The 50,038-nt window shown below is 40.6% G+C and carries 40 protein-coding genes; 25 read left to right on the top strand and 15 right to left on the bottom strand.

What is annotated here, in order from left to right:
- The coding region (locus A3775_RS14070; protein WP_197480157.1) for a hypothetical protein at positions 1-2,039 on the bottom strand (2,039 nt) is incomplete at its 3' end.
- Between the two features lie 1,069 nt (positions 2,040-3,108).
- Positions 3,109-3,819: an NYN domain-containing protein gene (locus A3775_RS14065; RefSeq protein ID WP_066380306.1), complete on the bottom strand. Its 711-nt coding sequence runs from the start codon at positions 3,817-3,819 to the stop codon at positions 3,109-3,111.
- A gap of 1,198 nt (positions 3,820-5,017) precedes the next feature.
- Between A3775_RS14065 and A3775_RS25255 the strand changes: the two genes are divergently transcribed.
- Both A3775_RS25255 and bchH read left to right on the top strand, forming a co-directional pair.
- Positions 5,018-5,152: a hypothetical protein gene (locus A3775_RS25255; protein ID WP_255363864.1), complete on the top strand. Its 135-nt coding sequence runs from the start codon at positions 5,018-5,020 to the stop codon at positions 5,150-5,152.
- Between the two features lie 36 nt (positions 5,153-5,188).
- The gene (bchH, locus tag A3775_RS14060; RefSeq protein WP_066425473.1) at positions 5,189-8,875 is read left to right on the top strand and encodes a magnesium chelatase subunit H; all 3,687 of its coding nucleotides are present in this window, start codon (positions 5,189-5,191) and stop codon (positions 8,873-8,875) included.
- On the opposite strand, the gene A3775_RS14055 is transcribed toward bchH, so the two are convergent.
- A complete protein-coding gene (locus A3775_RS14055) occupies positions 8,872-10,155 on the bottom strand; it encodes a CCA tRNA nucleotidyltransferase (protein WP_197480156.1) in 1,284 nt (427 codons plus the stop codon). The two genes, bchH and A3775_RS14055, sit on opposite strands and share 4 nt — an antisense overlap.
- An 85-nt stretch (positions 10,156-10,240) precedes the next feature.
- On the opposite strand from A3775_RS14055, the gene A3775_RS14050 reads away from it, so the two are divergent.
- Positions 10,241-10,489 (top strand): Ycf34 family protein, encoded by a 249-nt coding sequence (locus A3775_RS14050; RefSeq protein WP_066380308.1) that lies wholly within the window; start codon positions 10,241-10,243, stop codon positions 10,487-10,489.
- A 102-nt stretch (positions 10,490-10,591) separates the two neighbouring features.
- On the opposite strand, the gene A3775_RS14045 is transcribed toward A3775_RS14050, so the two are convergent.
- Positions 10,592-12,580, bottom strand: a complete 1,989-nt coding sequence (locus A3775_RS14045; protein WP_066380311.1) for a response regulator — start codon at positions 12,578-12,580, stop codon at positions 10,592-10,594.
- 17 nt (positions 12,581-12,597) lie between these two features.
- Complete coding sequence (locus A3775_RS14040; RefSeq protein ID WP_066425471.1) at positions 12,598-18,630, bottom strand: hybrid sensor histidine kinase/response regulator; 6,033 nt, start codon at positions 18,628-18,630, stop codon at positions 12,598-12,600.
- Positions 18,631-18,981: 351 nt separating this feature from the next.
- On the opposite strand from A3775_RS14040, the gene A3775_RS14035 reads away from it, so the two are divergent.
- The 3 genes from A3775_RS14035 (at position 18,982) to A3775_RS14025 (ending at position 21,017) form a co-directional block, all read left to right on the top strand.
- A complete protein-coding gene (locus A3775_RS14035; protein ID WP_066380320.1) occupies positions 18,982-19,239 on the top strand; it encodes a hypothetical protein in 258 nt (85 codons plus the stop codon).
- A gap of 119 nt (positions 19,240-19,358) precedes the next feature.
- A complete protein-coding gene (tsaB, locus tag A3775_RS14030; protein WP_066380326.1) occupies positions 19,359-20,015 on the top strand; it encodes a tRNA (adenosine(37)-N6)-threonylcarbamoyltransferase complex dimerization subunit type 1 TsaB in 657 nt (218 codons plus the stop codon).
- 303 nt (positions 20,016-20,318) lie between these two features.
- The gene (locus tag A3775_RS14025; RefSeq protein WP_197480155.1) at positions 20,319-21,017 is read left to right on the top strand and encodes a Uma2 family endonuclease; all 699 of its coding nucleotides are present in this window, start codon (positions 20,319-20,321) and stop codon (positions 21,015-21,017) included.
- Positions 21,018-21,178: 161 nt separating this feature from the next.
- On the opposite strand, the gene A3775_RS14020 is transcribed toward A3775_RS14025, so the two are convergent.
- Positions 21,179-22,462, bottom strand: coding sequence for an aspartate aminotransferase family protein (locus tag A3775_RS14020; RefSeq protein ID WP_066425470.1), 1,284 nt, complete (start codon positions 22,460-22,462; stop codon positions 21,179-21,181).
- Positions 22,463-22,662: 200 nt separating this feature from the next.
- On the opposite strand from A3775_RS14020, the gene A3775_RS14015 reads away from it, so the two are divergent.
- Complete coding sequence (locus A3775_RS14015; protein ID WP_066425469.1) at positions 22,663-23,679, top strand: TrkA family potassium uptake protein; 1,017 nt, start codon at positions 22,663-22,665, stop codon at positions 23,677-23,679.
- 100 nt (positions 23,680-23,779) lie between these two features.
- Here the strand turns inward: A3775_RS14015 and A3775_RS14010 are convergent, their stop codons facing one another.
- From A3775_RS14010 to A3775_RS13995, 4 genes are all read right to left on the bottom strand, one after another.
- Entirely contained in the window at positions 23,780-24,838 is a 1,059-nt protein-coding gene (locus tag A3775_RS14010) for an L-histidine N(alpha)-methyltransferase (RefSeq protein WP_066425467.1), read from the bottom strand.
- Positions 24,839-24,999: 161 nt separating this feature from the next.
- Entirely contained in the window at positions 25,000-25,581 is a 582-nt protein-coding gene (locus A3775_RS14005; protein WP_066380334.1) for a methylmalonic aciduria and homocystinuria type D protein, read from the bottom strand.
- A gap of 250 nt (positions 25,582-25,831) precedes the next feature.
- Positions 25,832-26,038, bottom strand: a complete 207-nt coding sequence (locus A3775_RS14000; RefSeq protein ID WP_066380335.1) for a glycogen debranching protein — start codon at positions 26,036-26,038, stop codon at positions 25,832-25,834.
- Positions 26,039-26,142: 104 nt separating this feature from the next.
- Positions 26,143-26,781: a MotA/TolQ/ExbB proton channel family protein gene (locus A3775_RS13995; RefSeq protein ID WP_066425465.1), complete on the bottom strand. Its 639-nt coding sequence runs from the start codon at positions 26,779-26,781 to the stop codon at positions 26,143-26,145.
- A gap of 297 nt (positions 26,782-27,078) precedes the next feature.
- Between A3775_RS13995 and A3775_RS13990 the strand changes: the two genes are divergently transcribed.
- The 6 genes from A3775_RS13990 (at position 27,079) to A3775_RS13965 (ending at position 33,307) form a co-directional block, all read left to right on the top strand.
- Complete coding sequence (locus A3775_RS13990; protein ID WP_066425463.1) at positions 27,079-27,903, top strand: xanthine dehydrogenase family protein subunit M; 825 nt, start codon at positions 27,079-27,081, stop codon at positions 27,901-27,903.
- 32 nt (positions 27,904-27,935) lie between these two features.
- Positions 27,936-30,551, top strand: coding sequence for a molybdopterin cofactor-binding domain-containing protein (locus A3775_RS13985; RefSeq protein ID WP_066425462.1), 2,616 nt, complete (start codon positions 27,936-27,938; stop codon positions 30,549-30,551).
- Entirely contained in the window at positions 30,544-31,500 is a 957-nt protein-coding gene (locus tag A3775_RS13980; protein ID WP_066425461.1) for an XdhC family protein, read from the top strand. Before A3775_RS13985 ends, A3775_RS13980 begins: the two co-directional genes overlap by 8 nt.
- A gap of 285 nt (positions 31,501-31,785) precedes the next feature.
- On the top strand, positions 31,786-32,358 hold the full coding sequence (locus A3775_RS13975; protein ID WP_231867011.1) for an NTP transferase domain-containing protein: 573 nt from the start codon (positions 31,786-31,788) through the stop codon (positions 32,356-32,358).
- A gap of 55 nt (positions 32,359-32,413) precedes the next feature.
- Positions 32,414-32,638, top strand: a complete 225-nt coding sequence (locus A3775_RS13970) for a hypothetical protein (RefSeq protein WP_066425458.1) — start codon at positions 32,414-32,416, stop codon at positions 32,636-32,638.
- 27 nt (positions 32,639-32,665) lie between these two features.
- A complete protein-coding gene (locus tag A3775_RS13965; protein WP_066425456.1) occupies positions 32,666-33,307 on the top strand; it encodes a HEAT repeat domain-containing protein in 642 nt (213 codons plus the stop codon).
- Positions 33,308-33,329: 22 nt separating this feature from the next.
- Here the strand turns inward: A3775_RS13965 and A3775_RS13960 are convergent, their stop codons facing one another.
- Positions 33,330-33,824 carry an ureidoglycolate lyase gene (locus A3775_RS13960; RefSeq protein WP_066425580.1) on the bottom strand — a complete coding sequence of 165 codons (495 nt, stop codon included), beginning with the start codon at positions 33,822-33,824 and terminating at the stop codon, positions 33,330-33,332.
- Positions 33,825-33,885: 61 nt separating this feature from the next.
- Complete coding sequence (locus tag A3775_RS13955) at positions 33,886-34,329, bottom strand: DoxX family protein (protein WP_066425454.1); 444 nt, start codon at positions 34,327-34,329, stop codon at positions 33,886-33,888.
- Positions 34,330-34,496: 167 nt separating this feature from the next.
- Here A3775_RS13955 and A3775_RS13950 point away from each other — a divergent pair, with 167 nt between their 5' ends.
- The 6 genes from A3775_RS13950 to A3775_RS13925 all read left to right on the top strand — a co-directional run bounded on the left by A3775_RS13950 (position 34,497) and on the right by A3775_RS13925 (position 40,939).
- On the top strand, positions 34,497-35,552 hold the full coding sequence (locus A3775_RS13950; protein WP_066425452.1) for a BMP family protein: 1,056 nt from the start codon (positions 34,497-34,499) through the stop codon (positions 35,550-35,552).
- Positions 35,553-37,025, top strand: a complete 1,473-nt coding sequence (locus A3775_RS13945) for an ABC transporter ATP-binding protein (RefSeq protein WP_066425450.1) — start codon at positions 35,553-35,555, stop codon at positions 37,023-37,025.
- 145 nt (positions 37,026-37,170) lie between these two features.
- The gene (locus A3775_RS13940; RefSeq protein ID WP_066425448.1) at positions 37,171-37,809 is read left to right on the top strand and encodes a histidine phosphatase family protein; all 639 of its coding nucleotides are present in this window, start codon (positions 37,171-37,173) and stop codon (positions 37,807-37,809) included.
- A 133-nt stretch (positions 37,810-37,942) separates the two neighbouring features.
- Positions 37,943-39,001 (top strand): ABC transporter permease, encoded by a 1,059-nt coding sequence (locus A3775_RS13935; RefSeq protein WP_066425446.1) that lies wholly within the window; start codon positions 37,943-37,945, stop codon positions 38,999-39,001.
- Between the two features lie 43 nt (positions 39,002-39,044).
- On the top strand, positions 39,045-39,968 hold the full coding sequence (locus tag A3775_RS13930; RefSeq protein WP_066425444.1) for an ABC transporter permease: 924 nt from the start codon (positions 39,045-39,047) through the stop codon (positions 39,966-39,968).
- Between the two features lie 125 nt (positions 39,969-40,093).
- Complete coding sequence (locus tag A3775_RS13925; RefSeq protein WP_066425442.1) at positions 40,094-40,939, top strand: lysophospholipid acyltransferase family protein; 846 nt, start codon at positions 40,094-40,096, stop codon at positions 40,937-40,939.
- Between the two features lie 77 nt (positions 40,940-41,016).
- Here A3775_RS13925 and A3775_RS13920 read toward each other — a convergent pair whose 3' ends face one another.
- Complete coding sequence (locus A3775_RS13920; protein WP_066380361.1) at positions 41,017-41,256, bottom strand: hypothetical protein; 240 nt, start codon at positions 41,254-41,256, stop codon at positions 41,017-41,019.
- A gap of 303 nt (positions 41,257-41,559) precedes the next feature.
- Positions 41,560-41,727, bottom strand: coding sequence for a hypothetical protein (locus A3775_RS24285; protein WP_156481637.1), 168 nt, complete (start codon positions 41,725-41,727; stop codon positions 41,560-41,562).
- 78 nt (positions 41,728-41,805) lie between these two features.
- Between A3775_RS24285 and A3775_RS13915 the strand changes: the two genes are divergently transcribed.
- The 6 genes from A3775_RS13915 (at position 41,806) to A3775_RS13890 (ending at position 48,448) form a co-directional block, all read left to right on the top strand.
- Positions 41,806-42,999, top strand: a complete 1,194-nt coding sequence (locus tag A3775_RS13915) for a pilus assembly protein PilB (RefSeq protein ID WP_066380363.1) — start codon at positions 41,806-41,808, stop codon at positions 42,997-42,999.
- Positions 43,000-43,194: 195 nt separating this feature from the next.
- On the top strand, positions 43,195-43,881 hold the full coding sequence (locus A3775_RS13910) for a Crp/Fnr family transcriptional regulator (RefSeq protein ID WP_066380365.1): 687 nt from the start codon (positions 43,195-43,197) through the stop codon (positions 43,879-43,881).
- A 345-nt stretch (positions 43,882-44,226) separates the two neighbouring features.
- Positions 44,227-46,011 carry a M61 family metallopeptidase gene (locus A3775_RS13905; protein ID WP_066425440.1) on the top strand — a complete coding sequence of 595 codons (1,785 nt, stop codon included), beginning with the start codon at positions 44,227-44,229 and terminating at the stop codon, positions 46,009-46,011.
- A 148-nt stretch (positions 46,012-46,159) separates the two neighbouring features.
- Positions 46,160-46,828: an AIM24 family protein gene (locus A3775_RS13900; protein WP_066425438.1), complete on the top strand. Its 669-nt coding sequence runs from the start codon at positions 46,160-46,162 to the stop codon at positions 46,826-46,828.
- A 257-nt stretch (positions 46,829-47,085) separates the two neighbouring features.
- Complete coding sequence (locus A3775_RS13895; RefSeq protein WP_066425436.1) at positions 47,086-48,051, top strand: acetamidase/formamidase family protein; 966 nt, start codon at positions 47,086-47,088, stop codon at positions 48,049-48,051.
- 25 nt (positions 48,052-48,076) lie between these two features.
- Complete coding sequence (locus tag A3775_RS13890) at positions 48,077-48,448, top strand: sulfite exporter TauE/SafE family protein (protein WP_015138028.1); 372 nt, start codon at positions 48,077-48,079, stop codon at positions 48,446-48,448.
- 174 nt (positions 48,449-48,622) lie between these two features.
- Here the strand turns inward: A3775_RS13890 and A3775_RS13885 are convergent, their stop codons facing one another.
- Complete coding sequence (locus A3775_RS13885) at positions 48,623-49,876, bottom strand: HhoA/HhoB/HtrA family serine endopeptidase (protein ID WP_066380372.1); 1,254 nt, start codon at positions 49,874-49,876, stop codon at positions 48,623-48,625.
- Positions 49,877-50,038 lie beyond the last annotated feature (162 nt).

Genomic DNA, 50,038 nt, shown 5'->3' with positions numbered 1-50,038 from the left:
GCAAAAGAATCAGCATCAGCTAATACCCTCTGACTACTGCCGTACACTCTCCAGTTAACATTACTATTACTGCTATTGAGATAATCAAAGAATATTTGTTGTCCTGCATTACCACTAAAGCGATAGATTTTTCTAGTTAATCTGGAGTTGAGTGTACCTGTAATCGGATTAGCAGTATTAAACTGGAGTGGTTCAGTATTGACTGCTAAATCTAATAGTTGAAATTTATAATCGCCAACTGTTTGACTACCGCTACTAATAATTAGTTGATAGATGCCTTGTTCACTCAGTATGATAGGCATCAAATCATTACGTACACTTTGATTAAAAATCGTATTTTGACTAGGACTAACCAAGCGGACATTGATACCAGAAGGGGAATTAAACAGACTGTCAAAAACTAACTGTTGTCCGATGCTTCCTGTAAAGGTGTAAATTTGCTGTTCTGCTGGTGTTAATAGTTTACCTTCGACAACATTACCGATAATTAAATCTTGGGTAGTAGTCGTGATTGTTGAGACTCTAAAACTATAATTGATGTCACTAGCTGGACTGCCATCCAAAATTAACCAATAGTCACCCGTTTCGGGGATAACAAGCCTAAAATCAGTCAAATAATCAGAGTAAGTCAGTACCTTTTGACTACTGCCATACACTGACCAACGCACACTAGAATTACTAATATTGATTTGATCAAAGAATAATTCTTGTCCAGTAGTACCACTAAAACGATAGATTTTTGCTGTCACTCCTAAGCTGAGTGTGCCTGTGATGGGATTGGTAGTATTAAACTGGAGTGATTCGGTATGTACTGCTAAATCTAACAACCTAAATTTATAATCCCCAACAGCTTGGTTAGTGCTACTAAAGATTAGTTGATAGCTGCCTTGTTCGCTGAGTATGATGGGAATCAATCCGTTAAAGGATTGATAGTCGTTGTTTGCACTTTGGTTAAAAATAACATTTTGGGTGGGACTGACTAAGCGGACATTGATTCCAGAAACGGAATTGAATAAACTATCAAATACCAATTTTTGTCCGATGCTTCCCTGGAAGGTATAAACCTTTTGTTCTCCTGGTGTAACTAGCAAGCTTTCTACAGAATTACCCAGAGTTAAGGGAATTGAATTAGCTGGTGGGAGAACAACAGGCGCGTCATTAACTACATTATTAACAGTGAAAGTATAGGGTGTACCATTGTTGGTATTACCGATGACAGCTAGTACATAGTCGCCTGTACTGGGTAAGAGTGTCTGAAAATCTTGGTTAACTCCTATCGATGCGATGACAGCGTTATCAGATCCATACAGTATCCAAGTACCACTTGTAGAGACGTTGGTGGCAGAATCCAACAGTAAACGCTGTCCAGCACTGCCACTGATAGAATATAAATCTATTTCTTTGCCGTTATCGAAAGTATGAGATTTTGTTTGTCCTAGTGTGATGGAATTTTGAGAGGCGATCGCACCCACATCTAGTAATCTAAAACTATAGCTGCCTGTATTCTCACCACTCGGATCTAATACGATGCTATAAGTTCCCGTTTCGGTAAAGGTGATAGGCTGAGAATCTGCGTTAACTACAATATCAAACAGTTCTACATTTGTCGGACTCAATAAACTGGCACGAATGCTATTATTAGATGTAGCTAACCCATCAAAAATTAACCGTTGTCCAGTAGTCCCACTAAAGGTAAAAACTTGTCTTTCTCCAGGTTCGGCAATTGTTCCTGTTAATGTTCGACCTAACAGAAAATCATTAGTTAAACTCGTCATTCCTACCAGTTGGCTGTTTATCTCTCCTCCGGTAAGGGCATCTTGATTTAAGGCAGTTTGCTGGTTATTCCCCTCATCAAAAATTAAGCTTGTTACTTCATAACTATTGATTTGTGCGGATGTAAGCGGTTGGTAATCAGTAGCACCGTTGACTTGTGAAGTGGGAAATAAAATTGTATCAGTCTGCTGCTCTTGTGAAGGAGAACTAATACCAAACTGGGAATCATTGGAGTTATCGTTGAAGCTACTGTTTTCCGCTAACATCTCTGCTTGTGATTAAAATAAATTCTTAACGTTAAATTAAGGCAACACAAATTTTTGTAACTATAAAGTTACATTTACTCAAAGAAAATATTAGTCCAAGATTAATCCACTTATTAGCCAGCAAATACGCCAAATATTGGGTTTGTTTCTTAAATCTTGGCAATCAGCAATTACTCACGCAACTGATGCACTGCTGCTAACTAACTGTTCACACCTTGGCTCATAATGTTATTCAATAACCCTGATGAATAAAATTCAGTAGCCTTCTTCTTACTTGTAGTTTCATATACATTTTATTTCACTAAATAAAATACGTATTGTTAATTTCTTTATTCGTTCCTGATTCTACACGAAATTTAGATTTTAGTTCATTAATATTACTTAAAATTTCCCTGACGATAGTATACCTATCAGGTTGCTGCAATAGGCATAGTTACAGGACAATTGGCTATTTGCTGTATCAGGTTAATTGCTGCTGAAAAAGCATTAACAATGCTAATAACGCTTTCTCATAGCTTTGAGCAGAGAAAAATCGAAATGTTGAGATGTTAAAGTATCATTAATAGCACCAGAAATTTAATTCATTAAAGCAATTACTGTTAGAAAACCAAAGGTCATATCATGTCCATTAGAACAGTTATTATATCTGTGAGGGCTAGGGAACTCTTAACAGGGAACAGGTATCTTTATTCCCAATCGACAGACAAATGCTGATATGATTCAGGCAATTTTTATGATCGTTTTGTAGGTACTTCATCAGAGTTGAATTGCTTATAAAGAGGAGATGTTTCGCATCTGAGGCACCCTACTAATGGACAATTTCTAGACTAAACGGTTTAGTTTTATAAAAAGGTGAAGGGTAATCTTCCGTCTTGGGTGAGTCAAAACCCCAATTCTAGACTAAACGGTTTAGTTTTTAAATGCAGTTTTCCGACTGATAGATATCATATCCGGTTGATTACTGATAATTAACTGAAGATGCAGACTTTTCTCTGACTCCGTTCCCTCACCAAAAAACCTACATCATAAGCGTTGAGCTAGATGTAGGTAGATTGAATATGTTTGTTAACTACAGATTAGAATTGGACAATGTGCGATAGCCATACCCTAGGTGAGAGTCTTTTTGAATCTGTTGTTTAATACTATCGAGATCAAGAAAAGAGTCCGCAACATCTATTAAACAGTCATTAGTCATCGTTCGCAGACTAACAACTTCCACTCGCACGCCTGTACTGGTGACAGCATTGACAGCATAGGCTAAATCTCCATCCCCACTCACTAAAACGGCTGTATCGTAGTAGGGAGCTAAGGTGATCATATCTACAGCAATTTCTACATTCAAACTCGGTTTTTTGGTATTATCTGTTGGCTGTACGTCTTTTGTAACTACACGATAGCCATTACGACGCATCCAAAATAAAAAGCCTTGTTGCTTATCATTGTTACGTGAACGAGTGGCAGTCTGGCGTGATATATCAATCCCAGTGTAGAAAAAAGCACGTAATAACCGTGAACCAGAAGTTAAACGACAGAGTAATTTAAGATAGTCAATTTCAATGCCTAGTTGCAAAGCAGCATGAAAGAGATTAGCACCATCGATGAAAATAGCAACTCGACCACGATTTAAGTCATTAGTAACAGCATAATCAGCCCTTGGTTGTCGCTGTCTGGAAGATTCATTGTGGTTGCTGTTTTTTATCTGAATTTTACCTGGCGAATGAGGTTCTTCAGCAAGCGGTCTATAAGAATTGTTTACTTTGGTAAAACCAGTGTTAGTCATTGATTCCTCTGGATTTTAAATTTGGCAAGGCTGTTGGCACTATTGGCAATAGAGCGTCTATACTGATTGATCAGCACAGCAAAAAATGATTTGCAGTCACTTGACACCAACACTCTCAAATCCTGTTCACTGCTTAGATTTCAAAGTTTCATGACTCAGAGTCATTCACACACCAAATTAGATAGTTAGTATTCTTGGAGATTCCTGAAACAGCCTCAGAATCGACGCTGTTCATCAACCATCCAAAATTGGTGTAACTCTTGTCAAAACAAGTTTTACCAGATATCCCCTCTGTTGATATGCTGCCCTTTTTATCCCACTACAGCACATTAACTTGACCCAAGGGGTAAGCAACTGGGCGAAAACAACTTGCTGTCATGGTCAGCCTCGGCAAAAGCCATTGGCATCTTATTCTTATTGTACCTCTGTCTTTAAGAAGCCTTACATTAAGCTAATATTTATATCTTGACTTAACAAGATTCGTGAAACATAGCTATGGTAAAGATTTGATTACAAAGAATTATATTTATTTTGTTTTAAGAATCAGTAAATCTTTACATTTCTGGGTTGCTATGAGTATATATTGGTGTTTGTAGGCATTAAGGAGATTTTTGAGGAAAAATTCTGTAGGTATGTGAGGTTTATGTCAGGATTTGCGCGTTTTTGTTGGAGAAATTAGCCGTAACTTATCATAATATGGCGGTGCGTTGCGCTTTGCTTGAACGCACCCGACAATTTAAGGTTTACTATAGCATTATGCTGGATGTAAATATTAGTTACTAAATTGGGAAATTTATCCAGCAGCTAACTTTGATATTGCAAGCGATCGCCCTCAGCAATCTGATACTATTACTTATAATCAAACAACAGATTTTACTCCCAAGATAACCGTAATTAATCATTATTTGTACGACTGATACTAATCAACTTAACCGAAGAGTGTTTCTTTAGATGGAGGGAATAAACGTGATTAACCAGCTAAATTTATGTTTAGATTAGTCCACAATTAAATGTCTTTGATAATCTCCTCTGAGGTGTCCGACTCGGAGGTTATTTTTTGTTATTTGTTGTAAACATTTATATATTTTTAAAAAAAGACCCCCGGTAATGAGCCGAGGGATTCTGCAAGTCGGTATTGTCGCACAAAGACATTCGCGAATTCCACAATAACAACCATCACATTAGAGAATGTGCCAATTTGCCAAAAGGTGGGGACTGGGTATTGGAAGGGACTGGGGACTGGGGACTGGGTAAAAGTTATTCTTCCCCTGCTTCCCCTGCTTCCTCATCTCTGTGGGTAGATATTCAACCATCAACCCGCCAGCAAGTTTAAAATTGAAAGTAAAGAAATGTTGCTGGGCTTAGGGGAATGAAACGCATCGTTTTAATTGCTGGGTTTGAATCGTTTAACGCTGACTTGTACAGGAAAGCTGCTTGCTTGGCTAAATCTCGCTGTGGTGATTTGGATATTCGAGTATTTAGCGATCGCGATATTATAAGTATTCGCCCAGAAGTAGAAGCAGCACTACAAGGCGCGGATGTGTTTTTTGGTAGTCTACTATTTGATTATGACCAAGTTTTGTGGCTGCGCGATCGCATCGCCCAAATACCCATCCGCCTAGTCTTCGAGTCAGCCTTAGAATTGATGAGTCTAACCAAACTCGGTGCATTCGCCATTGGCGACAAACCCAAAGGAATGCCCAAACCCGTTAAATTCATCCTCGACAAATTCAGCAACGGACGGGAAGAAGACAAACTTGCCGGCTATATTAGTTTCTTAAAAATCGGCCCCAAACTCTTGAAATTCGTGCCAGTGCAGAAAGTCCAAGACTTACGCAACTGGTTAATTATCTACGGTTACTGGAACGCCGGCGGCACAGAAAACGTTGCCGCATTATTCTGGACACTAGGAGAAAAATACCTAGGCTTAAAAGTCGGTGACATCCCCCCACCCATCGAAACCCCCAACATGGGTTTACTACATCCCGACTATCAAGGTTTTTTTACATCCCCCACAGCATACCTAGAATGGTATCACCAGCAGCGCATAGAAAAACATCCCCAGTCCCCAGTCCCCAGTCCCCAGTCCCCAGTCGCCGCCATTCTCCTCTACCGTAAACACGTCATCACCAAACAACCCTACATTCCTCAACTAATTCGCCGTTTTGAAGAAGCGGGTTTGATACCTTTACCCATATTTATCAACGGTGTAGAAGGTCACGTAGCGGTAAGAGACTGGATGACAACCGACTACGAACTGCAACAACGACAACAAGGTAAGATTGAAACCCCCTCACTTTCACCAGAAGCCGTGAAAGTTGATACAATTGTTTCTACAATTGGCTTTCCCCTTGTCGGGGGGCCAGCCGGTTCAATGGAAGCAGGTCGTCAGATAGAAGTCGCCAAGCGCATCCTCACCGCTAAAAATATCCCCTACATCGTCGCCGCACCTCTATTAATTCAAGACATCCACTCTTGGACTCGTCAAGGTGTGGGTGGTTTGCAAAGTGTGGTATTGTACGCCTTACCAGAATTAGACGGTGCCATTGATACTGTTCCCCTCGGCGGTTTAGTGGGTGAAGATATTTATTTAGTTCCTGAAAGAGTGCAGCGTCTGATTGGCAGAGTGAAAAACTGGGTAGAGTTGCGTCAAAAACCACCCGCAGACCGGAAAATTGCCATTATTTTATATGGGTTTCCTCCTGGTTATGGTGCAGTAGGTACGGCGGCATTATTAAACGTTCCCCGCAGTTTAATTAAACTACTCCACGCCCTCAAAGACCAAGGTTACAACGTCGGCGAAATTCCAGAAGATGGCGAAGAATTAATACGTCAGGTAAAAGCAATTGATGAAGAAATGGAGAGATGGGAATTAAATAAGCCTTTCCCCTCCTCAGCTACTACTGTCAACGCCCGTAAACTAGAAAAATGGTTGGGATATCTCCGCACATCTCGCATTGAAAAACAATGGAAATCTCTGACAGGAAGCGGAATAAAAACCTATGGTGAGGAATTACATATTGGTGGTGTGCAGTTAGGAAATGTTTGGATAGGTGTACAGCCACCTTTGGGAATACAAGGCGACCCCATGCGGTTAATGTTTGAACGAGATTTAACACCCCATCCTCAATACGCGGCTTTTTATAAATGGTTGCAAAATGAACTTCAAGCCGATGCAGTAGTTCACTTTGGGATGCACGGCACTGTAGAATGGTTGCCGGGTTCACCTTTAGGAAATACGGGTTATTCTTGGTCTGATATTCTGTTAGGAGATTTGCCGAATCTCTATATATATGCTGCTAATAATCCTTCAGAATCAATTTTAGCGAAACGTCGCGGTTATGGGGTGTTAATTTCTCACAATGTCCCGCCTTATGGTCGGGCTGGTTTATATAAGGAATTGGTAGCATTACGAGATTTAATTTCTGAATATCGCGAAGACCCGCAAAAGAATTATGTCCTCAAGGAAGGGATTTGTAAAAAGATTGTTGATACTGGTTTAGATGTGGATTGCCCATTTGCAGATGCGAAAAAATTGGGTATTCCGTTTACGCCAGAAAATATCAAAATGTTTAGCGGTCATGCTTTTGATGATTATTTGGTGAAGTTGTATGAGTATTTACAAGTTTTAGAAACTCGGCTGTTTTCTTCGGGTTTGCATATATTAGGTGAACCACCAAATGAAGAAGAATTAGCAGCTTATCTCGAAGCTTATTTTGGTAGTGAACAGCCAAGAAACCCAGAGGAAGAACAGCAAATCAAAGATTTGTTACTACAAACTACAGATGAATTAACTAATTTATTACGGGGATTAAATGGGGAATTTATCCCACCTGCGCCGGGTGGTGATTTATTACGAGATGGTGCGGGTGTGTTACCCACAGGTAGAAATATTCATGCTTTAGACCCCTATAGAATGCCTTCTCCTGCGGCTTATGAACGGGGACGAGAAATAGCTCAAAAAATTATCAGTCAGCATTTACAAGAACATGGTAAATATCCCGAAACGGTAGCAGTTTTATTATGGGGATTAGACGCGATTAAAACTAAGGGTGAATCGCTAGGGATTCTGTTAGAATTGGTGGGTGCTGCACCTGTGAAGGAAGGAACAGGGCGCATTGTGCGTTATGAGTTGAAACCCTTAGCAGAAGTAGGACACCCGCGCATTGATGTGTTAGGCAATTTATCAGGAATCTTCCGCGATAGTTTTGTGAATATCATCGAATTATTAGATGATTTATTCCAAAGGGCGGCGGATGCTGATGAACCAGAAGCACAGAATTTTATTAGGAAACACGCTTTAGCTTTAAAGGCGCAAGGTGTGGAAAATACTTCAGCGAGATTGTTTTCTAACCCGGCTGGTGATTTTGGTTCTTTGGTAAATGATCAAGTTGTTGATAGTAACTGGGAAAATGGCGATGAGTTAGGTGAAACTTGGCAAAGTCGCAATGTGTTTAGTTATGGTAGAAAAGATAAAGGGCAAGCTAGACCAGAAGTTTTAAATCAGTTACTCAAGACTAGCGATCGCATCGTTCAAGAAATCGACTCTGTAGAATATGGTTTAACCGATATTCAGGAATATTACGCCAACACAGGCGGATTGAAAAAAGCCGCCGAACAACAAAGCGGTAAGAAAGTCACCGCCAGTTTTGTCGAAAGTTTCTCTAAAGACACCACACCCCGCAACTTAGATGATTTACTCAGAATGGAATACCGCACCAAATTATTAAATCCCAAATGGGCGGAAGCAATGGCTAATCAAGGTTCAGGTGGTGCTTTTGAGATTTCCCAACGGATGACAGCCTTAATTGGTTGGGGTGGTACTGCTGATTTTAAAGATGATTGGGTATACAATCAAGCCGCAGACACCTATGCTTTAGATCCTGAAATGGCGGAGAAATTACGCAAAGCTAACCCCGAAGCTTTTCGTAATATCGTCAGCAGAATGTTAGAAGCACATGGGCGCGGTTTATGGCAAGCTGATACAGATAAGTTAGATAAGTTGCGTCAATTATATGAGTTGACAGATGAACAATTGGAAGGTGTGACAGTTTAGAAAATATCAATCAATTGACTGATTATCTGCCTCGCCCACTCGATAGCTTCCTCTGGCGTAGAGACTTTCCCCTCAGCTTGCGCCACAGCTATCTCTGTCAGTAGTTTACCTACTACTGGCGATGCTGGGATATTTAATGCTATCATTAGATTTTTACCACTTACTAGCTGAGTGGGATGAGCGACCAGATCATCAGGGTTAAGGTAGCGGCTGATCAATGGTGCGTATACCCTCAATGGATTGGTGCCAGAAATCGGCTCTACCAGATTATCGTTTACTAAGGCTAGCACAATTGTAGCCGGCAATACAATTCCTGCCTCTTGGAATAAAAAATACTGTTCTCGCAAGGTATGAGCTAACTTTAGCTGAGGGGATAGTCTAAGAGCAGTGATAACAGCGCGAATTTCAGCGCGGCTATAGGTGAGTTCCTGTAGTTCAATTTCTGCAACGCTGGGATTGGGATGGACAAGACAAGCGAGTTTGGCAATACTTAACCATGTAGTTTTGACTGTATCACGGACTGATTGTTGCAGTTCTCTATCTAGTTGTGCATAGTGTTGTGCAAGTATGCTAGCAACTTGATCGACTGCTGCTAATTTACGAAAACTTTCAGGAGTGGCGTGTTTAAAGAATGCAGTCAGTAAGCCATCTTCAGCCGCTTGAGTTATCCCAGGTGTACCTTGAGAATTGGCTAGTAAATAACCAATTTCTACTCTCACTCGTTCGGCGGCAACTTGGGATATCTGCGAAGCTAAAGCACGGATAGTATTTTGGGTGTTGGTTTCAATGATAAATCCTAGTTGAGCAGCTTGGCGATAGGCACGTAATAGGCGTAGCGGGTCGTCTTGTAAATTGCTGGGTGATATCATGCGTAATAGACCTAACTGTAAATCATCACAGCCATGTAGGGGGTCGATGATTTCTTGGCTGTGGGGATTGTAGGCGATCGCATTAATGGTATAATCTCTCCTATATAAGTCAGTCTCTAAACTCTCGCCTTCCTGTTGGGCAAAGTCAGCCGTAGCATCAGGAAACACCACCCGCGCAATTCGTCTTTCTGAGTCGAGTAACACAAAACCAGCTTTGTAACGTTGGGCGATCGCTCTGGCTACCTGAACCGCATCCGATGGGATCACAAAATCAAGATCCCAATACTCACGGGTTCTACCTAAAATCCCATCCCGCACCGCACCACCTACCATGTAAGCTGGTTGTGGCAAGCATTCCAGACTAAAAGGCCAATTTTCCGGGACTAGGGTAGAAGGAACTGAGTCAAACATTGTAATAAAAATCAACCCAGCAACAGGTGAATAATCATTGGGCTTAAGCTAGATTAACAATAAATGCCCTGGAGTTGGTTCTATTATGTGTATTTGTGTCAACTGCCACTATGTAGATCGCTGTGTGACTTATCATGCAGTAGAAACACAGCACCAACAACCCCACCTCACCGAAAACCCAACTTTTGATCCTAACGAACCCTCCATTAACGTTAACATCCGCACAAAGGAAGATACAATTGAAATGGAATGGGATGTTGTTGGTTGTCTCAGTTTTAAACCAGAAATGGGCAAATGGTCAAAGTTACGCCCAGGCGAATTAGTCCCCACTTGAGATTAATTTCAATAGTCAATCATTGTGTAGAGACGTTGCATGCAACGTCTCTACAAGTCATCGATGCACAGGGCATTGAATAAAAATTCAACCTCATCCCCCTCATCCCCCCAAAGACACCAACCCCTTTGATTCCTGTGCCAGTGTACTGTGTAAACCTGCCAATAATTCCTTTGTGGTGTAGGGTTTAGCAATAAATTGTTTGACTACAGGAGATTTCACGAGTTTATGAGTGGGGACAAAACCACTCACAGCGATAATTTTGATATGAGAATTCATTTTTTGCAAAGCGCGAATGGTGCTAGCACCATCCATCGATGGCATGATCATATCCATTAACACCACACTGATTTTATCCCGATGTTGGGCATAAAGTGCGATCGCCTCCACCCCATCCCTCGCCGTCAGCACTTGGTAATTATAAGTTTCTAAAGCAATTTTCGTAGTTTCCAAAATTTCCGCTTCGTCATCCACTACTAAAACTAATTCTCCACTACCTTTGAGTAGTTGCAAGTCTTCATCCTGGGAAGTCGCCATTGTCTCGACGGCTGGCAAAAATATCTTAAATTCCGTTCCCTTACCTACCTCACTGTAGACTTTCACAAAACCATTATGACTTTTAATAATGCCTTGTACCGTAGAAAGACCTAAACCCGTACCTTTACCTACATCTTTCGTAGTGAAAAACGGCTCAAATATTCTATCAACGATTTCCGGTTCCATACCCATGCCTGTATCTGCTATGGAAATCACAATGTAAGGGCCAACACAAGCATCCAAATTCATTCGGGCATAGTGTTGATCAATCAAAAGATTTTGAGCAGATAAACTGAGTCTACCACCTTCTGGCATGGCATCACGAGCATTGACAACTAGGTTCATCAGTACCTGATGCAGATTGGTGGCATCACCGATGACAGTCCACAGGTTAGGCGGGATATTTGTAGATAATTCTATGGTTTTGGGAAATGTTTCTTGAACAATTTGTTGAATTTCGGAACACAAGTAATTAACTTGTACAATCGTCCGTTTGCCTTCCACGCCACGGGTAAAATGCAATACTTGTTTCACCAAAGCCGCCCCACGTTTAGAGTTAGACTCGATAGTTTTCAACATTTGTTGACTGCGGTCATCAACGTGGGGTAGTTTGAGTTGTAATAGTTGCGCTGATGCTAGAATCGGAGTCAGGATATTGTTGAGGTCATGGGCAATACCGCTAGCGAGTGTGCCGACACTTTCTAGGCGTTGCGCCCGTAAAAACTGACGTTCTAGTTGTTTTTTGTCGGTAATATCGGTGTTAACTGTTAATATAGATTGTGGTTGTCCATTGCGATCGCGCATAATTGTCCATCGGCTAGCAACAATAATTTTTTTGCCTTGTCGGGTAACTTGATGTAATTCACCCTGCCAGGAATCACCATCAGCTAAACTAGCGGTGACATTTTGCAGTTGAGACAAATTGTCTGGTTGATATAGCAACCGACGCACACTTTGCCCCATCGCTTCTTGAGTCTGCCATCCATAGAGATTTTCCGCGCCTTTGTTCCAGAAACAGATGCGATCGCTCATGTCTTTAACTAAAATGGCATCTGTGGTAATATCCAACAAAGCCGCTTGTTCTCGCAGTTTTTCCTCTACACGAGTACGTTCTAAAATCTCTGCGGCTAAACGCTGATTCTGCACTTGCAATGTTTTCGTCAAATTACGCAGTTGCAGATGCAGTTGAATCCGCGCTAAAACTTCTTCATGTTGCAGTGGTTTTGTGATATAATCCACAGCACCAATATTTAAGCCCTTGACCTTATCTAAGGTTTCCGAAAGGGCAGTCATGAAAATCACCGGAATTTCTGTTGTTAATTCGTTGCTTTTCAAGCGGCGACAAGTTTCAAAGCCGTCTATACCCGGCATGAGGATATCTAAAAGAATCAAGTCAGGTGGCGCATATTCAGCCCTAGCGATCGCACTTTCCCCATCTTCAGCTACTAACACTGTATAACCGGCATTCGCCAAAAAATCAAACAGCATTTCTAAATTCGTGGGAGTGTCATCCACAATCAAAATGACACCTTGAACAACAGAATTAATAGTCATAGTATCTTAAAAAAAATTTAATATTGTTTGAGAAAATCTACAAGTTGCTTACCTTTAAAGCTTTTAGCCAATTGACGTAAATGAGTCGCAAACGGGGCAAATTCTGGATTTAACTCCTCTATTTGTCTAGCTTTTTCGGCAATCCCTCTGAGATTTCCCCGCATCGCCAAATCAAGCAAAATCCCCAATTCTGCTGCGGGTGGAACTAGCAATGTTAAATTTTGGCAGGGGTTTGTCGGATTGACAGCTTCTGACGGTAATTGATGCTGCCTACTATCTTGATAAACCCATTTCAAGCCTAAATGAAACTGTAATTTTTCTAAAAGATTAGCTACCTGAATCGGTTTCGGCAGAAAATCATTGCAACCAACTTCACGACTCTGTTGTTGACTAAAATCAAACACACTAGCCGAGATTGCAATCACAATAGTTTGTGCTAAGGTTGGTATCATCCTCAGACGACGAGTAGCTTCAAAGCCATCCACTCCCCCCATAACTAAATCCATAAAAATCACATCAGGCTGAAATTCACAGGCTTTATCAATACCATCCAACCCATCTGTCGCTTCCATTACCTCAAAACCCAAAGGCTCTAGCAAATTCACCAAAACAGAACGATTTGCCCAATTATCATCTACAACCAAAACTTTGCGTCTAGAGCCAACAAAACTGACGATATTTTGTTCATCAACTCTCTTAACATCAGTAGGCGAGATAATTTCTGGTAAGTCTAAGTCTAACCAAAAAATGCTTCCTTCACCTAAATTACTTTTAACTTGAATTTCCCCGCCCATCATCTCCACTAATTGACGGCTAATTGCCAAACCTAACCCTGTTCCTTCCGTTTTCAGATTATTATCACCCACCTGATGAAATGGCAAAAATATTGCTGATAATTGCTCAGGTGCAATCCCAATACCTGTATCTTCTACATAAAATCTAATTTTAGGAATAGAATACTCAGCCGCATTTTCCCCAGCTACCAGTTGCCAATCACCAGCACCTGTGACATAACCCACCTTGAAAAATACATAACCTTGTTTGGTAAATTTAATCGCATTACTCAATAAATTAATTAAAACTTGCCGTAACCGTTTTTCATCAGCGTAAACAATGCGCGGTAATAAAGATACTGATTGATATAATAACGTTATACCTTTTTGTTCCGCACGCACACGGCACATCTGAACAATACCTTCTAAAAATTGCGAAAAATCAAATTCTTGCGGATAAAGTTCCATTTTTCGCGCTTCTATTTTCGCAATATCTAAAATATCATTAATTAATGTTAATAAATGTTCACCGCATTGGTGAATGATTTCCACGCCATTTTTTTGTTGAGCAGTTAAATTTTTGTCCTTTTGAAAGATTTGCGTGTAACCGAGAATTCCATTCAATGGTGTACGTAATTCATGGCTCATATTAGCCAAAAATTCACTTTTAGCACGGTTAGCGGCGGCGGCTGCTTCTTCTGCTCTTTGGCGTTCTCGAATCTCTGTTTGTAACAGCAAATTTTTCTCTTGTAACTCTAGAGTTCGCTGATTGACTTTTGTTGCGAGTGTGCGATTATATTCTTCTAAATCATGATAAAGACGAGCATTTTCAATGGAGATTGCAGCTTGACAAGACAAAATTTGCAACAATTCTACTCGCTCAGATGTAAAGGCTCCAGAAATCAAGTTATTTTCTAAATATAAAATGCCAATCAGTTTCCCTTGATTGACAATTGGCGTACATAGCAGAGATTTTACTTGATGCTGGATAATATAGCTATCTGTGGTGAACATTCCTTCACAACTGGCATCATTAAGTACAATACTCTCCTGAGTGCGACAGACATAATTAATTACAGATAGGGGCAGATTTTGACTGTGTTCTACAGGGATAGACTGCTGTAAACATATCTGCTCATGTCCGAAACTGCCGGAAGCCTCTATCAACAAATTACCTGCGGTTTCTAAAATTAATAATCCGGTTTCTGCCCCAGCATTTTCTAAGAAAATTTGCATTAATTTAGTCAATAAATTCTCTAAAACAATTTCACCAGAAAGAGCTTGCGAGGCTTTAATAACTGCGGATAAATCAAACATTCCCTGTATCCCTGTAGTCGTCGAGCTAATCGTTTGATTCATCTCTAAGCTTGGCGTGTTTTGCTCCCCTATCCGAGATAAAATATGTGGATATTTTGCGGCTAAATCTTTAACTTTGGCAGTAGCTCCCCAGCGCATATAGCCATAGTAAGCATCAATGAGATAGCTATGAGCAACCTTGTCTCTAGCACAATCAAAATAAAACTTGGCAGCCAGTTCATTAGCTAATGCTGCTTCTTGGATATAACCCTGTTGTTTAGCACCTGCGATCGCGCGCTCATAAAACTCCATTGCTTGCCAATATTCACCCAGTAACCGCGCCTTTTCTGCCTCTACAAGCTCATACTTATGCTGAAAATTCATTGGTGCATGACTTGACCATTTTTGCATTTTTTCTTGATTATTGCTCACCCGGCTGAGGATATTTTCTCGTTGTGATGGTGACGCTGATGAATAGATTGCCAGTTGTGCTAAAGAATCATAAAAATGGAATAACGGCACATTCAACCATCCTGTTACACCGTCTAAATAATCTTCGGCTTTCATAGCATTTACGGATGCTTCCGCAAACTTACCAAATAAGTAACAAAGAATTAATTTATTCAGAAATACATAGAAGATTATAGTACGTTCATTTGCGGCAATATGAATTGATAATAATTGTGCCTCATTGTAGACTTCACCGATTAAAAGACAGGGGTTTTCAGCCAAGTCTAATAAATTCAAAACTGCCTGATGAAATACTTGATGCCACTTTAAAGCCGTCTCTTGATGAAGTTGAGCGATCGCCCTACCATATCTAGTCATTTCCTGTTCTAGACTTTTTAACTCTGCACCACTCCAATAACTATATTGACAGCGATTACTAGCTGCATATCCCGTATGTACTAAATTGCCATATTCCCATCCACTAGCATAAGCATCTTCTAATAATGGTAAAGTCTCTCGAATATGATGTTTCCAATGAATCAGGAAAGTTGCCACCTTAAATAAAACTTGACTTCTTAGCTCACAAGCATCTAAAACATCTAATAACTTTAAAGCTAACTGCCCAAATTTATAAGCCGCTTCCACATCTTGTAATAACCCACTAAAAACTACACCATAATCAGCAAAACCGCTAGCGGAAAACAGAGTATTACCATGTTGAATAGATAAATTAACCTCCTGACAAGCCATCATCATAAATAATGTAGGTGCAGATTGATAAGCAGCCGGAACTAAACTGGCTATCAACCGCAAAGCTGCTAATTGCTTTGCATCTGTCATGGTTGGGAGATTAACTAAATCTTCTATACTTTTATCTGCTAAATTTGCGCTGGTTTCTTGAATAGCTTGCTGAATATCTGATGGAGTTGGTGATGCAGTTAGTTTCACTCCCAATATTTCTAACACTTGCAAACCCAGCTTGACAGCTGCCAAAAGTTTTCTTTGGACTTCATAACTTTGAATTCGTAACTCATAAACTTTTACCTTTTCCCAATCATTATCAGCTTCTTGCAGCACCACCTCAACCAATTGTTCCATTTGCTCAAAGTCGCCCATCAGAAATGCTGCTTCTGCTGCTTCTTGATGCAAAGCTAATACTAATTCATATTGCTGCTTCCAGCTAGCGGTTGTTAACAGACTTAAACCTACCTGGAGGTAGCCCATAGCCGCCTCATACGCCGTTGCTGCTTTAGCTTTTTTCCCTGCTATCAGGTTAAGTTCAGCTAGTTGAATTTTTGCAGAATCTAGAGCCAGTAATTCTGTCCCATAATTCAGGTGATTAACTAAATTAAAAATATTTTCACTGCGTTCTTCTAATGTATTATTTTCTAATAGTAAGCGACCAATTTGTAGATGAGTTGCTTTTTTGAGAGAATCCGCAATTAAAGAATAAGCTGCTTGTTGAACTCGGTCATGTAAAAACTTGTAACTAATTGTGAAGTTTGCCTCTGGCAGACTATGAAAAACTAAAGGAATTTTGTAAGATTCGTCTATAGGTAAGACTAAACCAGCCTGTAACGATTCCCATAAATCTGCTGCTGTTTCATCCCAAGTTTTTTGATTAACAATACTCAGAATATCTAAAGTAAATTGATTACCAATACAAGCGGCTAATTTTAAAACATTCTGTGTCATTGGTGATAGCTTCTGAATTTGATTCACCATCAGATCAACGACATTATCAGTAATTTCAATATCTTGCAGCAGTTCCATATCCCACTGCCAACAACCAGTCATAAAATTAAATGATAGTAGGTTGTCTTGCTCAAGGGTTTTGAGCAGTTGTGTTAAAAAGAAAGGATTTCCTTGAGTTTTCTGCCATAATAACTCTGCGAGTGCTGCTGAATTTTTTTGCTGAGTATGGAGAGTATCACTAACTAATTGCTGAACATGAAAAATCTGTAACGGCTCCAGAACCAAATTGTTAATAACTACATCAGATTTTTGGATTTCCTGTATAGTCAACATTAACGGATGATCAAGATGAACTTCGTTGTCACGATATGCTCCAATCAGCAATAAATATTTAATCTCTGAATCAGTGCTTAAAAGTTGAATTAACTTGAGAGAAGCAGCATCTGCCCATTGTAAATCATCTAAGAAAATAACTAAGGGATGTTCAGGTTGACAAAATACGGTAATAAATTGTTTAAATACCAGATTAAATCTGTTTTGGGATTCATTTAAACCTAATTTAGCAACAGGTTGCTGATAACCAATAATTTGTTCTACTTCGGGAATTACATCAATAATTACTTGTGCATTTGTACCAATAGCTGCTAAGATTTTGTCTTTCCAAATCTTGATATTTTCAGTATTTTCTGTGAATAATTGTTGAATTAATGCCTGAAAAGCTGGAATAAAAGCCGCATAAGGAATATTTCGCTTTAATTGGTCAAATTTACCCGAAATAAAATAACCATGCTGGGCTAATATAGGCTTATGAACTTCATTGACTAAAGAAGATTTGCCAATACCTGAGTAACCACTAACTAACATAATCTCTGCTGCGCCACGGCTAACACGCTCAAAGGCGTTCATGAGAGTTAAAACTTCTGTTTCACGCCCATACAGTTTTTGTGGAATCAGCATTTGGCTGTATAAATCAGATGTACCAACAACAAAGTTAGCTATTTTTCCAGTTGCTTGTAGTTCTCTGAAACATGCTTCTAAATCAGCTTTTAGCCCCAAAGCATTTTGATATCTATCCTCAGCAGTTTTAGCTAATAATTTCATGACAATATCAGAAATTGCTGGTGGAATTTCTGGATTAATATCTTTTGGTGATAACGGTGTTTTCGCAATATGACAGTGAACAATTTCTAAGGCATCAGTAGCTATGAATGGCAGTTGTTGCGTGAGCATTTCATAAAAGGTAACACCCAAAGAATAAAAATCAGTGCGATAGTCAATCCCGCGATTCATCCTTCCAGTTTGCTCTGGTGACATATAAGCCAAAGTCCCTTCCAGCCCACTAGGATGACTAACAAGTAAATTTTCTCTCGACAAACAGGATGAAATACTAAAATCTATAATTTTGATGTCGTTGCTTTTGAGATTAACGAGAATATTATCCGGCTTAATATCTTTATGAATAATATGATTTTCATGAATTTGAGCCAGTGTTGCAGCTAGTTGAATAGCAATTTGCAAAAACTGACTGATATCAAATTTTTGACTATTCATGATCTCTTTGAGAGGTTCCCCTTCAAAATCTAGCAAAATTAGCCCCAAAGCATTTTGATAGCTTGCTAACGCCTGGGGTTTAATCACTCCATCTATCTCTAAATGTTGGAGAATTTTATATTCATGTTTTAACTGAGTCAGCTGTTCTATAGTAGGATACTCAGCTTTAAGAGTTTTAATAATTGCTGTTAATTGATGAGCCTGATTAATCGCACGATAAATACAGGTATTCGTACCATCATAAAGAATTTGAGTGAGATTGTAATCGGCAATGTTGATACCCATATTTTTCTGCTTGCTGCTAGGATGATGTTGCTTGGCAGTCAGTTATTTGCTTCTCTATCAATGGTAATAATTTCTGCTGATGTTTAACTATGGGAGTATGATCAATTGTCTACATAGTTTTTAGCTGTTACCTATTTTTTTAATTGAAAATAAAATTACGTAACTAAAATTTAACTAATCTGAAGTGTTTGCTTTTATTCTCAATCAGCAAGGTAGTAACGATGCAACGAGTTGGATAGCGAAGCATGAAACAGAGGCTAGAGCCTATTAGGGAAGGCAAAGCCCAGCATATCTAAGTTTTCTTAGCACAACCCACCCTACTAGGCTGACATAACTAAAATGATTTAAAAAATGGTAGATTGGGGAGCCATCGCCGTGAATGGGTTTCCCGGCTTGAAGCTCATGGCGTTTGACGTAAGGAAACTCAAGACTAATATCCTAGTTGGGTTGCGCTACGCTTCACCCAACCTACATCTAATGCACAAAATTAGCTGTGTCAATCCAATAGGTTCACAAATCAAATTAAATTTCTCTAGTTTTCTCCAACTACATTGCAAGGCTGGCTCGATTATGTGGTTGAATAAATTAATTACAGCAGATTTGGGGTAAATGAGGTACAAATTTTAGGAACAAAGCTTTATGCTAAAAGACATTCCAACCTGTTCCCTGTTCCCTGTTCCCTGTTCCCTGCTATATGTCAACTTAAACAATCAAGATTTGCATTTACCTTGGCGACACAATTAGAACATATCACACCCAACAAATACGCTTTATCACTGCATACTACTACCCCGGAATTGGGGTTGGCGATTAGTAATTTTGCAGGTGATACTCGGTCTAATGTTTGGAATTTAGGGCGTGATTTATCGAGTTATATACATCAATATTTAGTAGAATTTATCCAGCCACAAACTTGGGCAGATTTGGCTTTTATTGCAGTTGCCAAAGGCCCTGGAGGTTTTACAGGGACTCGGATAGGTGTTGTGTTGGCACGGACTTTAGCACAGCAGTTAAACATTCCTGTATTTGGAATTTCTACATTAGCGGCAGTTGCTTGGACAGCCACAAATGCAGGTAAACAAAAACAGACTATTGCCGTGGAAATGCCAGCGCAACGAGGACAAGTATTTGGGGCTATTTACCAACCTGCTTCTAATAGTAACGAATTAATCACTTTATTACCAGATACGGTATTTACACCAGAGGCATGGCAGGAAACTTTAGCTAACCAGAAAACTGATTATCATTTAGTTGAAGCTAAATCTGGGTTAGCTGCCACGGTGACAAGTATTTTAGAACTAGCTTATCTAGAATGGCAGTTGGGTAAGCGTCCCCATTGGTCAGAGGCTTTACCGTATTATGGACAGCATCCAGTAAATATTTAGAATGAGATTAATCCAGAACTTACCCAACTGGCACATTAGTAGGGTGCGTCAGATGTGGAAAATCCGTTTTTAGCAACTAATCTCTTCTGACGCACCCTACTGGACTGACACGACTAAAATGATGCACAAATATAATACAAAATTTCTTGTGGTGCAGGCATCTTGCCTGCACAGGACGGTCAAGATGACCATCCCACAAGAGTTTCCTAATGCACTAAATTAGCTGTGTCAGTCCACTACAAGCAACTTTGATTGTGACAATGGCGTAAGTCCTATAATCATTAAATTGCTGTCAATCAGACTATGATTACACGTCCTAGCGCAATTATCACTCCTGTCTCAACTCTGCCACCTTTGGAAAACGGCGACAAACTCACCCGCCCGGAATTTGAGCGTCGTTATCATGGTATGCCGGAAGTCAAAAAAGCGGAACTGATTGAAGGAATTGTGTATATGGCATCTCCGTTAAGAGTTACAGGTCACGGTGAACCCCATGCTGATATTATGATTTGGTTGGGACTTTACAAAGTGGCTACACCAGGAGTTAAACTAGCTGACAATTCCACTGTCCGCCTAGACGCAGATAATGAACCTCAACCAGATGCTTGCTTGAGAATTGCTCATGGGGGACAAACTCGTGTTAGCGAGGATGATTATATTGAAGGTGCGCCTGAGTTAATTGTGGAAGTTGCAGCTAGTAGTGCTTCCCTTGATTTGCATGAAAAGCTAAAAGTTTACCGTCGCAATCAGGTGCAAGAATATTTAGTGTGGCGAGTTTATGACGGTGCTTTTGATTGGTTCAAATTACAGGAAGGGGAATACATCCAACTTCAGCCTAATGCTGAGGGTGTAATTTGTTCTCAAGTCTTTCCTGGTTTATGGTTAGAAACATCAGCGTTGTTGGCGGGAAATTTAGCCAAAGTAATAGAAGTTGTACAGCAGGGTTTAGCGAGTGCAGAACATCAGAGTTTCGTGGAAAATCTTGCCAGCAAGCAGTCTTAAAAAAAGCACAGATGAACACAGACAAATTATCAGCGTTCATCAGTGATGAATTATATAGCGGATTGCAACCAGACAGAACACAAATTCATCCGCGTTTATCTGCGTTCATCTGCGTTCAATTATTTTTTCTCACCTCATTGAAAACCGCTATATCTGAGAACTTACGCTGTAACAGCTGCTAAGGCTTTATCTACAGCTTGCAACGCCGTATTTACCTCTGCCTCTGTAACAATTAACGGCGGTACAAACCGGACAACTTTTGGCCCGGCTGGTACAAGTAATAAGCCTTCATTCATGGCAGCTTTGACAATATCAGCAGCAGTTAGCTGGATGTCTGCTTGTAATTCCATACCGTTAATTAAACCCCAACCGCGCACATCGGTTATATGATGGGGATACTTAGCAGCGATCGCTCTTAATCCAGCCCGTAACTGTTCACCTCTATCTTGCACATTCTGCAAAATATTCTCTTTCTCCAAAGTTTGGCAAACACTCAACGCCACGCCACACACAAAAGGATTACCCCCAAATGTACTAGCGTGTTCCCCTGGTTGGAAAACATCACAGAACTTCTTACTCATCATTGCCCCGATAGGTATACCACCACCCAAACCTTTGGCGGAGGTGAAAATATCCGGCTCAATGCCGAGATGTTCATAACCCCAGAGTTTACCACTGCGCCCCATACCAACCTGCACTTCATCACAAATCAACAAAATGCCGATTTCGTCGCAAATTTGCCGCAGTTTTTGGAAATATGCCACATCTCCGGGACGGACTCCACCTTCTCCCTGTAATGGTTCTATCAGGATAGCCGCAACCCGATAATCTCCTTCATCTAACTCGCTCACGGCTGTTTCAATGGCACCAATATCATTGTAAGGTACATAGTGAAATCCTGGTACTAGGGGGTCAAAGTATTTTTGATACTTTGGTTGTCCGGTGGCGGTAACGGTTGCTAAAGTCCGCCCGTGGAAACTGGCGTTAGCGGTTAAGATAATCGGCTTGTCAATTTCTAGCACTGTATGGGCATATTTCCGGGCTAGTTTGATTGCTGCTTCGTTGGCTTCCGCGCCAGAGTTGCAGAAAAATACCCGGTCAGCGCAAGAATGTTGAATAATCCAATTAGCTAAGTCCCCTTGTTCGGGGATGTAGTACAAATTAGAAACATGGTGTAGCTTTTGAATTTGGCGTGTTACCGCTTCTATCATGGCTGGGTGCGCGTGTCCTAGAGTGCAGGTGGCAATTCCAGCTACAAAGTCTAGGTATTCCTTCCCGTCGGTGTCCCAAACTCGGCATCCTGCACCCCTTTCTAGGGCGATGGGAAACCGGGCGTAGGTAGACATGACAGCTGCATCAAATTTTTCGGGGCTAAAGGGGCTAGATGACATAGTACCTGAGTCTGGGGGATTTGTGGCTTGCTCAAGAAGGGATTGTAGACTCACTAGCTATCCTCCTAAAAAAATGTTTAAGTGTATACTTACTCTCTAGTTTCCTAGAAATTCTACAAAATAACTTTGGATTTACTGGATCTGATATTCTCTCTTGGGTCTAACATTATATATTCTCAAACTCGTGGCAGTGGTGAAAAATAACTTTGTATTCAACTCTTGAGCAAAAATATCAACGCATTCAAAAAGAGTTAATGGCCGGGGCGATCGCTCTAGTCGGTGTATTATTACTTGGTACTCTGTGGTATCGCTTTGTCGAGGGTTGGTCATGGGAAGATGCGGCTTACATGACTGTAATTACTTTAGCAACTGTGGGATATGGTGAGACCAACCCTTTAGGTAGCCGAGGGCGGTTGTTTACCATCGCTCTAATTTTGTTGGGTGTGGTGAATATCGGTTACATTGTCAATAGATTTACGGAAGCAATTATTCAAGGCTACTTTCAACAAGGCATTCGGCTACAGCAACAGAGGCGGTTAATGGAATCACTAGCACAACACTATATCATCTGTGGATTTAGTCGCACAGGTCGCCAAATTGCTAAGGAATTTCGGGCGGAAGCTGTGCAGTTTGTGGTGGTTGATTCTGAGGCGGAATCTGTGGAAAGGGCGCAAGCTGAGGGTTATATGGCTTTTCAAGGCGATGCTACCCTGGATGATACATTACTGAGAGTCGGGATTGAACGGGCAATGTGTCTAGTTGCCGCTTTGCCTTCGGATGCCGAAAATTTATATACTGTGTTATCAGCGAAAACTTTAAACCCACGCATTCGCGCGATCGCACGGGCCAGTACAGAAGAAGCGTTACAAAAGCTACAGCGTGGCGGAGCAGATGCCGTAATTTCACCTTATATTACTGGAGGTAAGCGGATGGCAGCCGCCGCCCTCAGACCGCAAGTTTTAGACTTTGTAGATGGAATTCTCACTGGTGCAGACCGTCAGTTATACATGGAAGAATTTTTACTAGATGCGTCTCTGTGTCCGTTTGTCGGGCAAACTTTACAAAAAGCCAAATTGCGATCGCAAACTGGCGCGTTAGTTTTAGCCATTCGTCGCCTTGATGGTACTCTCATCGGCGGCCCTACTGGTGATACTGTATTAGCAGCAGGAGATACGCTTATCTGTATGGGTACGGCGGAACAACTCCGTAGTCTCAACCAAATTCTCAGCCCGATTAATTATCAAAATTTGCGTAAACCTAAAAGTAGTTAACAACTTTCACGTTAGCACATTACTGGGATGCGTAAGTCATCAGCAAATAAGGACTTTATTACTATTTCCCCCTTCCCTCGTAGGGAAGGGGGTTAGGTTTTTAATAAATCCTCCGACAAATCACCATAATATGTGATTGATATTTATTAGTTGTATAATGAACAATTTCTAATCCAGCTTGCTCTAATTCCTGCATAAGTTCAGGAATTTCATGTTTATGATGTCGCCAAATCGTCATCTCTTCACCTGCGGAAATTGTGACATTTTTCTCTATGCCTTGATAATTAAAATTAATCGTATAATCTTGCAGTAATTTGATATTTGCAACTACACTATCTGTTACTGAATCATACTTTCTTAGCAGTTGACAATCTTCATACCTAAACCCCATATTCTTCTTCAGCCATTCATATATTTGTCCGGCATGATAATCACAGCCACCTCTGACTCTACCATCCCATGCTGAGTTAGCACCAATTTCGTTAGTGAATACTAACAAATCATTCTTACTCATGCTATTTTTGAAATTATCAAAAACTTTGGTTCTATGGTAATGATTGCCAATAGTTACTCCCAAGTGTAAAAATATATTGGCTATCTTGTCATTTTCGTTATCAGTTGGATTTTTCCACAAGTCTGGAGGAATAGAATTATTTTCTATATCAATAGCTTGGCTAGCAAAATCAATTGCAGGAAACCATTTTTTAAAATTGCTGCTAGCTACTTTTAATAATTCCTCACTCACATCTAAAGCCACATATTTCTTAATTATATTTAATTTTTTCAATCTGGAAATAAAGGCTTTCACCGGATAGGAATTACCAGCACCTACATCTATAATATTGAGTTTTTCGCAACTTTGATAATTACCATTTAGATAGGCAAAATTTTGCTTTAACAAATCAATTTCTACATTGGATGTGCGATACCATGTAGGAATAATGTATTTTAAATAAAAATCATGCCAAATTTTTGCGCCTCTGCCTTTGTAAGAATACTTTAACGGGATTTCTCGTCTGACTTCTAAGGCGTGAACTATTTCTAAAACTTCTGCTGGAGAAAAAACAGAGTAAAACTCAGAACTCGGCTTGGCTGTAAGACTGTGAGATTGGGGGATATCTGAGATAATTTGTGAATTGCTTTGAGCATTCTTAGCCATTGTTCTGGTTTGATACTGAAAAATTGCATAAGAATCAGTATACAGATTTACGTGCTAAAGCATCTCAAATTATCTATTGAGCAAAACACAACAGTGTCCAGAGCCAAATTTATGCTTTTCTAGCTCGACAAATACATGATATAATTGATTAATGCAAATAACTATTGAGTGTTAACTAATACCTCCTGCTCAACTTCTTGCCACCCGTGCATCAGTGCCATACTTTTGATTGCTAATTCTAAAATTATCGGTGGTGCGGTGGAGATGAAAATACTGGGATAAACTGCTGCACCCCAGGTTGGATGCACTAACACACAGCATTTATTTTTTAAAACTGGATAGTTGAGTAAAGCTTTGACAACGGCTGTGTCGTTGTGCGGCATTTCCCCCGGACGAGAAAACAAAGGGTAGCCAGTGCGGGGATCTATCAAGTCTGCTAAATAGCCGCGATCGCGTAAACTAAATGCTAAGTCGCAACCAAAGCGCATAAACTTTTCCCGCAAGTGTTGTTTCTCTTGCTCGATTTCTGGGGTACTTTTAACAAGAGGATAGCGCGATCGCTGCAAAACAATCACCACCCACAATAAAGCTTGCTGTCTCCAATCTGGTAATATCCGTTCGCGGTTGGCACAGATATATTGACTGGGCGCATGAATAGAAATTTGTACTTCTTGTCCCATTTTTCCAACCAAATTAATGGGACGGGTTTGTTCCGTAGCGTCAACTTTGGGATAGTTCACCACATTTATTCGGTTGCTGCAACTTTTTAAGTTATCTTTATAATCGATAATAACTCTTATTACTATCAAAAAAATAGCAAATTTTTCGGAAATATCAGCCCTTTTTCAATTTGTTGTTCATAAATTGTAAAGATTTAATCGGATTTTTATCTTTTATTAACCTAATCTGATCTTCCCAGCATCAAAAGACAACCTTCCGCATATCCACAACCTATCCCCACCTGCCCATCCACCCATATTTGAGATTACCAAACTAATTCAGTTTTAAACTATTAACTGGGACTTCATCCCAAGAATCAACAGTCCGTAACCGCGCTATCCAACCTGCTGCCTTTTGTTCCTCAGTCAAGTTCTGCTGAAAAGACTGATGGCAATCTTGAGCTTGAGATTCATTACAACAGGCAATACAAGCATGAATCATCCCAGATGGATCAATTTGCTCATTTACCCAGATAGTCATAGAATATCCTCTAAAAAACAATTTATTATCTTAAGATAATAATAGAAATAGAAACTATAGAGCAAATATTCTCTTAACTTCCAGCCCTAGAAATGCCCAACCGCCTAAAATTTATCTTTTCTGTCTCGTTCATAACGACGACGGTAGAGTAATTCTAACTGTCCACCATACTCTTGAATCCTGGCAATTTGACGCTGATATAGTCCCCGGAAGGTATTGGCAAAGAACAGCGTAAATATCGCCACCACTAAGCCTGATGCGGTAGACACCAAAGCTTCACTAATTCCAGAGGTGACACCTACGGTTTTCGTGCCTCCCACATCCCCAATATTCAGAGAAGCAAAGGCAGAGATTAATCCTAAAACAGTCCCCAAAAGCCCCAAAAGCGGCGATAAACCAATAATGGTGTCAAAAATATTTTGAAAACGTTTGAGTACAGGTATCTCGGCTTGTGCTTCACTTTCTAACGCTAGCCGAAATTCCTCTGGTGTGGGTTCATCTAATTCTAAAGCAGCCAGAAAAATCCGAGCTAGGGGTAAGTCTGTATTTTGCTGCAATTTACCTACAGCACTGACTACATTATCTAAGCGATAAAGGTTTAAAACTTCTTTTACGACTCGGTTTTGCTTCCTGGTCAGTCTTACCCAAAATATCATCCTTTCAATAATTAGTGCCACTGCTAATAATGAAAATCCCAGCAGAGGCCACATCACTATACCACCAACTGTAAAAAGATTGTTCATAATTGCTATCTAGGTTAAGTAGTTGATAAATGCACACCTAGATTAGCAGATTGCTATCGGAAAATATTTTAACTCTCATGGCTATATGGGTGTTGATATTACTAAATGGGTATTTTATTGGTTATTTGACGCTGGTTTGCAGGTTTTAGGCAAAAATATATGATTTAGTTGATTTTTTTAACGCGGAGGAGCGCGGAGGTAAACGCAGAGGGGCGCGGAGGGTTATTTTAAGTTTTGGGTGAGGTGAGCAAATAAATGTTAAATTTTAAGTAATTAATTTTTGTTAATTTAATCTAAATGGATTTACTAAATCTTGACAGTTATTTACTTCCTGATAATATTAAATGTATTACTCATTGGGGTGATGATTGGGCTTGGTTGGGTGGTGGTACTTGGTTATTTTCGGAAGCACAGCCACAGGTGAAGGTGTTGGTAGATACTCAGCATTTTGGCTGGTCTGAGATTGAGGTAACACAAGATTATTTGGTGATTGGGGCTAGTTGTCCTTTAGTTAAGTTATTGGACTATCCTTGGTTACAAGAATGGCGGGCTGTTACAGGTTTTAAAGCTGCTGTGTCGGCTTTGGCTGCTTCTTTGAAAGTTATTAATATGGCTACTGTCGGTGGTAATATTTGTCTGGCTTTATCTGTGGGAACTTTAGCACCTTTAATGGTGGCTTTGGATGCTATTTATGAAGTTTGGAATCTTCAAGGTGAGTCATTTCCAGTAGCAGCTAAGGATTTTCAATTGGGTTCTCGTCATACTGTTTTAAAGTCAGGGGAAATTCTCAGGCGGGTTTTAATTCCTCTGTCTCATTTACAATGGGCAGTTAATTATCAACGTTTTAGTCTTGCGTCTACAGACTCGGCTTTGGCTATTGTGGTGACGGTGATGAATCATCAACAAGTACGTTGTGTTATTGGTGCTAGTGTTCCTGCACCTCGATTATTTGAGTTTGCAGATTTGACAACTATGCAATCACAAGTTAGTCATTTTTTGGCTGATGAATTTTTTATTGATGATGCTATGGCTAGTGCTAATTATCGTCGAGAAATGACTGCGGTTTTAATTCATAAAACTGTGAATTTGTTTCGCGCACAGACGCAAAGAGTAAATGGTTGAGATATATAATTATTTCAAGTTGAAAATTTCAGATGTTAGAAAATTTAGAGTTTACGGTTAATTGTCAACTACATTCTGTTAGTTGTCACCCTGGTAGTAGTCTTTTAAGTTTGTTGCGTCAATTGGGTTATTTTGGTGTACACCGGGTTTGTGATGCGGGTGATTGTGGTGCCTGTACGGTTTGGGTAAATGATACTCCTATTCATAGTTGCATTTATCCGGCTATGCGTGTTCAACATCAGGCGGTCACGACTATTGCAGGGTTGGCAAAAAATGGTATACTAACCCCTATGCAGCAAGCTTTTTTGCAAGCTCAGGGTTTTCAATGCGGTTTCTGTACTCCTGGCATGATTATGAGTGCGGCTAAGTTACCGTCATTGTCCCTAGATGAGTTACCTTTGGCTTTGAAAGGTAATCTCTGTCGCTGTACTGGCTATCAAGCTATTATTGAGAGTATTTCATTATCTGCTAATTCCCTAGTCCCCAATACCCAGTCCCCAATACCCAGTCCCCTCGGACAAAGTGTTGCTAAACAAGATGGGGAAGCTATAGTCACGGGGAGGGCATCCTATTCAGGTGATATTGTACCACCAGGGTTATTACATTTGCAAGTGGTGCGATCGCCTCATCCCCACGCCCGTATTCGTCACATTGACACCAGCAAAGCTCAAGCTTTACCGGGTGTGGTGGCAATTTTCACCCATGCAGATGTCCCTAGAAAAGCATATACCACCGCCGGACACGCTGAACCTGTGCCTGATCCGTTAGATCATTACTTGTTAGATTATAAGGTGCGATTTGTAGGCGATCGCGTGGCGGCTGTTGTCGCTGAATCACCCAGTATTGCTGCACAAGCTTGTGAATTAATAACTGTTGATTATGAAATTCTCCCTCATGTAATTTCACCGACTGAAGCTATGAATGGTGGTGTAGTTATTCATGATGAACCAGAATCAACACAAATTCCTGATCGAAATCACAACATTTCTGGACAAATTTTCCTAGAATCTGGTGATGTAGAACAGGGATTTACTCAAGCTGATTTGATTCTGGAAAACACCTATAATTTACCAGCAGTTCAACACGTTCATCTTGAACCACACATAACTATTAGTTGGTTAGAAGCTGACGGTACATTAGTTGTCCGTTCTAGTACCCAAGTACCTTTTCACTGTCAGCGTCTACTCTCCCAACTGTTTGATTTACCTTTAGAAAAAATTCGCGTTTATAAAGCACAAATTGGTGGAGGTTTTGGCAACAAACAAGAGATACTATCAGAAGACCTTTGTGTTTTAGCTACTTTACGTACAGGTAAACCAGTACAGTGGGAGTTTAGCAGAAAAGAAGAATTTACTGCTACGAATAGTCGTCATGCAATGACAATTAAAATTAAAACGGGTGTGCAAGCAGATGGTACAATTATCGCTCAAGATTTAGAAGTAATTGCTAACACTGGTGCGTATGGTAATCATGGGCAAACCGTGTTATTTTTATCCGGTTATATCCCACTAGGTTTATATCGATGTCCCCATCAAAGATTTCGAGGATTTGCTGTTTATACTAATACCATGCCTGGGGGTGCATTTCGTGGTTATGGTGCAACCCAAGGAACTTTTGCAATGGAAAGTCAAATTGATGAAATCGCTCAACAATTAAATATAGATGTTGTAGAAATGCGACGAAAAAATCTGATTTGTCCAGGGGATGTGATTAGTTTAGGTAAGTCTGATGACCATTTTAATTTAATTGGTAGCTATGCGGTGAATGAATGCTGGGAACAAGTCACTCATGCGCTGGGTTATCTTCCTGGTACATCTCCAAAAATATCAGGTTCACGTCGTCGGGGTGTTGGGTTTGCAGTTTCGATGCAAGGAAGCGGTTTATCGAAAATTCATTTAGCTAAGGTGAAATTATCCCGGTTAGCTGATGGTAAATATGAGTTAAGAACTGGTGCTGTAGATGTGGGAACTGGTTCAGATACAACTTTGCGTCAAATAGCAGCAGAAGTTTTGGGTGTAAATGTGACTGATATTCATATCATCTCTGGCGATACTCAAGCAACACCTTTTGATGCAGGTTCTTATGCTTCCGCGACAATTTATATTTCGGGACAAGCTGTGAAATTAGCAGCAGAAGAACTTTTAAAAACTCATGAGCATACTGTTGAGATTTCCTATGCAGCGAATGAGTCAAGTTTAACTTTTGCTGTGCAAGGTGTAGAAGTAGAAGTTGATATTGAAACCGGAAAAGTAGAAGTTTTAAAATGTGTCCAAGCTATTGATATTGGTAAAGCAATTAATCCCCGTATTTGTCAAGGACAAGCAACTGGGGGTATAGTCATGGGAATTGGTTATGCTTTAACGGAAGAACTAATATTTAATCAGCAAGGATGTATTATCAACCCGACATTACGACAGTATCGCCTACCCACAGCCGCAGATGTCCCACCTATAGAGGTAATATTAATCGAAAAACCTGACCCTCATGGCCCTTTTGGTGCCAAAGGTGTGGGAGAGATTACGATTAATTGTACAGCCCCAGCTATAGCGAATGCGATCGCTCATGCTACAGGTTGCAGACTCCGCCAATTACCCATGACACCCCCAAGAGTCTGGGAAGCAATTCACAATTCAGGTGTTCATGCTTGACTTCTACCAACAACTCGCCATATCCTTAAAACAAGGTGCTGTAGTGTTAGCCACTGTCATCAGTACCAACGGTTCAGTACCCAGAGAAGTCGGCGCGAAAATGTTGATCACCGCCGATGGAAAAACTTATGGTACAATTGGCGGCGGTGCTGGAGAAGCGAAAGTTTATCAAACAGCTTTGCAAGTCTTAGCCACTGGTGTCAAACAATTTGTCGAAATCGATTTATCCGGCGCACCCCATCGCCAAATTCAAGGCGTGTGTGGTGGTACAATGCAGATATGGTTAGAGTTATGGTCAGGTGATAGCAGCTTAAACTTAGTCAACCAAATTATCGCAAATTTCACATCTGGCAAATCGGCAGCGATAATCACACCATTATATATAGATAGTCAACCCTATTTAACCACAGCCGACATTCCCGATTTACCGCAGTTAACAAATCATAGTTTTATTGAACCTTTACTTCCACCGCCAACATTATTAATTATTGGTTGTGGACATATAGCCGTACCTTTAGCGAAAATTGCTAAAATAGCCGGGTTTAAAATTATTGTACAGGATGACCGCCCAGATTTCGCCACGCCAGACAGATTTCCTGATGCTGCTTTGGTGCTAGCTCAACCCATCCAGGAAATACAGGAAATTATCCAGCATATTCCTAATTTATATATTACCTTAGTCACGAGAGGTTATTTACAAGATATCGCCGCCTTACCCATACTCAGCCAGATTAATGCCAAATATATTGGCATGGTTGGCAGTCGTAAGCGAGTCCGTACAGTTTACAAAAGTTTAGATAATCAGAGTAAATTAGCTAAAATATATGCACCTATTGGCTTAGATATTGGTGCTTTAACTCCAGAAGAAATTGCGGTGAGTATCTGCGCGGAATTAATTAAAGTTCGTCGTGGTGGCACTGGGGTATCATTATCTGAGCAGATGGATTAGTTTGTAGTGAGGACTTTAGTCCTCTCTTTTACACACAAACTCAGGCGTTGCTGATTAAATATAAGAATTTGTTTCGCGCATACCGCTAAAGCGGAACCCGAAGGGTAGGCGCAAAGGCGAGCCAGTGCGTTGGGCGGCTCCGCCGACTTGTAGCAACTGGCGTGCAAAGAAATATTTTTGTGTCGTATTCTAAGTCTGGAAGGGTCAAAGTCAGGACTAAAGTCCTTACTACGAACTAATAATGATAAAATTGTTTGGGTATAGCGTTTCAGTATTAATTAGAGATTGTCGAACTTTGCTATTATTCTCGCTGCGGGTAAGTCAACTCGCATGGGTAGTTGTAAAGCTTCCCTACCTTGGGGTGAGGGTAAAACTTTATTGACTTATCAACTGGAACAATGGTTAAGTATAGGTTTTACGCCTGTCGTTGTGCTAGGTTTACATAATGCTGATAGACAAAATGATTGTCTTGTTGGTAGTGTAGCTGTGATTAATCCTCATAGTCAAGCTGGGAAAATCACTTCGATTCTTACAGGGTTAGATTATATTCCGCCAGACTGTCAAATTTTAGCAATTTCCGCAGTCGATCAACCTAGGAAATTAGAGATTTATCAGCGACTTGTACAAGCACATCAAGATAATGATGCTGTGATTACAGCACCGACTTATCAAGGTAAAATGGGACATCCATTGTTGTTCGATCATGGGATGCGATCGCACTTAGCAAACATCAGTGAAGAAACTCTTGGTTTACGTCACGTTATCCAAGAATTTTACAGCGTCATTCATAAGGTTGAATTTGAACATCCGGCTGTGTTGCTTGATATCAACACACCAGAAGATTATAGCTGTGATTAAGAAACGTTGAATTTTTATGATTAGTGGTCTTTAGCATAAAGTAACTGAAGCATGAATGACAAGTAAACAAGCACAAAAAGCAATTAAGATACTGACACAATACGAACGATTGGCAAATAAATATGGTTTAAGATTATCCGATGATAAAATTAAAGAACTAAATACCCTAAGAGATAATGGTTTGATTAAAATATCTAACCTTCCTGCAAAACTTCGTAATGAATTTCCTGGAGAGTTTAGCGAGATGAATCTTAATGAAATTAGAGCCTATCAGGAGTAAGATAGATAAATTAATGGGGGAAGTAGTATGGTTGTAAGTTTTTACCCAGAACTCGATAACCTCAACATCGAAGATTTAAAGAAAAGTTTTCACTCTCCTCCATTGCCAGGAGAAGATGCAGCGTTGTACTATCAAGAAGTAGCACACCTAATTAAATCTCAAGATGAGGTTGCTGGCAAGAATTTCTTACTGCAAGAAATTAACAATGCAAATACAGAACAATTACAAGCTATTTTATTTGCATTAACAGAGACACCACTAGATAATTCTTCTGATGATACTGATTTATTCTACCTACTTAAGAGTTATCTTGAAGACGAGCGTCCATTAATAGTCATGGAAGCAATAGATGGTTTAAGTAGGTTAAAAGTTAGAGAACCTGTAAAAGACAGTATTTTAAAACTACGCTATCACTTATCTCCTTATGTAAGAAGTAGTGTATTGCGTTTTATGAGACGGTTATATCCTCAACAAGCCTTAAGTTTATTAGTCAAAAGTCTCAACGACCCTGATTATATAGTACGTGAAACCGCAGCTGATGAATTAGGAGAATTAGATAATCCAGAGGTAATTCCTAATTTACAGGAATTAATGCTGAAAGAGTCACACCCTGATGTCAGAGAAGCTGCTAAAATCAGTCTCAATATCCTCAGTTCCACAGTTTCTTAAATTCTAGTGAACTGAAAACCACCTACACCATCTCAAATTCTAATTGCTGACTCTTGAGAAAATCATGAGTGAAATGATCAACTACATTCGTATCAGCTAATTCTAGATTATAGAAATCTACCACATCATGATCAAAATACGGCCCAGCGTGCCAAGTACCTTCATTTAACTTAATAAAACAATTTCCAGGGATACGAAAAGCCGCCATTTCTGCTAAAACTGGTGTATCTAAATCATTATAAGGAGGACACACCGCAATTAACCAATCCTTCCCTTCTAAAGAACCCAAACATTGCGTACATTGCAGATGACGAGTAATTTTATGAAACCTTGTACCCCGCTTATTTAACCGCATAATATAAAAACGTGGCGTACCATTTTGCAAATTTAACTGTGCATCTTCCCCATCAAAAACCTTACCATCTGCACTAGCAAAAATCACCTGTCCATAACGCTGAAAATTTTCTGACGTTATCCATTCCGCCCGTAACTGCTGCACCACTGACGACATACTCATAAAAACCAACCCCTCTCTCTTAAACTCTCTCTCTGCGCCTCTGCGTGAAAAAATCATACCCTTACTCATCAACATCAGCATACCATTTCCACTCACGAGGAATCAAAGAAGCCTGAATTTCCCTATCAGACGGTTGCGTATACCACCAAGCCCAAGCAATCAAAACCGCTTGCAGAGGCAGTCTAATCACTTGAAACCAAATAGAATCCGAATAGGGTATATTTTCTATCTTAATATGATTCACAGCCTGATTAATATTCGCCGGGAAAACCGCAATAAATAACAAAATTACACCCCAAGCTGCGGCTTGACTCACAGGCGGAACTAACAAGCCAATACCGCCTAAAATTTCATAAAAGCCACTCAGATAAACCAAACCCAACGGGTAGGGAAGTTGTGGCGGTACAATTTTAACGTATGGTTGGGGAACGGCAAAATGTGTAATTCCAACTATGATTAGAGATACAGCCAAAATCACCCGTAAGAGTTCTTTACGCTTGTGCATTGATTTTCCCGAAATTCTGTGTTTACCTATACTGTTTCAGTGTGACTACCTGAAGTTAATTTGTCCTCACTCAACAGTCAGAAAATCAGCGCACATCTTCACAAATTACACTTACGACCTTAAAGTATTCTCATAACTAAAATGACTATAAATTTTTAGGTTAGTATATGACTTGCAATTTTAGCCGTCGTCAATTTCTCGTATATGGTTCAGCTACCTTTGCTACCAGCTTGCTATTAAAAGCTTGTAGTAGTAACCAAACGCAAACACCAACAGCGACAAGTGGCGACGCAGGGTTTAAAATAGCGATCGCACTCCCTGGAGTTATCACCGATCAAGCATGGAATCAGTCTGGTTATGAAGGGGTAAACTTAGCTAAACAACAGCTAAATGCAGAAGTCGCCTATGTCGAACAAGTCGCCCAAGCCGACCAAACAGAAGTTTTAACAGACTTTGCTCGTAAAGGTTATAATTTAGTATTCGCCCACGGTGGACAATTTGACGCAGCTATTGAACAAGTCGCCCCACAGTTTCCTAAAACCTTTTTTGTCGGTGTAAATGGCAATCTTCAAGGTGAAAATATCGCCTCTTTAAGAATAGACCATCTGCAAGGTAGTTATTTATGTGGCATCATTGGCGCATCTGTCACTAAATCTAATAAATTAGCTTATATTGCTGGGCAAGAATTCCCCGCAACTCAAGACGAATTACGAGGATTTGAATTAGGCGCGAAATCTGTTAAACCTAACATTCAAATTGTCTCAACCTTCACAGGTGATTGGAATGATGTTGCTAAAGCTAAAGAAGCCACACTTGCTTTAATTTCTGCCGATGTAGACGTAATTTATCAATGGTTAGATAGTGCATCAGCCGCAGTCTTACAAACAGCCAGCGATAAAAATATTTACGCTTTTGGTAATACCAAAGACCAGCTAGATGTCGCACCACAAGCCGTGTTAACCAGTGCGGTTAAACGTTTAGATATAGCAATTTCTTATTTAGCAGAATTAGTTAAAAACCAACAAATCACCGGACAAATCTATAAAATTGGCTTAGAAAGACCAGATATATTGACTTTAGGTAAATTTGGTGTTGCAGCTAATGAAAAAATACAACAAAATGCTTTACAAGTCAAGCAAGAAATTATAGATAAAAAAATTACTTTTGAAAATTGTCAAGACGCAGGTAAAACTACTCGTTGTGTGAAAAAAGCAACAGCTTAAATGGATTTACGTTTAGAAAACATTACCAAACGCTTTGGCTCATTTGTGGCTAACGATAATATTAGCCTGAATGTTGACACTGGCAAAATTCATGCAATTTTAGGTGAAAATGGCGCAGGAAAAACCACTTTAATGAATATTATTAGTGGACTATATCAACCTGATGCTGGAAAAATTTATCTGCAAGATACAGCAGTTAAAATCAACTCACCTCATGAAGCGATTAAACTGGGTATTGGCATGATTCATCAACATTTTATGCTGATACCGCAGTTAACTGTCACTGAAAATATTATCTTAGGTACAGCAAACAATTGGCGGTTAAATCTCCGCCAAAAACAACAGGAAATAGCTGCATTATCCCAAACTTATGGCTTAGAAATTAACCCAGAAGCGAAAGTAGAAGATTTGCCCGTCGGTATCCAACAACGAGTAGAAATTCTCAAGGTGCTGTATCGCCAAGCTAAACTATTAATTCTCGATGAACCAACGGCAGTTCTCACACCACCGGAAGTAGAATCATTAATTAATATCTTACGCCAATTAGCTGCTGCTGGTAACACAATTATTTTTATCAGTCATAAGTTAGAAGAAGTGATAAATCTCTGCGATACGGTGACAGTATTGCGACGGGGTAAAGTCATCGCCAATACAAACACTCAAGACGCAACACCGCAGCAGTTAGCAGAATTAATGGTAGGGCGTGAAATTGCTTTAAAAATTGATAAATCTGCACCATCACCGGGAGAGGTAATATTATCTGTTCAGGGTTTGCAAGTTGCAGACGATAGGGGTGTTTTGGCTGTGCGTGATGTGTCGTTTCAACTACACGCCGGGGAAATTTTAGGGATTGCGGGTGTAGATGGAAATGGACAAAAAGAATTAGCCGATGCGATAACAGGTTTAAGAAAGATAAAGACGGGGAAAATTGAATTACCAGCGAGGAAGGGAGTAGGATATATACCCGAAGATAGACAAAAAATGGGTTTAGTGTTGCAGTTTAATATTGCCCAAAACCTAATTTTAAAAGCTTTTAAAAACTTACCGTTTTGTCGTCGTTTTTTATTGCAATCGGCCGCTATTAAACATCATACCACAAACGCCATGCAAATATTTGATATTAGAGCGACAGGGGAAGATATACAAGTAAGTCAACTTTCCGGGGGAAATCAGCAAAAAGTAGTTTTGGCGAGAGAATTGACAGGAGAACCCGATTTAATCGTCGCCATGCAAGCGACAAGGGGGTTAGATGTAGGCGCGACAGGTGCAGTACATTCACGCTTGTTAACAGAACGCGATCGCGGTGCCGGAATATTGTATATTTCGACTGAGTTAGAAGAAGTCATCGCCATGAGCGATCGCATTGCGGTAATCTACAGAGGTGAGTTTGTGACGATACTAGATGCAGACACAGCCACAGTAGAAGAAATTGGTTTATTAATGGCTGGGGGGATGACAAGAGAAAACATCTAATATAAGCTGAAACTTTGATTTCCCAATTTTGTGGTTGATTGACTTTTTTAGTTGATGAGTTTGTCCTAGTATCACATAATGGATTGCCAGATTGATGGTAGTTTATTCTTGCACAAACTCCTAAATCTCAATTGCCATACAAACCATGACACTCAATTTATATTTACTGCGACATGGAGAAACTACCTTTAGTCAAAGTGGTAATTTCTGCGGTGCAACTGATGCAGAATTAACACCAGAAGGAATACAGATGGCTGAGAGTTTTGCCAATACATATCAAAAATTGAAGTGGGAAGCCGTCTATGTTAGCCCGATGAAGCGCACAGTAGCAACAGCCAAACCGCTTTGTGAAGCTATTGGAATGGATATGCAATTGCGTGACGGAATCAGAGAAGGTAGTTATGGCGAATGGGAAACCAAGAGTAAATCCTTTGCTCAAGAGAACTACCCAGAAAACTATCTAAAATGGATGACAGAACCCGCTTGGAACGCACCCATAGGTGGAGAAACGGCGGTAGAGATTGCTAACCGTTCTATGCCAGTAATTGCGGAAATTCAAGAAAAACATCCCCAAGGTAACGTCTTAGTAGTTTCCCATAAAGCCACGATTCGGATTATGCTTTGCAGTTTACTAGGAATTGATTTAGGACGCTATCGCTACCGAGTAAATATTCTAGTAGCGTCAGTAAGTATGGTAAAATTTGACGTAAATGGCCCCCTATTAGAAACATTAGGCGATCGCCATCACATACCAGAGCATCTTCGCTGCCGTCAGGGAACATAACAGATAAAACTATCTGCGTTTATCTGCGTCCATCTGCGTTCAAATATTCATAAAGCCATTCTTGTAAAAGTTCCCATTCCAGATATTGCTCGACACTGATTTTTGGAAGTAGAGGGGTAGCAACCATCGCATCATGAGCAAAACCAAGCGTGCTAAATTCCTGCTACCAATATTATCACCCCTAATTGCCATTACCTGCGCCCTGATAGTCGGTGCAATTCTCATTGCCCTAGCAGGTGCAAACCCCATCACCGCTTACACAGCCTTATTTCAAGAATCCCTGACTACCTACTTCGGCTTAGGGAACACCCTCACCAAAATGACACCACTGCTATTTACCAGCTTAGGCGTATTAGTAGCACTAAAAGCAGGTCAATTTAACATCGGTGGCGAAGGACAAATTTACCTTGGTGCATTAGGAAGCACATTAATCGGTTTATACACTCCCCAACTACCTGCATTGATTCATATACCCTTAGCACTCTGCGCTGGATTTTTGTTTGGTGCAGTGTGGGGTGGAATACCTGGTTATCTCAAAGCAGTCAAGGGAATTAACGAAGTGATCACCACCTTGCTACTCAATTACATCGCCGTCAACTTAGTGAGCTACCTAGTACAGCATCCCTTAAAAGCACCAGCCGCACCCAGTCCTTACTCACCAATCATAGCGAAATCAGCACAACTACCAATCATCTTACCCCAAAGTTTAGCCCATGCTGGAATCGTGCTGAGTTTAATAGCCGCCGGGATCTTGTGGGTGATATTAGAGCGATCGCCCCTAGGATACCAAATCGCCGCCGTCGGATTCAACCCCATAGCCGCCCGTTACGCCCGAATTTCCGTAGAAAGCACCATCATCCTAGTCATGGCTGTAGCAGGTGGTTTAGCCGGATTAGCCGGCGCATCAGAAGTCATGGGCTTAAAGTATCGCTTATTTGAACAAATCTCACCCGGTTATGGCTTCGATGCCATTGCGATCGCCTTCTTAAGTCGTGGTAGTATTAGCGGAGTCATCTTAACATCCCTATTTTTCGCCACCCTTCGCAGTGGTGCCAACGTCATGCAACGCAGCGCAGGAGTACCCCTAACCGTAGTGTACGCCATCCAAGGATTAACCGTCCTATTTATCGCCATCAGCCTCGCCATCGAAACAAAAATCAGAATCAAAACACAAAGTAACACAGAGGCTTAACGCAAAGTACCCTCCGCGAACCTCCGCGTTTAAAAAGAAGTTTATGATTTCTGACTACCTCATCGCCAGTTTACGTTTAGCCATACCCCTAACCTTTGCAGCCCTTGGGGGGATGTACTCAGAACGCTCAGGAGTGCTAAATATCGCCTTAGAAGGCATGATGTTAACAGGAGCTTTCACAGGCGCATCTGTCACATTTTACACAGGTAATCCCTGGCTGGGAGTAACAGCCGCCTTGCTAACTGGGGGTTTAGTCGGATTACTCCATGCTTTTTTAAGTATAACTTTATACGTTGACCAATTAGTTTCCGGGTTAGCGATTAATTTAGTAGCGGCTGGCTTCACCTCGTTTTTAGCGCGGTTAGTATTTAACGGTAGTAGCACTCAAAGACTACCAGGAATAGAACCGATAATCATGCCTGGGTTAGCTGATATTCCCATCCTCGGCGCGTTATTATTTCAGCAAGATATCCTAGTCTATTTTTTGCTGGCGGTGGTGCTTGCAAGTATTTATGTTTTATATCATACCAGCTTTGGTCTAACTTTGCGGGCGGTGGGGGAATATCCCCAAGCGGCGGCGACTTCTGGGGTATCAGTGGCAATGGTGCGATACTGTGCTGTAATTCTCAGTGGTTGTCTTGCCAGTTTGGGAGGAGCTTATCTAGCTTTAGTGCAGGTACAATTCTTTAGTGAAGGGATGAGTGCAGGTAAAGGATTTATTGCGATCGCCGCCGTTATCTTTGGCAGATGGCATCCTCTCGGTATTAGTTTAGCTTGTTTGCTGTTTGGCGGGACGGAAGCTTTACAGTTACGCATTCAAGGCTTGGGTGTGAATATCCCTTATCAATTTCTAGTCATGTTACCTTATGCGATCGCCTTATTCGCCTTACTCGGACTCGCTGGTAAATCTACACCTCCAAAAAGTTTAGGTGTTCCTTATTTGCCAGAAAACCGTCAAAATAATTAAATTACACGACATTTCTGATTAATTCATCTCTGGAGTCTCCCGTAGGGCAGGCTAAAATGATCATGGGATTGTAGCTGCTGTGACCAATTTTGCTTTTTCCCGTTTGACTTTGCTAAGATGCCTGAATGTTACAAAAGCAACATCACCAAAACACTAAACCCGGATGGTCTTTGGATGAGCGAGATCCCCAGTTTATCCAATCTATCATGCCCCTGTTGGGTCTGTTATACCATTATTATTTTCGCGTGCAAACCAGTGGCTGGCATCACATCCCACAGGAAAAAGTCTTAATCGTCGGTTCCCACAATGGCGGACTAGCAGCCCCGGATATGCTGATGATGATGTATGACTGGTTTTGCCGATTTGGCGTAGAACGGCCTGTTTATGGGTTAATGCACCCGAAAGTCTGGGAAGTTACCCCCCAAGTAGCGCAAATGATTGCTAAGACTGGTGCGATTATCGCACATCCGAAAATGGCGATCGCCGCTTTACGTTCTGGTGCTAGTGTCCTAGTCTATCCCGGTGGCGCAGAAGACGTTTTTCGACCGCATTCTTTGCGTAACAAAATCTATTTTGCTGGACGACAAGGATTTATCAAGCTAGCATTACGGGAAAATGTGCCAATTGTACCGGCGATTTCTTATGGAGCGCATGATACACTAATTGTATTAGCTGATTTATACAAATTCATGCAACGCTTGCATGAGTGGGGGATGCCTTGGTTATTTAATGTTGATCCCGAAGTATTTCCCATTTATGTAGGTTTGCCTTGGGGATTAGCTATCGGGCCATTACCCAACATTCCCTTCCCAGTATCGATTCAAACACGGGTGTGTCCACCAATTGTGTTTGCCCGGTATGGCACAGAAGCAGCGAGCGATCGCCAGTATGTCAATGAATGCTATGAATTAGTTAAAAGTAAAATGCAGCAAGAATTAGATCAGTTAGTAATGCTCCATCAAAAACGTTAAAATACCTCATAAAAAAGGCAGAGGAGAGAAGATATGTCAACTTCTTCCTCCTGCCTGTGGTGATCTACCGCAAAAGATTAGCTCTTGCTAATACGCTGTCCTAATAGTTCTTTTGCCCGATTTGCTAGTCGGCAATTCGTATCTTTTACCTCTTGGAAAAAGTTGGCTAAGTCTTTATCTCCACAGGCATTAGCATCTTGAACATATTGTTCATAGACTGCGGCACCTTCGAGAGAGTGGTAAATCACACTAATCAAATCGAAGTGTTCGTTTTTAGTGCCTGTATTCGACTCAGCTTTATTCATTACTGTTGCCATCTTGGTACTCCTATCTTGAAATTAAAGTTCATGACATGAATACAAGCCTAGGAAATCTCAGAGTAATTTTCCTTCATTCTCAAGATAGAAGCATCATAATATGACGAATTATCAAATTTTGTGAAAATAAAATTGAATTTACCGGAGTAAATTAGGTAGGCAAAAAGGCTTGATTAACAGAATTTTAGCAATAATTTGGGGAATTTGCAGATGTAATCAACTAATAAAAAACCCAATCACCAAATTTCAGCATGAATCCCCTAGTAAATCCTTGTATCTAGTAGATATGAACGTTGAAGTAACCTAACTCAAGTGTTGTGAACTGGCCATCATTGGTGAGCGATCGCCGGTTATAGTAAAGTGACGGTTAGTCGGGCGATCGCCGTCACCCAGGTAGGCATGAAACAACAGCAAACGGTCACAACTCCTGATGCTTTTAGCCCGTATGATCAACCGTTTGTAGAGACGCATTAAGAGTTGTGATACATGACTGAGTGCTAATTAATATAAAGCAAAATAAAATATCAAAAATACTAAGCAAGCATACTTATGTGGTCTTCAGAGGGCAAACCAGCTGATACCGGAGCAAGTAGACAGCAATTGCTCCAAACAACTCCCAACTATGGCGAACAGGAACCTGAACCTGAGCAAATATTTCAACTGATTGATAGTCTCTTATCCTTTGAAGCTTGTCTGTATCATCAAATCTTGCCTCTGAGGATAGAAAACAATCAGCTATCGTTAGGGATGGTACACCCAGAAGATAGCGGGGCTTTAGATTATGTCAGCCGCATTGTGTCCTATCTCAATTACATCATGGTGACACAAGCAATAGCCGCCGACACCCACCGCAATCTTCTCTCAGCCTACCTCAACTATAAAAATACATTTCCCCTAGAACCCCAACCAGCAGCACAACCAACATTACCAGGCGTTGCACAACAGAATACACAGACAACAGCCGAACAACAGAGGCACTCACCAAATACTGATCACTCTTGTGGGCAGTCAACAGATTGTTGTGTTCCCCCAACTGCCGCGAATTCCACTCAAAATTCTGGCGTTGTTCCAACTAACAATCATCAAATAGAAGAAAGCGTAATTTTCAACAGTGTGACTGTGTTACAGGTGGACGCTACAGATATATCTAGCAGTCTAGAAACACTTGTACATTTACCACCGAAAAAATTATTAGAAGAACTACTAGGGCGAGTATTAAGTGGCGGAATTGGTCGTCTATATTTAGAAAGACAACCCTACCAAGGAAGAATTCTTTGGAGTGACAACGGAGTTGTGCAGACTGTATTAGAAAATCTGCCCCTCTCAGTTTTTCAAGGGGTACTCAACGAATTAAAGCGTTTTGCGGCTTTTCCGGTGACTAGATTAACAGAACCAAGACAGATAGAGAAAGAATGCTTATATCAACAAAATCTTGTGTTATTACGTATCCGGGTGATGCCAGGAGTGAACGGCGAAGAGGCGACATTACAAGTGCTACGAGGAGCCGCTTTAAAATTTTATCAAAAACAACAGTTAGCCCATCTCCGTCGAGATGTGATTGGAATTGCTCAACAACTCAGCCATAAATTGCATGAATTGCACCAAAGACTGTTGCTGAATCCTAGCCGTAAATCAGAACAATCAGAAGCCATAACTGCGCTCAATCGCTTAGTAGAAAACCTCGATCAACAAATCAAAACACTGACAGCAAATAAGCAGTTACCAAGAGATGATCAATCCTAGTTTTGTCAGTAGAACCTCTGATTGCGATCTGCTACACAATTGTTATCTTGTAATTTAAAGCTAGAGTATCTTCTAGAGATATTCCAGTTAAATTTATTACATACTTTTTGTGGCATTTCTTGTCAGATTGTAGTTGGAAAACTTCAAAATAGCCGTTAATTTTCCCTTTCCAAATTTATTTTTAGTAGATATTACATGCAAACAGAGGTTTTTAGTGATATTTTCCCCTTATTGAGTACAGCCAACCCACAAACCTTAGAATGGCTGATCAACGTGGCAACTGAACACGAATATCCAGCCGGCAGGGCTGTAGTCATGGAAGATGCTTGGGGTAACGCAGTTTACTTCATAGTTACTGGCTGGGTGAAAGTCCGACGCACCTGTGGCGATCATGCTGTGGCTTTGGCAATTTTGGGTAGAGGTGATTTCTTTGGCGAAATGGCGATTTTGGATGAGTCTCCACGGTCTACAGATGTGGTTTCTCTGTCAACAGTAAAATTACTGAGTATTTCCAGAGAAAGGTTTATTCAAATTCTGTTTAAAGATCCCCAGTTACATCACCGAATGCTGCAATTAATGGTGCGGCGATTACGACAGATTAACCAACGCTTACAACTGAGGTCTTCACCACCTGCTGTCAAACTCGCCCATACCCTAGTGAGTTTAGGCGAAAGCTATGGTTATGAATTAGACACAGGTAAGGAAATTTTTAATATACCTTTTAAGGATTTAGCAGAGGTGACAGAAATTAGCCTGGAAGAAACAACTAAAATTATGGAAAAACTGCATGAAAAAGGTTGGATCAAAATTGACAATGCCAACAGCACTATTGAACTCATCAACTTTAAACATTTGATGAATCTGGCAGGCAAGGTCGGATGATCACTTGAGCCTGATGGTTGATTGATTAATTAAATCTTCTTGGTTAATTTTATGAGTTAATAAGTATAATATCTGAATAATTTAATATTTATTTTATAAATGCCCTAGAAAAAGTCGTGTTTTGTTGATATAAGTCAGATGCTCTAGTGTTTGATCTAGAATCAACAGCCTTGGGTAATTTCACCAAGGGTGTTCTTTCTCAGGTTATCTTTGTTGTAGTATCTGGTTTGATTGCATCTCTGAGTGCTGAGTCAATAGTGAATAACTATTGACTATTGACCGTGAACTATTAACTATTATCTATGGACTGACTTTTGACTCGGAATTTATCACTCTAAACTACAGATGACTGAAGCAACAGCACCTCGTATCGATATTGGCGTTCAGGAAACCGTGCCGACGATTCATTATCAGGTGGCAATGCCCCAACCAGAAACGCATCTATTTGATGTCAGGTTACAAATTGTAAACCATACGTCATCAATTCTTGACTTAAAAATGCCGGTATGGACACCAGGATCATACTTGGTGCGAGAGTACGCCAAGAACTTACAAGACTTTAGTGCTTGTGCCGGAGAGCAGCCTTTACCTTGGCGGAAAATTAGTAAAAACCACTGGCAGATCACTAAAGAAGGTGTCTCAGAAGTAACAATCAGTTACCGCATCTTTGCCAATGAGCTATCAGTAAGAACAAATCATTTAGACACTACCCACGGTTATTTTAACGGGGCTGCTCTGTTTTTGCAACCACTGGGTTGCGAAAATCTACCTATACGGGTCACAGTCGTACCACCTCATCCTCATTGGTTAGTCACTACTGCCTTACCTACAATTGGTGAGCAGTCTCATACTTTCTACGCTGCTGATTTTGATACCCTAGTTGATAGTCCTTTTGAAATCGGTGAACACCAGTTACATCACTTTCAGGTGTTAGGCAAACCCCATGAATTAGCAATTTGGGGACAGGGAAATTTTCAAGTCCAGCCACTAATTAGGGATATTGAAAAAATCATCGCAGTCGAAGCCGAGATATTTGGCGGTTTGCCCTACGATCGCTACATCTTTTTAGTACACTTGTTTGCTCAAGCCTATGGCGGATTAGAGCATAAAAACTGTTGCTCTTTGATTTATCAACGGTTTGGATTTCGCTCTCAAGATAAGTATGAACGTTTCTTGCAATTAGTAGCCCATGAGTTCTTTCACTTGTGGAACGTCAAACGCATTCGTCCCAAACCTCTAGAACTGTTTAATTACGACCAAGAGAGCTACACAACGTCTCTATGGTTTTGTGAAGGCACAACAAGTTACTATGACTTGCTGATTCCTTTACGCGCAGGAATTTATGATGCCAAGTCATACTTAAATTACTGGAGTAAAGAAATTACTAGATTTCTGACGACACCAGGGCGTAAGGTGCAATCGCTATCTGAATCCAGTTTTGACGCTTGGATTAAACTCTATCGCCCAGATGCTAATAGTAATAATTCCCAAATTTCCTACTACTTGAAGGGAGAAATGGTTTCCTTATTGCTAGATTTGCTGATTAGGGCGCGTCATCACAATCAGCGTTCCTTGGACGATGTGATGCGGCAAATGTGGTATGAATTTGGGCAAGCAGAAATTGGCTATACTCCCGAACAGTTACAGGCTGTAATCGAATCTGTCGCCGGTGTAGATTTGACAGATTTCTGTGAACGCTACATTGATGGCACTGACGAATTACCATTTAATGAATACCTCAAACCTTTTGGGTTGCAGGTGGTAACAGAAAAGGAAGAAGAACCTTACTTTGGGGTGAAGGTAAATACTGAACATGGAAGGGAAACTATTAAATTTGTGGAAGCAGGTTCCCCAGCACAAATAGCAGGAATTGACGCAGGTGATGAGTTGCTAGCGATTGGCGGCATTAAAGTCACAGCCCATCAGTTGAGCGATCGCCTCAAAGATTATCAACCAAATGATACAATTGAGGTGACAGTTTTCCATCAAGATGAATTGCGTACCTATACTGTCACCCTAGCTCAACCACGCCCTACCAAATATCAGGTTTTGCCTATCAAGAATGCTGAACCCATCCAACAAGAAAATTTTGCTGGCTGGTTAGGTGTACCTTTCTCCACTGTTTGTTAATCAAGTTAACATTTCTTTTGATATCTAAAAATAAAGTCAGCCTGAAAACTCATCCAAGGCTGACTTTATTTTTAACTTGCCATTTAGAAAAATAAATGCCACAAATGTATGTAAATTCTGCAACGTTAGTAAAATTCAGGAAAGCACAATGGCAAACTTTGAAATTATTGAAAAAGAGAGTTTGCGGTTAGTTAAAATAACTTTGCAAAACGAAACAGTACGCACAGAATCAGGTGCTATGTACTATATCCGTGGCAACATCACAATGCAATCGCAAGCCCCGTCAGCAGGTGGATTTTTAAAATCTCTAGCCACAGGAGAAAATATTTTCCGCCCGACTTATACAGGTACAGGTGAATTATATTTAGAGCCTTCTTTGTCTGGGTATCACATTTTAGAATTAGATGGAGATGAATGGATTTTAGATAGTGGTGCTTATTGGGCAAGTGATGGGACAATAGAAGTAGGAATTGAGCGCAACAAATTTATATCTGGCTTAATTGGTGGTGAAGGTTTATTTCAAACCAAAGTTAAAGGTAGAGGTAAAGTGGTCATGGTAGCGCAAGGGCCAGTAGAGGTGATACACTTGCGAAATGAGCGATTAGTAGTGGATGGTAACTTTGCGATCGCTCGCACACCTAGCTTAAATTACCGCGTGGAAAAAGCCACCAAATCTCTATTAGGTTCAATGACTTCTGGTGAATTTTTAGTCAATACTTTTGAAGGAACTGGTACTGTATTAATTACACCTGTACCTTATTGGCAAGTGATGATGTTACGCCAAATCATCTCCACCATTCCCAAAAATTCTAGATAATAATCATCAATTAATTTGAAAATACAAGGAATTAAAATTTAAGCATTTATATGAGTCATCATTTATCTTAAGATTTTAATTCCTTTTATCCGATTACTTAGTCAAGAAAACTATGCTAATTACGTTATGCTTTCTATGCAATTGCCAAGCAAGCAAAGTTATTTAACATTCGGGGTTCATCAACTAGGGGTAGGTTTACAGATATCATCAATTATTAACGAGCATATCAGTAAACCCGCCCCTAATTAACCCAGAGAATGACACATCATATATTAAAAGCCACTAAATCAACAGTGCATCTAGGGGGTTTTTCCCATCTGCTAGAACCTGCACTGACGATTGATTCAGGTGACACCATTGACGTAGAGACTTACACAGGTTACTACATTTACGACAAAGCACCACCAGAGTTTCTCACACCAGAATTTCTGGATATTTGCCAAAACCTAGCACCAGAACGCAAAATAGCAGCAGGCCCCCATTTACTCACAGGGCCGATTTATTTACGGGATGCCGAACCAGGGGACGTTTTAGAAGTAAAATTAGAAGCGATCGCACCCAGATTACCAGTAGGTTTCAACGCCATTCGTTCCGGTTGGGGAGCCTTACCGCATCAATTTACTCAACCAGCGTTGCGGTTCATTCCCTTAGACTTAGTGAACAACACAGCCGAATTTCCCCACAACAGCAAGATTAAAATCCCACTCAAACCTTTTTTTGGTATCCTTGGTGTCGCAACTCCAGAAGATGCTCGCTCTTCCATTCCCCCAGGCTGTTACGGTGGTAATATTGATAACCGCGAACTACAAGCAGGCTCTCGTTTGTTCCTACCTGTTTTCGTTCCGGGTGCCTTATTTTCCATTGGTGATGGACATTCAGCACAGGGAGACGGCGAAGTTAACGTTACCGCCATCGAAACTTCCATGAATGGCCGCATTCAAATTAAACTCCGCAAAGATTTGCAACTAACAACACCCATAGCAGAAACACCAACTGATATTATCACAATGGGATTTGCTGCCACTTTAGATGCAGCCTTAGAATTAGCTCTCAAAAATATGATTGATTTTTTAGAGCATTTTGTAAATTTGACTCCAGAAGATGCCTATGTTTTATGTAGTTTAGCGGTGAATTTTCGCATCACACAAGTTGTCAACAGTCCACATAAAGGTGTTCATGGACTGTTACCCAAAGCAATCTTGTCACATAAAATCAGTTTATAGTTAACCACACAATTTACAGTTTTCCATGTCTAATTTACTCATTCAACTGTTGCTGATTGGTTTAGTAGCTGGTGTTGCTGGTGGGATGTTTGGCATCGGTGGCGGTGCAATTATGGTGCCAGCAATGGTGTTGTTATTAGGGTTAGATCAAAAATTTGCCACTGGTACTTCCATCGCTGCTCAAATTTTACCAATTGGACTGTTAGGCGCAGCAGTTTACTATCGTGAGGGCAAAATTGATATTAAATACGCGGCAATCATTGCTTTAGGTTTATTGATTGGAAATCTGTTTGGAGCATTGTTTGCTAATCAACCATTTATTACCAGTGCAACCATGAAAAAGCTGTATGGCATATTTTTGCTACTCATTGGTTTACGGTATTTGGTAGGGCGTTAGGGATTGGAGATTGGGGATTGGGGATTGGGGATTGGGGACTGGGAAAAGAAGAGGAATTGGAGATATGAGCAGGGAGAAATGGCGAAACTCTTCTCCCCCTGCTCCCTGCTCCCTGCTCCCTGCTTCCTGCTCCCCTACCCCTCTAGCTTCCGCATCTCCCTTGTCTTTTTCTACTTACTGCACTCGCTGAGTAGGAAAAGCACCAGGACGTACAGCTAAATTGAGATTCTGCCCGTTGCGTTTTACTTCTACTTGTAATTGTCCGCCAATTTGAGTATTTTCTACTGCTCTTTGAACACTGGTAGCATCTTTGACTGATTGGCCATTGAGTCTTTGAATCACATCACCGGCACGTATCCCCGCTTTAGCAGCTGGTGAATTAGGGACGACTCTGACAATTAAGACACCTTTATCTTCATCCACAGTCAAACCACTATTGGGATCAGAGTTGATATTTTGCTTGATCTGAGGTGTTAAACTCACCATCTGAATACCCAAGTAAGGGTGCTGAACTTTGCCTGTAGCGATCAATTGGTTAGAAATACGTTGTACAGTTTTGATGGGAATGGCAAAACCTAAGCCTTGTGCGCCTCTAATGATGGCTGTATTCATCCCAATCACCTCACCACGGGCATTGAGTAAAGGCCCACCAGAATTACCAGGATTGATAGCTGCGTCAGTTTGAATATATTCTACACGCTTATCAGGCGCGCCGATTTGATTGCTGGAGCGTCCAGTGGCACTGATAATACCTGTTGTCACTGTATTATCTAAACCTAAAGGATTACCAATTGCGATCGCCCATTCTCCTGGTTGTAGGTTGTCAGAATTACCCAATGTGACTGCCGGCAAGTTATCAGCCTGAATCTTCACAACCGCCACATCTGTTAATTCGTCTTTCCCCAATACCTTACCTTGGAAGCTGCGTCCATCCTTGAGTATAACTCTCACCCTATCTGCACCATCCACTACGTGAGCATTGGTGAGAATGCTACCATCACGACTGATAATAAAACCGGAACCTGTACCCCGTTCTACCCTCTCTTGGGCTGGTGGCAGTTGTGAACCAAAGAAGCGACGGAAAAACGGATCATTAAACTCATCCGGTAAAGCTCTTCTCACTGTGCGAGAAGCCTCAATTCTAACTACAGCCGGGCCAACTTTCTGCACCACTTGGGTAACAAAGTTAGCATCTGTACCATTGGGTAAAGGTGGGGCTGCATCTACTCGACTCACAGCCAAGTTAGAAGCAGTTTTAGTCAGTTGCGGATTTCCAGCTAAATAACCACCGGCTAAAGTCATACCTGAGCCTAGCAGCACTAGCGAAAAGGAAGCCGCCGCCTTTTTCCAAGGTGCATGATTCTGGAGTTTGCTATTAGCAGAAATATTATTTAAAGGTTGTGATTCGTCGTGTACTTGGTTTTGCATAGCTGTCTGCAAGGATATTTATTTTATATGTATTCCCTATTGTAGATATCGTTTATGGCAGTTTTGTTGCACGCCTGTTGCAGTGTGATGAAAAATTAGTCATTAGTTATTAGTCATTAGTCATTAGTTATTAGTCATTAGTCATTAGTCATTAGTCATTAG

The organism is Anabaena sp. 4-3 (genome assembly GCF_001597745.1).
Lineage (GTDB): Bacteria > Cyanobacteriota > Cyanobacteriia > Cyanobacteriales > Nostocaceae > Trichormus.
This window is presented reverse-complemented; position numbering and strand designations above follow the sequence as displayed.

What these genes read in the sequence shown, in the direction of transcription:
- A3775_RS14065 (WP_066380306.1), bottom strand. Translation starts at nt 3,819, where the DNA reads ATGACTAACACTGGTTTTACCAAAGTAAACAATTCTTATAGACCGCTT.
- A3775_RS13905 (WP_066425440.1), top strand. Translation starts at nt 44,227, where the DNA reads ATGACTGAAGCAACAGCACCTCGTATCGATATTGGCGTTCAGGAAACC.
- A3775_RS13940 (WP_066425448.1), top strand. Translation starts at nt 37,171, where the DNA reads ATGACACTCAATTTATATTTACTGCGACATGGAGAAACTACCTTTAGT.
- A3775_RS13895 (WP_066425436.1), top strand. Translation starts at nt 47,086, where the DNA reads ATGACACATCATATATTAAAAGCCACTAAATCAACAGTGCATCTAGGG.
- A3775_RS13945 (WP_066425450.1), top strand. Translation starts at nt 35,553, where the DNA reads ATGGATTTACGTTTAGAAAACATTACCAAACGCTTTGGCTCATTTGTG.
- A3775_RS13980 (WP_066425461.1), top strand. Translation starts at nt 30,544, where the DNA reads ATGCTTGACTTCTACCAACAACTCGCCATATCCTTAAAACAAGGTGCT.
- A3775_RS14025 (WP_197480155.1), top strand. Translation starts at nt 20,319, where the DNA reads ATGATTACACGTCCTAGCGCAATTATCACTCCTGTCTCAACTCTGCCA.
- A3775_RS14015 (WP_066425469.1), top strand. Translation starts at nt 22,663, where the DNA reads ATGGCCGGGGCGATCGCTCTAGTCGGTGTATTATTACTTGGTACTCTG.
- A3775_RS13890 (WP_015138028.1), top strand. Translation starts at nt 48,077, where the DNA reads ATGTCTAATTTACTCATTCAACTGTTGCTGATTGGTTTAGTAGCTGGT.
- A3775_RS13985 (WP_066425462.1), top strand. Translation starts at nt 27,936, where the DNA reads ATGTTAGAAAATTTAGAGTTTACGGTTAATTGTCAACTACATTCTGTT.
- A3775_RS13950 (WP_066425452.1), top strand. Translation starts at nt 34,497, where the DNA reads ATGACTTGCAATTTTAGCCGTCGTCAATTTCTCGTATATGGTTCAGCT.
- A3775_RS13925 (WP_066425442.1), top strand. Translation starts at nt 40,094, where the DNA reads ATGTTACAAAAGCAACATCACCAAAACACTAAACCCGGATGGTCTTTG.
- A3775_RS13970 (WP_066425458.1), top strand. Translation starts at nt 32,414, where the DNA reads ATGACAAGTAAACAAGCACAAAAAGCAATTAAGATACTGACACAATAC.
- A3775_RS13915 (WP_066380363.1), top strand. Translation starts at nt 41,806, where the DNA reads ATGTGGTCTTCAGAGGGCAAACCAGCTGATACCGGAGCAAGTAGACAG.
- A3775_RS14035 (WP_066380320.1), top strand. Translation starts at nt 18,982, where the DNA reads ATGGTAGATTGGGGAGCCATCGCCGTGAATGGGTTTCCCGGCTTGAAG.
- A3775_RS14055 (WP_197480156.1), bottom strand. Translation starts at nt 10,155, where the DNA reads ATGTTTGACTCAGTTCCTTCTACCCTAGTCCCGGAAAATTGGCCTTTT.
- A3775_RS13920 (WP_066380361.1), bottom strand. Translation starts at nt 41,256, where the DNA reads ATGGCAACAGTAATGAATAAAGCTGAGTCGAATACAGGCACTAAAAAC.
- A3775_RS13935 (WP_066425446.1), top strand. Translation starts at nt 37,943, where the DNA reads ATGAGCAAAACCAAGCGTGCTAAATTCCTGCTACCAATATTATCACCC.
- A3775_RS14010 (WP_066425467.1), bottom strand. Translation starts at nt 24,838, where the DNA reads ATGGCTAAGAATGCTCAAAGCAATTCACAAATTATCTCAGATATCCCC.
- bchH (WP_066425473.1), top strand. Translation starts at nt 5,189, where the DNA reads ATGAAACGCATCGTTTTAATTGCTGGGTTTGAATCGTTTAACGCTGAC.
- A3775_RS13965 (WP_066425456.1), top strand. Translation starts at nt 32,666, where the DNA reads ATGGTTGTAAGTTTTTACCCAGAACTCGATAACCTCAACATCGAAGAT.
- A3775_RS13930 (WP_066425444.1), top strand. Translation starts at nt 39,045, where the DNA reads ATGATTTCTGACTACCTCATCGCCAGTTTACGTTTAGCCATACCCCTA.
- A3775_RS24285 (WP_156481637.1), bottom strand. Translation starts at nt 41,727, where the DNA reads ATGCGTCTCTACAAACGGTTGATCATACGGGCTAAAAGCATCAGGAGT.
- A3775_RS13955 (WP_066425454.1), bottom strand. Translation starts at nt 34,329, where the DNA reads ATGCACAAGCGTAAAGAACTCTTACGGGTGATTTTGGCTGTATCTCTA.
- A3775_RS13960 (WP_066425580.1), bottom strand. Translation starts at nt 33,824, where the DNA reads ATGAGTATGTCGTCAGTGGTGCAGCAGTTACGGGCGGAATGGATAACG.
- A3775_RS13990 (WP_066425463.1), top strand. Translation starts at nt 27,079, where the DNA reads ATGGATTTACTAAATCTTGACAGTTATTTACTTCCTGATAATATTAAA.
- A3775_RS13995 (WP_066425465.1), bottom strand. Translation starts at nt 26,781, where the DNA reads ATGAACAATCTTTTTACAGTTGGTGGTATAGTGATGTGGCCTCTGCTG.
- A3775_RS13885 (WP_066380372.1), bottom strand. Translation starts at nt 49,876, where the DNA reads ATGCAAAACCAAGTACACGACGAATCACAACCTTTAAATAATATTTCT.
- A3775_RS13910 (WP_066380365.1), top strand. Translation starts at nt 43,195, where the DNA reads ATGCAAACAGAGGTTTTTAGTGATATTTTCCCCTTATTGAGTACAGCC.
- A3775_RS14000 (WP_066380335.1), bottom strand. Translation starts at nt 26,038, where the DNA reads ATGACTATCTGGGTAAATGAGCAAATTGATCCATCTGGGATGATTCAT.
- A3775_RS13900 (WP_066425438.1), top strand. Translation starts at nt 46,160, where the DNA reads ATGGCAAACTTTGAAATTATTGAAAAAGAGAGTTTGCGGTTAGTTAAA.
- A3775_RS14040 (WP_066425471.1), bottom strand. Translation starts at nt 18,630, where the DNA reads ATGGGTATCAACATTGCCGATTACAATCTCACTCAAATTCTTTATGAT.
- A3775_RS14045 (WP_066380311.1), bottom strand. Translation starts at nt 12,580, where the DNA reads ATGACTATTAATTCTGTTGTTCAAGGTGTCATTTTGATTGTGGATGAC.
- A3775_RS14050 (WP_066380308.1), top strand. Translation starts at nt 10,241, where the DNA reads ATGTGTATTTGTGTCAACTGCCACTATGTAGATCGCTGTGTGACTTAT.